Origin of the sequence: Roseibacillus persicicus, assembly GCF_014651675.1 — a bacterium.
GTDB classification, from domain to species: Bacteria; Verrucomicrobiota; Verrucomicrobiia; order Verrucomicrobiales; family Akkermansiaceae; genus Roseibacillus; species Roseibacillus persicicus.
Genome location: NZ_BMXI01000013.1, coordinates 87862 through 145532, shown reverse-complemented (window position 1 = coordinate 145532; position 57671 = coordinate 87862). Strand labels below are relative to the sequence as shown.

Below are 57671 nucleotides of genomic sequence, written 5' to 3'. Positions count from 1 at the left end.
GAAGCCAAACAAGTCGAAGGCAGCCAGATTGGACAAGTGTCCATTCGCAGCTGAGGTCCCTCTTCCCAATTCAATGGCAGAAGCCACTGTACCATCAGCGTTCATTAGATTCACGATCACTGAACCCAAATTCACATTGTCTAGGTCCTGCTCATTGGCTTCATCCAGGTCGCGGTAAGGGGAACCGACGATGTAGTCGACCACTCCATCACCATTCACATCACCGATTGCATGGTAAGTCGATTGATGGGCCTTGGTATGACCAGGGTCATCCGTGCCTCCGGCCCCATCATTATCCCGATCGGTATCAAATGACACATGGGTATCATATCCTGCATCGACCGAACTGACTTCGGAGAGATAGCTCTCCACCTCCACTATCGGACGAGACTCGAGACAGAGAACAGCACCCGCACTACCAAGTGGTTCTTTTCTAACAAAGACCCGATGGATGGTATCCTCACTAGCGTCGCCCACGACCTCATCGACTTCCCAGTCATCCCCATTGTGGCGAATGGCCCAGTTGGCTTCTCCGTTGTCATAGAACGGGAGGGCAGTCAGGGCGTTGTCTCCCTGATTGGATAGTTCCGACGTGCTTAGGGCAGGTCCGATACCGCTGTGTCCGGGAATCGCCAGCCATGTTCCATCCGCATGAAGGGTATTGAAATTCCCCGCACCCGTTTGCACGTAGCTCGTTCCGACTTTAAAGTCATCCGTAGTCCGGAAGTGAACCAAGCGAGAGTGAGCACTAGTCTCCCCGTAGAATCTCAAGGTATCAAAATCGAGAGCCGCCGCGAGCGAGTTGCTCACATGACCCCAGTTCTCGGATCCGCTTTCATCGTCGCCCAAGGCATTGGAAGAAAACAGAGGAAGGTTCGTGCTGCGCACCTCCAGCTCGGGATTCGTCCCACCCTGGTGCACATAGTTGAGAATCATCAACCAGCCTCCGCCAGCAGTATCGCCGTCGACGTAACCTTGGAAGCTCAGGCCCCCGATACGGAACCAATAGGTGCCAGTCGGAACACCTCCCAAAGCGACAAGGTCAGTGAACGGATCAACCTCCGTTCCTGTCCCATAGCCGGGAATGCCATCAAATGTCGCTGGCGCGGGAAGAGTATCAAACTGCACTTCGAAACTTTCAGGTTCATCCGCATTCGGGCTCCAAACCACCCCTGCTCCGGCCGGCAGTTCAAGAGACCCTGGAACGTAGCTGGTGCCTGCCGGGATGATTTCGGAGATGACCACGTCATCCGCATCCGCATTACCAGTATTATTGTATTCGATCGAATAGGTGAGAGTTTCCCCGGACTCCGTCCAAGTCTCATCCTGATCGGAATCATTGACCACACTCTTGGCGATGCTCAACTCGGGACGGTAGACACGTGTTGACACATCATCGGAATTGTTCGAAAGGAAGTCCTCAGCCGGATCCGAGTCACTCTGGTTGTCAACAACCAGGGTCGTCGCGTTGTTGACGGTCTCGCCATCTGCGGCGGTCTCGGCAACAAAACCTTGATAAGTAAAGGTGATAATAGCTCCTACTGGCACACCAATATTTCGATAGTAGTCTGCGTCACCAGTGTTGGCGGTGGTGCCGAAATACCAGGTAACGGTATCACCACCTGCAGGGGAAAGAGTATCCAAGGTCGCACTGACGGGAAATGTCACTGGCGCGCCGACACCATCTTCGAGAGTTACGCTTGCGCCATCGTCATCCGTCGCCTCGACTGTCGCAAAGCCATTGAAGGCGGTGGGATGCGGCACGAAGTTAGCAGGCAAAACATCCTCAACTTTCACTCCGTAGGCGGTCTGAGTTCCCGTGTTGGTCACTTCGATCGTATAGGTAATCGGATCACCAGGGCGCAATCCAGGCACACTGCCTTCGGCACTGGCAGACTTGGCAATCGCCATATCAACACCCGGAATCTGAGTCATCGCGGTGGCGACGTTGTTATCCGGACCATCACCGGGATCCTCGGGGTCATCACTCTCCTGTGCACTCGTCGAGATCGTGGCCGTGTTGATATAGGCTGTTCCTGGTGCAGTCCCCCCGGGAATCGTGGTGCTCACCAGAATGTCGGTATCCCCCGCGTTGGCAGGAACCGTCCCTACCTCAAAGGCTATGAAAGTGACCGTCGCCGGTGGAGACGTCGACCAGCCCGCGCCCGAAGTCCCGGGGGTGAAGGTCGGAGCACTTGGCGCATCGGTGTAATAAGCGGTCACTCCGGCAGGGAGCAAAACGCTGTTGAACGAGAGACCGGATGGAATCGCGTCAATGATCGTAACATCAGGGGCATCATTGTTGGTCCCATTGCTATAGGAAATGGTCCATACAACGGTCTCCCCTGCTTGGGCGACGCTCACCGCTGACTTGGTAATCTTTGGATCTGGGAAAGGCAGCACGACCTCCTGCTCATCGCTGTTGTCATAGTTGGAATCTTCCACATCGGAGGTGGTCACCTCCGCAACGTTAGTCAGGGTATCCCCTGCCGCTCCCGTCACTTGAACCTGATAGCTGATGAAGACATCCGCAGACTGTCCGGGGAGGACCCCCATCGCTCCACCATCTTGGGTGAGCGAAGTCCAAGTCAGAACACTATCCCCACCAGTCGGATCATCCAGAATCGCATAGCCCGGGGTGAGCATCTGGGTACTGCCTTCCACAAAGCTCATGCCCGTAGGCAGAGTGTCAGTGATGACGACGTCGTTGGCTTCATTCAAACCACGGTTCGCCACCAGCAGGGTAAAGGTGATCAGGTCGCCATCTTTAGGCTCGGTCGTGCTGGCAATTTTGCTCAAAGTGAGATCCGGATTAGCGATGGTCACGGGGTCGCTGTCGCTGACGACGACGGATGAGCGTTCGTTCGAGGCAAAGCCCTGCACCGTGTTGATGCTCTCGGTTCCGGATGCGACGGTAGAAAGTGAACGCACGATGAAGGTCAGGCGTCCGCCTTCCCCGGTCAGCAAGTCATCCTTGAGGCCGGGAGAACCGGCAATGCGCACCTCAACTGTTTTTGATCCATCCGCATTGTTCGTGATCGTAACGTTGGGATCAGTCTTGATGTCAATCTCACCCGCTACCTGACCGTTTGAAACAGCGATATCGTTCCATTCGTGACGAATACGGCGCAGGTCCACATTCTTGGGCAAGTAGTCAGTGATGGTGACGATATCATCGGTGAAACCGGAGTTATTGATATAGTCCACGTTCCAGCGAAAGCGCTCTCCTGCGGTAACGAGATCTTTGTTGCTAGACTTGGAAATCTGAAGACCCGGGAAAGACTCAACCGTGGTGCGCACCTCATTGCCCACGGCCTGCAGGTTGGTGTCGGAGAAGATCACCAACTCATTGAAAATAACCGTCCCCTCGGGCGAGCCATCGGTTCCAACGGTTGTTCCATTGTCATCATTGACCACAGTGAAGGTGACGGTCTTGTAGGACGCCGAGACATCCAACTGGGGAGGCGAGAGGCTTGGATCATCGACCTTGTAGGCAATCCAAGTGGTCTGGTCACCAAAGGGGCTTGTCCAAGTATCGTCGGAGTAGTCCGTTGGCGTTCCATTGTCGTCCAAGAGTCCCGGTGTGAAGTTTCCGCTAATCACACTGAAATCAACCGGGTTCAGAACACTGATTTGGTTGGCCGGCATGGAAGGCGGCAGCTTGTCAGTGAACCAGACTTCCTCACCATTCGGCGCCGTCGCATCGACAAAGGTCGTCCGGAACGGAATCCGATCGACCACCCAAGTATTCACCGAAGTCGCCGTTCCAACGTTTCGGTAGTTGACCTCATAGGTCACTTCCTCGCCCGTCCCGATGACATTGAGCACATCGTCTTTGTTAGCCTGCAAGAGCGGAGTTCCGGAAACAATACCACTCGTTTGGATGCTGGCTTCGAACGGAGAACAAAGGTCGTCAAACCCTGTTAGATTGGCGTTCACGGTATAGACCGAAAGATTCTCAGTCCCGTTGGGGAAGCCGAGTTCCATCGCAACGGTAGCCTCCTCGCCCGGGGCTAGCTGGCGACCCAACTGAAGAGTCACGTTACCATTAATCGGATCGAAATTCGTAATCGTTCCTCCATCAACTCCCTGGATGGAAGGGTAGGTAGGAATACCGTTCACATTGACCGGTGTGAGCTGCAAATCGACGGTCACATCACTGAAGGCATCCAAGCCAACGAGTCCAGAGTCGGCGGACTCGTTTTTCACAATCAATGAATACTCCGCAACACCCGGAATCACGGTTACCGGCGTGACGCCCGCCGCTTCCGAATCGATGAAGAACTCGCCTTGGGGAGGCTTCACCCGGGTCAAGTCGTCGTTCTTATAAGAAAAAGGCTCGGTGAGTGTTTGGAGGGTGCCGTCAGTCTTGCGATAGACTTTTGCGAGACCCCAGTTCTCAATCCAGAATTCATCGCAGGGGTCGGCTGGAGTCGAGACCGTGGTATTGAAGGCCGCATAAACGCGAGAACCCGGATCATCGGGAAAGTCGATAAAGGACGGCATCGATGGATGATGAACCGCCACCCAAGTTACCGTTGCAGGTTGGGTCTGACTCCAATCCGCAGGGGCTGTTCCGGGGAGAACGGAATAGTCGAAGGGAGGATGAACCTCAGGATCGTCGTAAGCAGGATCGCTCCCGACGTAGAACCAAACCGTCGCCCCTTCGGCAGTGGTGATGTCTTCTTTACTGCGACGATTGTGAAGTGAGGCCGAAACAAAAGCCACCTCGGCGGGAATACGATCGAAGTAGACCACATCATTCAGCTCAATGACTCCGCAGTTCGTGTTGTAGAGACGATACTGAACAGGGTCGCCTGCGACAACCGGAACGACTCCGTCGATATCCAAGCCACAGGGAACATCCTGCTCCTTCGGCAGGTAGTGTGGAAAATAGCCAAACTTACAGAAACAGCCACCAATCGGCACATCCACAATCATGGGGAGTTCGTCGCTCAACAACTCGGTCTGATCAGAATCAAGCCCAGCAGTATTGGTGAACTCCGTGAGCTGGGGAATGTCCGATGCCAAGTCGACCTTGAACTCGATTTGATAACCATCGCCTACCTCTAAAGTGCCAAAATCCCAATAGACACTCTGCGCGGGAACCTCAGTGGTGTGAACTGTGACCGCAGTCGAAGTGAAGGTCGCGGGTATCGTGGTGGTGGTCCCATCAGCATTGAACTTGATCGCCGACAAGGAGTGGGCCGGATTGCTGGGGTTGAGTAGATAGGAGTCACTCGTGTCGCCATCCCCATTGGGATCGATGAGGCCCGAGAGGTCGTCGTAGATGACGGTGTTATACATTCGCGACCGATTTTCCTCATCATAGTCGTTCCCGTCGACAGGACCGAAGGGGTCACGAATGCGGAAGGTCAGCGTATCACTGATGCCCGGGCTGTTTCGTGCAATCACGTAGTTCTCACCATTCAGACCAAAGACGCGGGTCACCCCCGGAGCAGCCAGAGTCGCTCCCGCCTTGGTCATATTCGGAGCAGGCTCGGAGGTAATAACAGTCTCGACCTCCTCCGCGACTTTGTCCTCGCCGTTGTCGACATGAACGTTGGCGTTGTTGCGGTAGATGGTGGAATTCAAGGTGCCATTGGGAGCTTCCACAAACAGCTGAAGCACCAGAGAGTTTCCGGCCTCGATCTCGTCGAAATACCAAACCACTGAGTTCACCGGAAACGACGACATCCCATCGGGGAAGGATGGCAAGGGGGCACCCGTTGCGGCATCGGTCGTTCCGTCCGCCGTGAAGATTCCACCCTCGGAGATTTGTCCGATGATGGGCTCATCCGTCTGCCCGTAGTCAGCGGGGTAAGCTATGCCCCGACCATTCATCGGCAACGTATCCCAAACGATTACGTTCTGCGCATTGACGAAGTTGGCGGAAAGTCGGACCTGATAGGGAAACTGCACCCCGGCAGGAATGGTCTCGACCGTTTTCTTGTCGAAAAGAATCACGGTCTGGGGATTCCAGGTCACCGTCATCTCGCGCACCACCGGTGCAGTCGCGCCACGCTTGTAATCCACCCTCACACGAATTTCAGGATAAGCCGCTGCATCCAAACCACTGATATCCAAACAACCCTCCGTATCAAAATTTGATAGATCGAGATCGACGAATCCCACAATGGGGGCATCTCCGTTGTTGGGGTCCAGGAGTGTGATGTCCAGAGCATCATTGCTGCCGTAGCTCGCATCCAGACAGAGCTTGTCCCAAGCATCGAAGCTAGGCGGCGTAATGACTACCGAGGTCTGTGAACCGGCCGCCTGACCAGAATCCAGGCTCGTTGTTCCCGCGAAAACATCGACCGACACATTGCTCAACGAAAACGTTCCGAGCTCGTCATTGAAGGTGTTCGTCCAAGTTCCTTCATTGTTGTCGACGATTGGCGCCGCGTCCAAGGCGGCTTGTAAGAGAATGAACCATGCTATCAGAGCAAGGCCAAAGTATTTTCCGAAGGGCGGGTGAATTTGGGGCTTCATAACGAGGGGTGGGAGTACAGTTTTGGAAAGGGAGGGGGAAAAGAGGGTTCGCGAACTCGATGAAAAGGCAGTTCGAACTCGCTGCGATCGGCACTAGGCAAGAGACCTGCTACGCCTTGTCAAAGAGGCACCGAGACCAATGAATAAAAGGAAGAACGAGCTCGGCTCGGGAACAAAAGTATGGGTTCGAAGCACAAAGTCAGTGCTCGTATCCGTGTGAGGTCCCCCGCCAGTTACCGTCCCATTGACCGCACCCCAGATGGCTTGGTCCGCTTCGGACACATACCAGGTGGCAGGGAATTGGGATTGGCCCCCTTCGGCCTGTGGGAACTCCCAGGAGTTGTCCACTGAACTGGTGTAGAGTAGCCACTCGGCATTCTCATCAGGAGTATCGGAGTTCCTAATAAAAACATACGCCTGTTCTCCGGCAGCGAAAACGTCGGTGCCATTGGAGTCTTCTGAAGTCGAGGTCTGTCCGGTTTCCAGAAACCCGGTTCCGACAAATCGTGAGTTCACTCCCACCGAAATAAAGGCATCGGCTTGAGTCCCTCCCGCACCGCTGGTATCCGTATCCGGGGAGGTCACGGCATCAAAAACCATCCAATTGTTGACCCACTCACTGTAATTCGAAGCCGTCGGAGTAAAACCCAATGCGAAGGCTCCCAGCTCAATGGAAAACTCGGGCTGGCTGATTGGCGCCCCAGTACTGGTAATGATTTTTTGCGCGACCGTGGATGTCCCCCAATCAATCTGGACGGTGGCAGATTGCGCTTGAGCTGTCGAAAGAGCGAAAACAGCGGGTAGAAGACAAGCTAATACACTTCGATTGAGAGGCCAGAGAGCGGGTCTCTGGACTCCCTTTTGAACGCGGGAACACATGGGGGATAAGGGGGTAAACTAAGGGTGAAATTGAACAGTGATAACTCCTAGGAGTTATCGGGTTCGATAGTGCACCAAGTTGCATTCCTCAGGCAAGACGGAAATTACGGACATCTTAATTATTGGTTTTATTACAAAACACTTACAAAAAATGTGACCATGTCTTAGCGAATTTTCCGCTTCCACTCAACCCAATCATGGATACCTATTTTTGAGTGGCTCGGGAAAGGGCTCCAATCTCTCTATCTCTTTGTATATAAGAGAGATAATTCACAACGAATTCTCTTCAAAAGAAGCCAACCTGATCATCATCCAATCGAGCGACGAGATTCCATCTTGAGGGAAATCGGTAGTTTGCTCAGCCGAAAAAGTGGTAATGAAGGACCGCTCTCAGTTCCAAAAAAAATTCAGCTCACGATCACATTGGAACCTTGCTGACTCTGCAAGCTTCCAATCTGAACCACGATCGGAGCGCCTGCCTCATGCAGAATATCTTCCGCTTGAGAGAGCTTATCCGGGGCAATAGCCAAGAGGAGCCCTCCGGAGGTCTGAGCATCAGCCAGGAGAATCTTCATCTCATCGCTAACATCCGCACCAAACGAAACCTGGGGCTCGGCAGTTGCCAGATTCTTGCGTGTTCCTCCCGGGACGCAACCTTCCGCAATGAGGGAAAGAACTCGCGAGTCGATGGCCGGGATGGCGCTGGAATCCAGGTGGGCGGTCACTCCCGACTCCCGGCAGATTCCCAAAAGATGACCCAAGAGACCGAATCCGGTCACATCTGTGCCACAAGTGGTCAGACCGGCCTCCGCCACCGGGGTTCCGGGGGTATTGAGGCTGGCCATCAACTTGGCCGCCCTTGCTTCCAGGTCACCAATTTCCAGCCCACGCTTAACCGCAGTGGAGAGAATTCCGGTCCCCAGTGGTTTTGTCAGAAGGAGGACATCCCCCTCCCGTCCACCCGCGTTGGAAATCACTTTCTCGGGATGCACGAGGCCCGTCACCGAAAGTCCATAAAGCGGCTCGGGGTTCTGGACAGTATGGCCACCGGCGAGCACACAATTTGCCTCCGCCACCTTGTCAGCCCCGCCACGCAGGATGGCGTTCACAGTTTCCAAGGAAATCTCGTCGGTGGGCACCGCCACAATATTCATCGCGGTAATGGGCCGCCCCCCCATGGCGTAGACATCGGAGAGCGAGTTGGCGGCCGCGATTTGGCCAAATTGATAAGGATCGTCGACGATGGGGGTGAAGAAGTCGAGGGTCTGCACGAGGGCTTGGCTATCGGACAAACGATAGACCGCCGCGTCATCCGAAGAGGTGGAACCGACCAGCAAATTGGGGTCATTGATATTAGCCAGACCACGCAAAACTTGCGTCAGATCCGCTTGGGAAAGCTTCGACGCTCATCCAGCACAGGATGAGAGTTCGGTCAGGCGTTTGATATCCTCGCGACTCATGATGCCGAGAGGGTAAACCTCCCAGCCGAACCCGCAATCGATAAAAGCTGCTTGGCCCAACAAGTCGCGAGAGCCCTTCGACGGGAAACCAAGCCCCAACCAACGGCCCGCAGACCCGCCGGCTCCTTTGCTTCTAACATCTGCTTAAACTCCGTTCCCATTCGCTTCGTCCTGCCTGCGCCAAATCTTCACCACGGTGTGACAAATCTGACTCAGAAAAAGGCTGAAAAAAGAAACCATGGCCAATGTGGCGAAAAAGAGAGGGACATCTTTGCCGCCAAAGATGAAAATTAGCATCCAAAGCCCCGCGACGACCAAGGAGCTATCCCGCCAACGGGCATACATTTCCACCAGGCGTATGATGAATCGTTCACCCCGGGTCTGGGCGAGATGCGCAAACTCGAGTTCTTCGAAGAATCGCATCTCGTGCTCGTTGTTCGTGACCTCCTAGCCCACGAAGAGCTCATCTTCGCTGACCAAGTCCTCGCGAGTGCTCGCCCCGGCATCACGGATGGAGCGCAAGGTGCGCTTGACCCCGCGACGAGTATTGGGACCCGCAACCACTTCGCGCACTCCGTCAACAGCAGCGGGAACGATAGCCGCCACTCCCAGACAGGCGACGATGAAGGCAACAGGCTTACGAGCTTCTTCCTTGATCAGATCTCCAACAATGATTCCGACTGCAGCCCCCAGAACGGCCGAACCCACGTCCGCCGTTGTCTCCGCCCAAGGACTTACCACTTTACGCTGCTCTTCGATAGCCATGGGCGGACCTTACTGCAAAGTGCGATGGTCAGAAACTGAAAAGTTTCGGGGTTTGAACAAGACTTCAAGCCGACCGCAAAAGCACTCCGAACGACCGACATTACAACGATTCCCCGAGAAATTGGGCTTCTGACTTCGTTCACCCGTCGAGCCCGTTCGGCGACTTGTTCAGCAAAGAGAGATATGCATTCAACTCTTTGCTCGAGCTAGGTTCTCGCAAAACTCTATCGACTCAGGACTCGGCAAAAAGAATAGGCTACTGGCGAATCAGAATATCACGCGGCTTGGCTCCGTCGGCTGGTCCGATGATGCCGCGTCCTTCCATGATATCCATCATGCGGGCGGCCTTGGTGTAACCGAGGCGCAGGCGACGCTGGAGGAGCGAGGTGCTCGCTTTATTCTCGGTCATGATGACGTCGATGCACCGGGTGATGATTTCTTCATCCTCATCGGAGACATCGTCATCGCCGCTGTCGCTGGCACCACCGGAATTGATGGTGTCCTGAATACTCTTTTCAAAGCGCTGCTCGGTCTGGTTGGAGCAGAAGTCGACAATGTCTTCCACCTCTTCGTCGGAGACAAAGGCACCCTGCGAACGCTCGAGCTTGGCCGATCCGGGCGGCAGGAAGAGCATGTCGCCCTTGCCCACCAGCTTCTCCGCTCCCTTGGAATCGAGAATCACGCGCGAGTCGAGCGCGGACGAGACCTGGAAGGCGATGCGGGATGGGATGTTGGCTTTGATAATACCCGTGACCACGTCCGCACGCGGTGTCTGGGTCGCGATGATGAGGTGGATTCCAGCAGCCCGGGCCTTCTGCGCAATCCGCGCAATGGCGGACTCGACATCAGCCGGAGCGGTCTGCATGAGGTCGGCGAGCTCGTCCACGATGACCACGATGTAGGGCATACGGTCGGGGATGGCGTCTTCCTCGATGCGCTCGTCGTCATCTTCCCCATCCATGTCCATGGGTCCCAGGTCGCCATCTTCCAGCGCGCGGGCAATGGACTCGAGGTGCTCGGCATCAACCAATTCCTCTTCTTCTTCGCCTTCGGCATCGGGATCTTGCGCGAGCTCCAGCTCCTCGGTCGCCTCCTCCACTTCGGGACGGGGACGATTGTTGAAGGAGTCAAAGTTCCGCACTCCCAGCTTCGCAAAAATCTTATAGCGGCGCTCCATCTCATCAACGGTCCACTTCAGGGCTCCAATCACCTTGCGAGGATCAGTCACCACCGGCACCACGAGGTGGGGCAACTTGTTATACATCTGCATCTCCACCACCTTGGGGTCGACCATGATGAAACGCAGCTCGTCCGGGCTGAACTTGTAAAGAATGGAGGCAATGATGGAGTTGATACAAACCGACTTACCGGAACCCGTTGCCCCTGCAACCAGCAGGTGGGGCATGGCGGCAAGGTCGCCAATGACGGCGTTGCCGTAGACATCTTTCCCCAGCGCGAGCGGGATCTTCTTCTTGGAAGACCGGAACTCGGGATCCTGCAAAAGTTCGCGTAAGGCGACTGGGACGCGATTGTCATTCGCGATCTCGATCCCGACGGTGTCTTTGCCCGGCACGGGGGCGAGAATGTTGATGCGCTCGGCACAGGTCGCCCGCGCCAAGTCGGACTCGAGCGCGGCAATCTTGGAGACCCGCAATCCCAGCGACGGATAGATCTCATAGCGGGTGATGGTAGGACCACGCGTGATGTCGCCTGCGGTGACCTCCACGTTGAAGGCGCGCAGAGTCTCGATGATGGTCTGCTGGGTGGCGTAGAGTTCGTCGTGATTGCTTTCGACGGGCTCGGCGGCGTCGGAATCGTAATCGAGCAAGTCAAAGCCTGGCAGCTCGTAGTCCTCGAAGCCATCAGTGGAAATCGTGGTGTGCTCCTTCTTTTTGCGTTCGAAAGGACGCGCCAAATTGGCATCGGGCCCGCGTCGCTGGGCACCGTCGACGATCTTGGGCTCGGGAACCTGACGCAGCGGGAGGGCAACCTGTCCGTCCTCCTCGACTTCGACTGCGGCTTCCTCCTCTTCGTATTCTTCTTCCTCCCACTCTTCTTCCTCCACCACCGGCTTGGGCTTGGGTTGAGACTTTTTGCGCGCAGGCGATTTGCGGGCAGGAGCGACCGAGCGACTGGAAGGGGCACTGCCCCGCTTGGCCTCCCAGAGGGCAACCGCGTGAGCGTAAGTCTCTTTAAAGAACGAAACCGGATGCAGCCCCAAGAAGAGCACCAAACTGGTGAGATAGATGAAGCCCAGCACAATCACCGAGCCCAGATTGAGTAGCTTATAAAAGACCCCCAACCCGATGTAGTAACCGATGATTCCGCCCGCCTTGCCGGGAATCACGTTGCGGGCCGCCCAGTTGTCCCACCATCCCAGAACACCAGCCAAACAAGCCGCACTCACGAGGAAAACTGAGAACCCAGCCCAAGTCCGCCAACCGAATTGACCTTCCAATTTGAGACGACGAAACCCCAACCAAGCCACACCCAGAGGAATAAACCAAGCCGCCGCACCAAAGAACTGGAACTGCAAACAGCCCAAGATGGCCCCAATCGGCCCGACTAAATTCTGGGTTCCAGCCTTTCCCCCCGTGGTCTCCACCGACCAACGATTGAAGAAAGGCAAGTTCTCCAAGTCACTATGACTGTAGGAGATAAGGGAAAGCAGGAGCAAAAACCCCAGCGCAATCAGTCCGAAACCCCACGCATTGCGGGAGACGCGTTCGTTGGCGGGGGCTTTGCGTTTGGATTTGTTTTTAGGACGAGCCATGGGGCGGCCCCAAGACTCCCCTCATTTAAATTAAAATTCAAGTTTGTTTAACTAAAAGTCACCCAAGCCATTTGAGGGGAAAAAATCGCGAGATTTTCTTCACCCTTAGCCAGAGCAGCCCTAGCTCTCAAACTCCAGCTCATCTCCATCGCCCGAACCGTCGAAGTCGACCTCGCGAACGCGCTTCTTGTCACGAAGCTTCTCCACTTGCTTGCGAAGCAGCTCGCGCACCTTGACCCCGTCCTTAATCGCTTCCAAATCAACGATGGGATGGGAACGGTCCGAGGTATCGGCCTTGATCGTGGCCAGGCCAAAGACCCGCAGCCAAAAGGGACGAATCAAGTTGGTGTCCTTCACACGGTAAAGCTCCACCTCCCCGATCTCCTGGTTGAGAACGCCTTCATAAAGACGCAATCGCTCGCTCGTGAGCTCGAAAACCCGGCAGCGAATGGTGAGATACTTCCAAAACGCCCAAGCCAACGGCACCAAGGCCAAGGCCATCAAAGGCAAAATCCCCGAAAGAATCGCCCCCACCACAATCCCGGCCGCCAGCAAGACACAGACGACGTGAGTGCCTAGATTAAGAAGCTGCGAGGGATGCCCACGCCAGATGATATCTTCGTCTTCGTTGATTTCGTTCGTTTCCACGAGATGATCAATAGCTCTTCCCGGCCCTCAGGTCGATTGCAAGAGTTGTCCAAAATTGGAAGACCCGATTCTTACCCGCGGATCTCCTTTTTACAGAACAAGATAGCGGCGCGAAGGACCGTATTGCGATTGCGACCGGACCAATTGCGGGGTAAATAGCATCCATGGACTACGAGGAAGAAGAACGGAATTGGTTGCCGCTGGTCGCAGCAATCCTCCTAGTGCTCGGAATCGCCGGGGGAGGACTTTACTACATTCTCTTCGGGGCGAAAGAATCCCCCACCCCCATCGCACCTCCTGCCGAGCAGCCCAAGGTGACCCAACAACCCGCCGATTCCACCACCCTGCCCGCCTCTGGAATCGAAGAAACTTCAGCCGAGATTCTCGAAAATCTCAATGTCCGCGTGGAAGCTGTTCGCCCCGAAGACGTGGCCGCCACGGTGGCGAAGATTATGGAAACCGGCGACCTCGACCGCGCTTCCTCCGCACTCGGTGGAGTAGGTGCCGGGGTCTCCCCCGAGGCCCTCAAACGCCTGCAAGCGATGGCGGGCGAAAACGGCTTTCGCCTGAAGCAAGTGCGCGAAGTGGGCGAGCTGGAAATCAACCGCCGCAAGCGTTTCGCGCTGGAGTGGGAGGACGGGGCCGAGCCCCTTTTCCTCGACATGACGCGGGGAGCCAACGGCCAATGGTCGGTGGACAAGGTTCGTCTGCCCGAAGCCGCCCTCGCCGATATGCCAGCCACCACTCCCGAGGGCCAACCTGCTCCGGGAGGTTCGCCTGCCGTCGACGAAAAAGGACCTGCCCTGACCCCGGCGGAGGAAGACTCGCTCTCCGTCAGCGACTCCTTTCTCCAGGCCGCTCTCTCGCAGAATTTCTCCAAAGCCAAGTCCTTTGCCAACACCGAGATGGTCTCCGACGCCAAGATTGCCGCGATGTGCATTCTCTTCGAAGAAGGCAAATACCGCCTCAATCCCGACAAGCCTCTGCGGGCCATGTTCAACCGCGAAACCACGGCCGGCTTCCTCGCCAACGTGCTCACCAGCGAGGTCGACAAGCCTGCTCAGTTCGGAGTCAACCTGATGCGGGAAAAGCCCACCGACCCGTGGAAAGTCACCGAGATCAACCTCGACTCCCTCCTCGCTGATTACGCCACCCGCGTGGCTGGCGGCGATGTCTATTACACCCCGCTCGTCCCCAATCCCAAAGGCGGCGAGACCCTCGTGATTTTCTTTGGCTTCGATGAGGAGACTCTCGCCCCCCGCACCCAGCGCCAATTGGCCATCGTCTCCGACGTCCTGCGCACCGACCCCAATCGCAAGCTGACCCTCAGCGGACACGCCGATGCCTTGGGCAGCGACGAATACAATCGCGAGCTCTCCGCCAAGCGGGCCGCCGCCGTGCGCAATTACCTGATCGAGCAAGGCGTGGAAGCCAGCCAAATCATTTTGGTCGCCGAGGGTGAAAGCCGACCCCGCCGACCCAACGAGACCGAGACCGGAGAAGACAATCCCGAGGGACGCCGCGCAAACCGACGCACCGAAATCTATCTCGACTTTGGCAACTAGATGAAGATTCGCCACGGTCTCACCATCGCCGTCGTGGTTCTCGCCGCGACCTTTCTGGCCTACGCCATCTGGGGCCAGCGGGAGACCGAGCGACCCACCATCCGCAGCCTGCGCACCGCCCAGGATGCCGACGCACCCGATGGCGAGCCCCGTGAATTCGAAGATGGCTGGAAGGTCCCAAGCTTCGACCCGCGCATCGAAATACTCACCGGCATCGACCTCTTCCGCGTGCCAGTCGCCAGCCGTCTGGACTACCCCATGGGCAGCGCCAACGGGGCTTTGACTTACAATGCCCAGCCTTTTTGGGAGATGAATGCGAGCCGCGGAGGCCGTCACACCGGTGATGACCTCAACGGAATCGGTGGGCAAAACAGCGACCTCAACGACCCCGTCTATGCCATCGGCAACGGTCTCGTCATCTACGCCGGCGAACCCGATCCCAGTTGGGGAAAAACCATTCTCATCGCCCACCGCCTGCCGGATGGACGGCTCATCCAATCCATGTATGCCCACCTCGCCACCATCGAGGTTCCCCTCGACGAACCAGTTGTGCGCGGACAGCAAATCGGTCGCGTGGGCAACGCTGGAGGACAATACCTCGCTCACCTGCACTTCGAGATTCATGAAGCCGACGGCGTCAGCCTTGGTCAGGGCTACATGAACTACCGAACAAACCGATTGAACCCAATCGAAACAGTGGAGTCCCTCCGCCCCACCGACCCCACGAACCTCGGCCCCTCTGTCAGCGAAATCGTGCAGGAGATTCAAAGAGAGAATCTCCCCTTCCCCACCGGCTTCTAGGAAAAAGGACGGACCGGAGGTCCCCAAACCCCAAAGGACCGCGAGTGCCCCCACTCGCCCCACTGCCCCGGCTCTCTGAAACCTCGAAGCCCCTTAGCGCCCCCGAGCCTCACCCGGTGACGGCTGATGGAAAAAAGCCCGCTCACCCAGCCCTTCAACCATCTCCATTCTAAAGAAACCCGCGCGGTAGGGTCCCTTTGACAAAGGGACCGCGAATGGTCAGGAATATTCGAAGGGTTCTCTCGCGGACAACGGCCGGAGGCCTGGGGACCTTCCCCGAACATTCGCGGCTGTTTTGGCAAAACAGCCCTACCAACGGAGCAGGGACATTCCTGTCCCTGGCACGGTCCGTCCGCACCAAATCCGTCCCTCTCAAAACCTCTGACACCCCGGGGCTCTGCCCATGGACAGAAATGTCCATGCTCCGGTAGGGTCCCTTTGATAAAGGGACCGCGGATGGTCAGGAATATTCGAAGGGTTCTCTCGCGGACAACGGCCGGAGGCCCGGGGACCTTCCCCGAACATCCGCGGCTGTTTTGTCAAAACAGCCCTCCCGATGGAGCAGGGACATTCCTGTCCCTGGCACGGTCCGTCCGCACCAAATCCGTCCCTCCCAAAACCTCTGACACCCCGGGGCTCTGCCCATGGACAGGAATGTCCATGCTCCGGTAGGGCCTTTTTGATAAAAGGACCGCGAGTGCCCCCACTCGCCCCACTGCCCCGGTTCTCTGAAACCTCGAAGCCCCTTAGCGTCCTCGAGCCTCACCCGGTGACGGCTAATGGAAAAAGCCCGCTCACCCCGCCCTTCGACCACCTCCACTCCCAAATTCGAAGTAACCCCTAGGTCGAGCAAGCAAGCTTTGCTCTTCCCGTGCACTTCAAAGAACGAACCCATCCACCCCAAAGCGGCAGCAAGCTGCGCGCACTCCAAAAGATCGCCCTCGGCCCGCATGCATTTCCACGAGTTCGAATGGCTTTCTCGGGAACGACGGCCGAGGACCAAAAGAGCTCCCTCGCCCCTCAAGCTCTTGATTGTCTTTCGGGTTGCACTGCGGGCGGTCTTCCCTGAGCTTGGCTGCCCAAAATCATGAAACTCGAAGTACCCTCCGACGTAGCCGCCGCACCCGCCGATGCCGAAAAGACCTCTTCCGGCCTCGCTTCCAAAGTCCTCACCGCGGGCACCGGCTCCGAAAAGCCCGGCGCCGCCGATACCGTGACCGTTCACTACTCCGGCTGGACCACAGACGGAAAACTCTTCGATAGCTCCGTCGAGCGCGGACAGACCATCAGCTTTCCTCTCAACCGGGTGATCAAAGGCTGGACCGAAGGCCTTCAACTCATGGTGGCGGGCGAAAAGCGCCGCTTCTGGATTCCTGCCGAACTCGCCTATGGCGAAAACCCCGGCGGTGGTCGCCCCGGTGGCATGCTGGTCTTCGACGTCGAACTCTTCGAGTTCAAGAAAGCTCCCGAGCCTCCCAAGACCCCCGAGGATGTCGCCGCCGCTCCCGCCGATGCCGAGACCACCGCTTCCGGCCTCAAGTCCCGCGTTTTGCAAAAAGGAACCGGCTCCAAGAATCCCTCCGCCACCTCTCTGGTCGAAGTTCACTATTCCGGCTGGACCACCGATGGCGAGCTCTTCGACAGCTCCGTCGCGCGCGGCGAATCCATTTCATTCCCCCTCAACGGAGTCATCAAAGGTTGGACCGAAGGCGTTCAGCTCATGGTCGAAGGAGAAAAGCGTCGCTTCTGGATCCCCGCCGATCTCGCCTATGGCGAAAACCCCGGCAACGGCGCTCCCGGCGGCACCCTCGTCTTCGATGTCGAACTACTAGAAATCAAGTAGTTGGCTTTTAATGCTTCGGAGTGTTTGGACAGAATGAACAAAATTCTTCTAACGAATGCTCTGGAGTTTTTTGGGGTTCCTTCGACTCCCAAGCTATCTGGAACCGAGTCTTCAGACTTTGGTTTTTGAGTTTTTGAACATTAGGTTTTTCCCACCATGCGCCTCAAGTTGACCATCGCCTATGACGGGCGCCCCTTTGCCGGTTACGCCACCCAGCCCAATGGCAACACGGTGCAGGATAGGCTGGAGGCCGCTTTGGCCGAGGTCGTCAAGGAGCCGATTCGGGTTCACCACGCCGGTCGGACGGATGCGGGAGTTCACGCTCTCGGTCAGGTCGTTCACTTCGACGCGCCCGAAACCTCGTCGATGAACCCCTTCAACTATCTGCCCGCCCTCAACTCCAAACTCCCGTCCACCATTCGGGTGATGGATTGCGAGGAGACGGCCCCGGACTTTCACGCCCGTTTTTCGGCCAAGGAAAAGACCTATCAATACCGCCTGTCCCTCGCCCCCGTTCTCCCTCCCCTGGATGCGGGCTTGGCCTGGCACCTTCCCCGCCAACTCGATCCCGTAACCCTGGAAGAAGCCCTCGCGCTCTATCTCGGCGAGCACGACTTTCGCAATCTTTGCGCCAAGCGCGGCAACGAAACCGCCGACACCGACTATTGCCGCACCATCTCGCGCAGCGACTTCGAGACCACGCCCGATGGCTACCTCCTGACCTTTGTCGGGAATGGCTTTCTCTACAAAATGGTCCGCATGCTCACCGGCTCCGCCGTGCAAGCCTCCCAAGGCCGCCTGCGCCTCGACGAGGTCAGCGACCTGCTGGACGACACCAATAGCGAGGGCCGCAAGCCGCCCCTCTGCGCCCCGGCGGATGGCTTGACTCTGCTACAGGTCAGCTATTAGCCGAACGTTCCCAATCTAACAGTCTAGCTACTTTTTCTTCCCTCCGCCGGGAGCAAGGCAATCTCGTGTTGGCATCCTTTCACCCCGGCTGTTGGGAACGCGGGAGGCTCGCTGAAGAGTCCCTCCAACGTGGTATCTGCTTGCCAAGTCTGCCTGAAAACCTTCCCTTTGCAGACTCCATAGAGAACGTTTCATGAAAGCCGCCCTATTCTGTCTTTTTTCCACCTTTTCACTCACTCTTTCCGCGCAGGCAGCTCCTCTGGCACCCGCTCAACTTTCGGTCAACGAAGGTCGGGAAGCTCCTCTCGGATTTCACGATGCCGTTCCTTCCTTTTCTTGGAAAATGCAGGACGACCGCCCGGGTGCCCGCCAGACGGCTTACCAAATTCTGGCGACCAATCCCCGAACTCAGGAAGTCTGGGACTCGGGCAAAGTTCTCTCCTCGCAGTCGGTCTATGTCCCCTATCAGGGCCCTGCGCTACAATCCCGCGATCAGCTTCGTTGGCGGGTGCGCTATTGGGACCAGGAACAAAGCGAATCCCCTTGGAGCGAATGGACCAAACTCGAGCTGGGACTTCTCTCCAACGAGAATTGGAAAGGAAAGTGGATCAATCAGGGGGCAGCTCCCACCCTCGAAAAAATCTATCACATTGTCAGCGCTACCTATGGCGATCCCAAGGAAGGCGGTTTGCGGGTCGACCTCACCGAAAAGCTGACCGCCTTTCTGGCCACCAGCAGCGAACCGCTTACAATCCAAGTCGGTAATCCCGCAGTCTTTCCTCCCGGCGACCTCGTGCCCCATGTCGAAAAGACCTTTGTCGTGACCTATCGCAAAGCTGGCCACGAGCAAACCACCACCGTGAAAGATGGCGAGTCCGTTGACTTTCCCGCCGAAAGCACCCAGCCGGTGCCAACCTTCCAGAGAACTTTCACCCTCGAGAACGCCCCCGAGAATGCGCGTCTCTACCTGACCTCACGCGGAATCTTCGAGGCCAGTCTGAACGGCCAAAAGGTCGGGGATGACTTCATGACACCAGGCTGGACCAACTATCACGAAAAGATTGAAACACTGACCTATGATGTCGGCTCTCTTTTACGAGCGGGAGAGAACGAGCTCCGGGTGAAGGTCGCCAAGGGCTGGTATGCGGGTACTATTCTGGACAGCTATTGGGGCGAAGTGCCCGAGTTACTTGCCCAACTCGAGTGCGATGGCGAGGTCAAGATCGTGACTGACGAAAGCTGGCAAGTCTCCACCGCGAGCCCCATCGTGATGGCTGATATCTACAATGGCGAGGACTACGACGCCCATCGTCGAATCACCCCCGAGAGCTTTCGCCCGGTGGAGACCAAGGATGTGGAAGAAAAGCCCCTGCTCCGTCCCAAAGCCTTTCAAACAGTAAAAATCACCAAAGAGGTCGACCCCGTCAACCTCGACCAACGCAAGGATGGCAGCGTGATTTACAATCTCAACCAAAACATCGTCGGCACCTTCGCGATCAAGATTCCCGTCAAAAGGAATCAACTGGTCACCATCACGGTAGCGGAGATGCTGAATGCCGATGGTTCGCTCTATCGCGAAAACTATCGCAAGGCCCGTTCGCTGGCGACCTATCTCCCGGCGAAGGACGGCGTCATTGAGTATCGCCCTTCGCTCACCTTCTTCGGCTTCCAGTATGCGCAGATCGAAGGCTACGACGCGGAGCATGAACCCCAGCTGGATTGGATACGCGGACTTGTTCTCCATTCCGATTTCCAACAGACCGGCAGCTTCACCTCATCCCATGAGAGGTTGAACAAGCTGCAATCGAATATCGAGTGGAGCCAGCGTGGCAACTTCCTCGACATCCCCACCGACTGCCCCCAACGCGACGAGCGTCTGGGCTGGACCGGTGATGCCCAGGCCTTCTCGCCGGTGGCCCTCTACAACTTCGATACCCACGCCTTCTTCACCAGTTGGATGGAGTCCATGCGCATCGACCAACATCCCGACGGGATGGTCCCCAACATCATTCCACCTGGCAAATACAAGAACTGGGGAAACGCTCCCGGCTGGGGGGATGCCATCTACCTCATCCCCTGGCAGGTCTATCTCCGTACGGGTGATCGCAAGATTCTCTCCGACAATTACGAAGCGATCAAACTCCGGCTCTCCAAATACGAAAGCGACCTGAAGGGCAACCTCATTCAACGGGATGAGGGGTTCGGCGACTGGCTCCAACCCATCCTCTATCATGGAACCGAGAAGCTGGCGGGCCCCGAGAACCCCGCCACCGGACAGCCCGAAACACGCTACGGCGAGACCCCTCGCGACTTTCTCGGCTCCTGCTTTTTCGCACGCGGTTGCCAAATCGCAGCCGACTGTGCCCGCATCCTGAACAAATCTGAGGACGAAAAACGCTACCGCGAGCTTGCGCAAGGAATCGCGGCCGCCGTCGCCAGCACATACTTTGACAAGGAGGGAAAGACCACCTTGCCGGTCGAAACGCAGACCGCCTATGTCATGCCTCTCGCCTTTGACCTCCTTCCTGCGGATCTTGCCACGATGGCAACCGAGCATCTCGTTGCGCGCATCGAGGCGGATGGCAACAGGCTCAACACCGGCTTCATCGGAACGGCCCTTCTCTGCCAAACCCTCGACAAGGTCGGCGAACTCGAGACTGCCAGCAAGGTCCTCTTCACCAGCGAATACCCCAGTTGGTTCTACTCCATCGACCAGGGTGCCACCACCATTTGGGAACGATGGAACAGCTACACCAAGGCCGATGGCTTTGGCGATGCCGCGATGAATTCCTTCAACCATTATGCCTATGGGGCCGTGGGCGAATTTCTATACGAACGCCTCGCGGGCCTCGCCCCCGATCCCGCCAACCCCGGCTATAAGCACATCCTGATTCAGCCAGCCTTCGAGGGCCATCCCCTCACCCAGGCCTCGGCCACCCTCGAAACACGCTATGGCACTGCGAGCAACTCATGGAAGAAGACGGACGCTGGTATCGAGATGACCACCGTGATTCCACCCAACACCACCGCCACCATCACGCTGCCGAAGAAAACATTGGAAGTCACTGCGGGCACCCACACCTTTCTGGTGAAATAAAGGCTGCGGCCAAACCCTGAGTCGCAGCCCTCTGCGCCCCGGCGGATGGGCTCACCCTCCTGCAGATGAGTTACTAAAAGCCACCTCCTGAAAAGGTGGCCTCTCCCGCTGCGTAAACAGCCCTTGTGTTACGCACTCTCTCACTTCTTATCCTCCTGAGCGCAGGTCTGTTTTCCCAAGATGGCAAGCCGGACGGCCTCGCCATCTATCAGAAGCATTGCGTCTCCTGCCACGGCGAACAGGGCGAGGGGGTGGACGAAGAATACGATGAAGCGCTGGTGGGCAAGCGATCCATCGCCTCCCTCGCCAAGTATATTCACCGCACCATGCCCGAGGACGAGGAGGACCTCGTGGTCGACGAAGATGCTCTCGCGGTGGCGGAATATATTCACGGGGCCTTCTATTCGCCCGCGGCCCAAGAGCGTCTCAAGCCTGTTCGTAAATCGCTCCTCCGTCTCACCCAGCATCAGCATCGCAATGCCATCGCTGACGTCGTGGCCTCTTTCAATTGGCGTCGCACGGATCCCGGCAGTCGCGGATTGAAGGCGGTCTATCACTCCTTCCGCGAAGGCAAAGACAATCGAAAGAAGGAAAAAATCCTCGAGCGGGTCGAAGAACAAGCGGCCTTCGACCTCGCGACCAACGAACCCATCGAGAACCTCAATCCCGAAGAATTCGAGATCACCTGGCTCGGCAGCCTGATGCCACCCGAAAGTGGCCGCTATCAATTTCGGCTCAAGACCCCGAACGGAGCCCGCCTTTTCCTCAACGAAATCTGGCGCGAAGAAGGAACCCTGATCGATGGCTGGGTTTCCTCCGGCAACGAAATGCGCGTGCTTACGGGCGAGGCCGAACTGCTCGGCGGCTACCCGGTATCCATCAAGGTCGACTACCTCAGCTTTCAGGAAAAAGTCTCTTCCTTGGTCGTAGAGTGGAAACCACCGCACGGAACCTGGGAAGCCATTCCGACGAGGCATCTCTGGCCCGAGAATGCCCCCACCATAGCCATCGTGACCACCTCCTTTCCCGCTGATGATGCCTCGCTGGGCTACGAACGGGGCTCGTCGGTTTCCAAGGCTTGGCAGGACGCCACCGCGAACTCCGCCATGGAGACCATCGCCTTGTTAGAACCTTATTTGGACAGCCTGACCAAATCAAAACCCAAGCAGCCCGAACGCGCGGAGAAGCTCGCCGCCTTTTGCCGCACCTTCGCCAAGCGGGCTTTTGCGCGCCCCTTGTCGCCGGAACAGCAGGAGCGCTACGTGGACCAATTTTTCGCCCAGTACGATCCCGAGGAGGCCCTGCGCCGCTCTCTCCTGCTGACCCTTTCTTCGCCCTATTTTCTCTATCCCGAACTCGGGGCTCGGGAGGACAGCTATCAGGTCGCCCGTCGTCTCGCGCTCGCGCTCTGGGATTCCGTCCCCGACAACCAACTCTGGAAAGCGGCGGAAAAGGATGAGTTAAAGGAAGACTGGCAACTACAGAAGCAAGCCAGCCGCATGCTGCAGGATCCGCGCGCCAGACAGAAGGTGGGACGCTTTTTCCACCACTGGCTCGCGCTCTCCGAACGGGAAGATTTGCGCAAGGACTCGGAGATGTTCCCAGGCTTTGACGAAGAACTCATCGCCGACTTGCGGGTCTCGCTGGACCTCTTTCTCAATGAAGTCATTTGGTCGCAGAGCTCGGACTACCGCCAGCTTTTCACCACGCCGGATCTCTATCTCAATAGTCGCCTTGCCGAGTTCTACGGGAGCCCGAACAGGCCCGCTCACTTCGAGCGCCTTCCGGCTCCGGACAAGAAGAGAGCGGGAGTCTTCACCCATCCCTATCTTCTCGCAGCCTTTTCCTACAACAAGCAGACCTCGCCCATCCACCGTGGGGTCTATCTGGGCCGCAATGTTCTCGGTCGCTATCTCAAGCCACCCCCGGAGGCGATCGAGTTCAAGGATGCCGACTTCGATCCCACCCTCACGATGCGGGAAAAGGTGACCCAGCTCACCAAAGACGCCTCCTGCATGTCCTGCCACGAGATCATCAACCCGGTCGGATTCAGCCTGGAACAATTTGATGCCGTGGGTCGCTTTCGCGAAAAGGAAAATAACAAACCCATCGACACAAAGAGCGTCTACCCCACCCCCGACGATCAGGAAATCCCCATTGGCGGCCCGCAGGACTTGGCCCGAATCGCCATCGAAAGCTCCGATGCCCATCGCGCCTTTATCCAGCATCTCTTTCACCACCTTGTCCAACAACCCGTCGCCGCCTATGGTCCGGAGACCATGGACGAGCTGCACCACCAGTTCGTGCAGAACGAGTTCAACATCCAGAAACTCATCATCCACATCGCGAAACTCAGCGCCCGGCCAGCGCCTCAGAACTAGCTTGAGGTGTGCAGCCTATCGAAGGTCCTACAGCTCGACAAAAAGGAGGGTCCTAAAAACGATTTCGCCCTATCAACGATTCGTGGGAACCGTCGATAGGGCGATGAATTTGAAAAGGACAGAGAGACTCTATTCGTCAGCTCCCTTGAGCTCTTTCACCCACAGGTTGCCGAACTCCATGGCGGCTCCGTGATGTTGCAGGGCGATGGGGCCGGACTTTTTCACGGGAGGAAGGGTCGCCTCGAAGAGGACGCACTTGCCATTGAGATAGACAGTGAGCTCCTCGCCCACCATGCGGATGACGAAGCGATTCCATTCACCAGAAGGATTGTCCGCCTTCACCCGGGGAGTGACGGCAGCTTTGTAGGGAAGTCCGACGGCCGAGTTGCGCACCCCGTAGACCTCGCCCGAACCAATGGTCCAGTTCCACATGTTGACTTGGGTCTGAGCACTCCCACGAAGGTAGATTCCGCTGTCGAGTTCCTCCACTTCCGCCCGCATGACCTCGTCCTTAGCTCCCCGCATATCGAGGCCGTTTGGCAGCACGATGGGTTGGGCTTTGGTGGGGCCTTTGTCGGCAAAGCGCCAGTCACACACGAGCTCGAAGTCGGTGTAATCTTTCGTTCCCCATAGGTTCTTGTCCTTGGCTTCGCTCTTTCCATCGTAGGTAATCTTCCAGCCATCCTTGGCTACCCAGTGGCCTTCCTGACCGGCATCCATTTTCCACTGCGAAAGGTCGCCCGCCGCCAGGAGACTTTCGTAACCCATCTCAGCAAAACGCTCATCTTTTTCACCCGTAGGCAAATAGTGGGCCTCCTCGGCATCTTTCCCAAAAGGCACTTCGGTGATGCGCACTTTGCGCCAGCTCACGACGTCGCCGTGACCACAGAAGGCGATGTGCCCCTTGCGACGCTTGGCGCCTTCGTGCTTGGGATGACTTTCATTCAGCTCATCGAGATTGGCATCGAGGATGGTCACGCCGTTCAACTCGACCGAAACGCGGGGACCACGCACCGTGACGCGCTCGAAGTTCCACTCCCCCACCGGTTTGAGAAAACCCTTCTTGGCCGCTTGCAAAGTGTAGAGCGAGCCGTGCCACTGATAGTCCTTCAGCTTGCCCTGATACTTCTCGGCGGTGTTGTCCAGAATCTGAATCTCCATCCCTTTGTAAGCGGCATCGCCCTGTCCCGGGTAGTGGATCCCGAGCCCATTGTTGGCACCAGGAGTGAGCTTGAACTCGAACTCCAGAATGTAGTCTTCATACTCCTTGGCGCTCACCAAATTGGAGCAGCCCGGCTTCGAGCTGATGACGCCGTCTTCGAGGACGTAACCCGCTACTTCGGTTGCGCCTTCCCCGGTCTTCCAACCGGTGAGGTCCTCGCCTCCGCTGAGGTTCAGCCAATCCCCCCACGCCATGCCGGCGAGGCCAATTACTAGAAATCCCGTAAGTCGTTTCATTGTTAGAAAATATTAGAGCTCGATCATCTTGCCCGTTAAAAAGCTCTCGTGAGCCGCCGCGACGATACGCATGGAGTTGAGGGCATCGTTCATGTGGTCGCTGAGGTCGAGGTCCTCTTGAATGGCCTTCAGGAAGTATTCCTGCTCACGTTTGCAAAGCTCGTCGTGGTCCGGCTCGTCCTCGGTATCGATCCACTCGTCGGCTTTCGCGAACTTGCCATCGGGGCCGAGCTCGCTGTGGTGGAGGCGGAGGGATTCGGTCTTGGTGTGGGCATCGACGTTGTCGGAGGCTCCCCCCGCACCGGCGTCCTTGGCCTCGATGGTGACGCAGCCCTTGGGGCCGACGACGTCTTTCACAAAGAAAGCCATCTCGCTCATCATCGGGCCCCAGCCAGCCTCATACCAACCGACGGATCCGTCTTCGAAAGTCACTTGCAGCTGCCCGTAGTTGACCATGCCTTCCGGTAATTCGTCGCTCAGGCGAGCGCCGATTCCACTGACCCGAATCGGCTTCGAGCGCGTCATCTGGCACATCACATCCACGTAGTGAACGCCGCAATCCACCACCGGCGGAATGGAGGCCATGAGATTCTTGTGCGTCTCCCAGTTTTCACCGCTGGACTGCTGATTGAGGTTCATGCGCATCACCAGGGGCTTGCCGAGGGAGTGCGACATCTCGATGAACTTCACCCAACTGGGGTGAACGCGAAGGATGTAACCGATGACCACCTTGCGGCCGAGTTCGAGGGCCTTGGCGACGATCTTCTCGGCTTCGGCGACTGTTTCGGCGAGAGGCTTTTCCACAAAAATATCGGCCCCGGCTTCCATAGCGGCCACCGCGTATTCGGCGTGAGTATCAGGGTAGGTGGAGATGGAAACCGCGTCCGGCTTGGTCGCGGCCAAGGCCTCGTGAAAGTCATTGAAGCCGGGGATATCGCCACCCAATTCCTCCATCAGCTTCGCACGCGAACCCTCGGAGCGAGTCACCACTCCACAAATCTCAAATCCATCCAAAGCCGCATAGGCCCGCGCATGGGACGCCCCCATGTGACCTGCTCCGGCACACAATACTCGCAATTTTTTGTCACTCATTACTTAAAGAATTCAGGAATTCGCTCCGTCTAGGAATCGGCCTTCTCTTCCCCCTTGGACTTGTCCCAGAAGGTCGCGAAAAAGAGCACTCCGATGGCAGCCGCCATCAAGGCTGGGAACATCCAATAGGCTTTCCACAAATCAGAGGTCTTTCCCAAAAGGTCCGGAGAAACGCTTTCCGGCATGCTCACCGAGAACATCTGCGAAAGTTGCTGGGCGAAGGTCAGGTCTCCCCCGCTTCGTCCAGCGGCGATCGCGGTGCTCAAGTCCCCAGTCGACTCAGCCACGGGACCGAGCTTCGCCCCCGCAACCCGAAAACCAATCAACATCCCCACCCCTTGGGTGAAGAACACCAACATGCTCTGGGCTTGGCCGCGAACCGCTTTGGGCGCTTCCCGATCGGTAAACATGAAGCCGGTGACGAAAAAGAAGTCGTAGCAAATTCCGTGGAGCGCAATTCCCAGGAAGAGCATCCAGGCCACCTGATCCGGCGCGCCAAAGGCGAAGAGAAGATAGCGGAGAACCCAAGCTCCCATCCCGATGAGAATCATATTCTTCACCCCCAATTTGCGGAAGAAGAACGGGATCAAGAGCATGAAGATAATCTCCGACATTTGCCCAATGGACATCGCGGAAGCGGCTTGCTCGAAGCCCATGTTGCCGAGGAAGGCGGAAGCATTGGAATAGTAATAAGCTAAAGGAATGCAGATGAGGGTCGAACAAACGATGAAGACCAAAAAGGGAGGACGCTTGAGTAGAGCGAAGGCATCCAGCATGAGAAGAGCCCGCATATTCACTGGCTGGCCTGCGCTCGGCGGCGGGGTATTCGGCAGGAGGAAACAGAAGCCTCCCAAAATCACTGCCGCCCATCCGGCCATGCGGAACAAGTTCACGCTATCCGACCAACCGAGGAACCCGGCGACGAGACCGGCGGCGATCCAACCGATGGTGCCCCAGACCCGAACCTTGGGAAACACATCCCGTGGAACGTTCGAGAAGGCAATGGTATTTCCCAAGCCCAAGGTAGGCATATAACAAAGCATGTGGCCCATAAAGAGCCAGAAGACGAGCGTGCCGTTGCCACTGGCAATCGCACCGGGGACGGCCAGCATCAAAGCTCCCCCAATGAGCATCAAGACCGCCATCACCTTTTCAGAGGAAAAGAACCGGTCGGCAACGAGACCGAGAAACAAGGGAGCGATGATCGCGGCAATCGGGGCCGTACTGTAGGAGTCCGCAATGATGCTGCCTAGATTCACTTTACCCAGAACAAGGAAAAGGGTGACGAACCACGACCCCCAGACAAAGAACTGGAGAAACATCATCACCGACAGCTTCACTGTCGCCCCGCTGGTCGTCTGGGTATTGGTCATAGAGTTGTGTAGGCTATTCTACGCGAGTTGGACAATCGCTTCTCAACAAGATCTAAATAAGAGATCTAAAATGAAAAGTCTTTTATGGTAAACTTGTATTATTGTTTGCACTTTAGACTGTCTGCAGTCTAGAATCGAGGCATGACGAGTGCCGAACTCAAACTGAAAACCAGCGAGACACTCGACCCTGGTTTTCAACCTGCTTCTCTCTTCTTCCAACACTACGACGAACAAGCTTCGCAAAATCCGGAATCCACCCGGACTATTCTGGCCCTCGCTCGACCAGACGGCACCTGCTTCCATCACTCCATGCGGTTGCTACCTGACGGGGGAGAATTCTCGGAGCTCAATGAACGCTACATAGAGCGCACCCTCAAGTTTCTACTCTGGATGCAAGGCGGCTCGCGAATCCACTTCTGCGGCCCCCGGCGCCTGGCCGACTATTTGCGAGCAACCTACAGCGCCACCGGAGCCCGGGTGTTCGACTTTGGCTTCATCGGACAAAAGATTTTCCGCGAAGATCTCACCGTGGAGCACCACGATTCCGCAGCGACGCTCCCCCCGGCCCTGGACAAGACCACGACCTTGGGAGGACACCTGCAGGGGTGTCGCATCGGCTTCGATCTCGGCGGATCGGACCGCAAGACAGCTGCCGTCATCGATGGCAAAGTGGTCTTCTCCGAGGAAGTGCCTTGGGACCCCTACTTTCAATCGGATCCGAACTATCACCTCGAAGGGATCCGACAGTCGCTCCAATCCGCCGCCGAACACTTGCCCCACGTCGATGCCATCGGAGGCTCCGCAGCCGGGGTCTACATCAATAACGAAGTCCGCGCGGCCTCACTCTTCCGGGGAGTGACTGATGCTGATGTTTTCGAGGGTCAGGTTCGAAATATTTTCAAAGACTTGGCCAAGGAATGGAATGATGTCCCCTTCGACGTCATCAACGATGGCGAGGTCACCGCGCTGGCGGCGGCTCTCTCGTTGAAAACCCATAGCATCCTTGGTATCGCCATGGGCACCTCTCTTGCAGCCGGGTACTGCGACCCCAATGGCCGCATCACCTCATGGCTCAACGAACTCGCCTTTTGCCCCGTGGACATGCGACCCGATGCTCCCGCCGACGAGTGGTCGGGAGACGTTGGATGCGGAGTGCAGTGCTTTTCCCAACAAGCAGTGGCCCGCCTCGCCCCTGCTGCCGGATTCGACTTCGGCAACATGCCGTTCCCCGAACAACTCGTTGAGGTTCAAATGGCTCTGCTAGAAGGTCACACGGGCGCAGCCCGAATCTTTGAAACCATCGGCAACTACCTCGGCCATTGCCTGCCTCTCTACGCCCGCTTCTATCCGCTCAAACATGTGCTCCTGTTAGGCCGCGTGACCTCAGGCGACGGAGGCGAGATCCTTCTCGAAACCGCCCGGGAGGTTCTCCATGCCTATTACCCCGAATTGGCCGAGTCTATCAAACTCCACACCCCGGACGAAACTAACAAGAGACATGGCCAGGCAATTGCTGCGGCTTCGCTGCCCGCTCTCGTATAGGTCGAGAAGCGGAACCGTCATCGTGAATGAAAAACGAACCTTGAAAGACTTGCCCATCACAGACCGCGAAACCCGGCTCTCCAGAACCCAATCTAACAGCATCGTCCGCATTGATTACACAAAAAATACAATTCGGACTCCGATCTAAGTTCTGTTCCTCCTCATTCGCGCTCCACACAGTCCGGTCGAGAATTCCAAGAATTCTTTTCAACACTATCGAATACTCTTCATCGAATGACACCGTATATTCCTGACAACCAACCCCTCCCCGAAGCTCTTTCCCGGACCACACACCTGGCGATCGGAGCCCACCAGGACGACCTGGAGTTCATGGCCTTTCATGGCATTCTCGCCTGCTACGAGAATCCTAGTAATTGGTTCAGCGGAGTGACCTGCACCGACGGCGGAGGTTCAGCCCGGACCGGTCCCTTCGCCGGTCACACTGACGAGCAGATGAAGGAAGTCCGCCATCAGGAGCAAGACGAGGCCGCCCGCTTGGGACAGTATGCAGCCCAGTATCAATTGCGCCATCCCTCCAGCATGGTGAAAAGCACCGAGGGCCAGGCCCAGCTCGGCAAAGAGCTCGCCGACATCTTCAGCGCCACCACACCCCACACTCTCTACACCCACAGCCCCGCCGACAAGCATCCCAGCCACTTGGCCGTCTTCGCGGCGACCTTGAAGGCGCTGCGTTCTTTGCCCAAGGATCAACAGCCACAGACTTGGATTGGTTGTGAGGTCTGGCGCGACCTGGACTGGGTGCCCGATGATCGGAAAGTGGCGATGAACGTTTCCGCCCGCCCTGAATTGGCGGCGGAGCTGAACAACCTCTTCCTTTCGCAAATCGCAGGCGGCAAGAACTACCACCACGCCATCATCGGTCGTCGCACTGCCAACGCCACCTTCTCCAATCCACACGCCACGGACGATGCGACCCAGCTCATCTTCGGCCTCGACCTCATGCCCCTGTTAGAGGATCCTAACCTCTCGCCGATCGACTTCACCCTCAACCTCATCAATGAGTTCAAGGATGAGGTCCAGTCCGGGCTCTCGCCCTATCTTTGACCGTCAGTTCCGAACAATACCGTGCACCCCGAAAGCGTTCTCAACTTCTTCACCATCGGCATTGGCCCATCTTCCTCCCACACGGTGGGACCGATGAAGGCTGCCCGTGATTTCGTCGAGAGCCTGCCCGGGGAGCACGAAGGCGCTCGCCTCCGGTGCGAGTTATTTGGCTCCCTCGCGGCCACTGGACGCGGGCACCATACCGACCAGGCCATCGTCCTCGGCTTTCTGGGGCACACGCCGGTCGACGTGCCCGTGGCGGAAATCCCCACCCTCCTGGCAGCCGTGGAGGAAAGCCAACGCGTCACTTTACCCTCGGGGAAAAGAGTGCACTTCGATCCGCGTTCGGATTTGGTCTTTCATCGGGGGAAAAGCCTCCCTTTGCATCCCAACGGAATGCACTTTGTCCTGCTCGACCAAGACGATCTGCCTGTTCACGAATCCGTAACCTATTCCTTGGGCGGGGGCTTCATCGCTTCTGAAGAACAGCTCAAAGGCCAGCATCAGAGCGAGAAGACCGCCATCCCCTACCCCTATCGCAATGCGGCTGAACTCTTGGATCTGTGCGCGCAGCACGAGCTCTCCATTGCGCAGCTGACCCTCGCCAACGAGGCCAGCTTTCGCGAGGAGGCGGAGACACGCCACTATCTCGACCAAGTCTGGCAAGCCATGCAGGAGAGCATTCGCATGGGCTGCGAATCAACCGGAACCCTCCCGGGCGGACTCAAGGTCAAACGTCGTGCTCCCGCCCTTTTTGCCCGACTGGAAGCCAGCACCGAACCCCACGATCCGCTCCAAGTGCTCGACTGGGTCAACCTCTTTGCCCTGGCGGTGAATGAGGAGAATGCGGGAGGCGGGCGCATCGTCACCGCCCCCACGAATGGGGCGGCTGGCATCATTCCTGCAGTCTTGCAGTATGCCATCCGATTCAAGTCTTCCCCTCACGATCATCCCGTGCACGTTTTTCTTCTAACAGCAGCGGCCATTGCCAATCTCTACAAAACCAACGCCTCGCTCTCCGGTGCCGACGTGGGCTGTCAGGGCGAAGTCGGGGTCGCCTGCTCCATGGCCGCCGGAGCCCTCGCCGCCTTCCTCGGAGGCACCCCTGCCCAAGTCGAAAACGCGGCCGAAATCGGGATGGAACACAACCTGGGTCTGACTTGTGATCCCATCGGCGGGCTGGTGCAAATTCCCTGCATCGAGCGCAACGCGATGGCGTCAGTGAAGGCGATCAATGCCGCCCGCCTCGCCCTGTGTTCAACCGAGAACCACCACATCTCCCTCGATAAAGTCATCGCCACCATGCTGCAGACCGGACACGACATGATGGCCAAATACAAGGAGACTTCCCGGGGCGGCTTGGCCGTGAATTACACCGAGTGTTAGAATCAATAGCCCAGTTCTTTTTAATCAAACCACCATGAAAGCTCTAGTCAAAGCCACCGCCGCACCCGGCCTCACCCTCACCGACGTGCCGGAACCAACCATCGGCGACCGCGATGTCCTCATCAAGGTCGACCGCACCGGGATCTGCGGCACGGATCTCCACATCTACAACTGGGACGCCTGGGCACAAAAGACCATACCGGTCCCGCTTGTGGTCGGCCACGAATTCGTAGGCGAGATCGTCGCCATTGGCGAACGCGTGGACTACCTCAAGGAAGGCGACCTCGTTTCCGGCGAAGGTCACCTCATCTGCGGACGCTGCCGCAACTGCTTGGCTGGACGCCGGCATCTTTGCAAGGACACGGCGGGTGTCGGGGTGAACCACCCCGGCGCCTTTGCAGAGTTCATCGCCCTGCCCGCTACCAATGTCTGGAAGCATGCGGCAGGCATCTCGCGCGACATCGCCTCCATCTTTGACCCCTTCGGCAACGCCACCCACACCGCCCTTTCCTTTCCCCTGTTAGGTGAAGACGTTCTCATCACCGGAGCCGGCCCGATTGGCTGCATGGCCGCCGCCATTGCCGTTCATGCCGGGGCCCGTCACGTGGTCATCACCGACCTCAACGACCAACGCCTCGACCTCGCCACCGAGATGGGGGCCACCCGCACCGTCAATGTCACTCGCGAAAAGGTCGAAAACGTGCAAAAGCAGCTCGGCATGACCGAAGGCTTCGATGTCGGGTTGGAAATGTCGGGCAACAAGACCGCTTTCAACGACCTCATCAACAACATGTCCCACGGTGGCAAAATCGCGCTCTTGGGAATTCCCGAAAACGATGTTGCTATCGACTGGAACAAAGTGGTTTTTAACGGACTGCACATCAAGGGCATCTACGGCCGCGAGATGTATGAGACCTGGTACCAAATGACCACCATGCTCCAGTCCGGCCTCAACCTCGATCCCATCATCACCCACAGCTTTCCCTATCAGGAATTCGAAAAGGGCTTCGAGCTCATGAACGAAGGAAGCTGCGGCAAAGTCCTCCTCAACTGGGCCTAACAGCACGACGAAGCAAAAAACAGAATCAACAATCCAAACCAAAGAATCCTGTTTATCCTGCCAAAAAAAAACACCCAAACTATTCGTCCAAAAAAAGAATTCCGTTCATTCTGTCCACACCGTCCCAAAGCCCCGTCATGTCTCTCACCAGCCAAATCAAAGAACAACTCTCCGAAATCGAATCCGCCGGTCTCTATAAGTCCGAGCGCACCATCACCACGCCCCAGTCCAATCACATCGCCGTCCCTGACGCTGGCGAGGTGATCAACCTGTGCGCCAACAATTACCTCGGCCTCGCCAATCATCCCGAGGTCGTCGCCGCCGCTCACAAGGCCTTGGACGACTGGGGATTCGGCCTCGCTTCCGTCCGCTTCATCTGCGGCACGCAATCCATCCACCAGGAACTGGAAAGCCGACTCGCCAAATTCCTCGGCACCGACGATTGCATTCTCTACTCGAGCTGCTTCGACGCCAACGGAGGACTCTTCGAAACCATCCTGGGGCCCGAGGACGCGGTCGTTTCCGACTCCCTCAATCACGCCTCCATCATCGACGGCATCCGACTCTGCAAGGCCAAGCGCTATCGCTACGAGACCTCCAACATGTCCGACCTCGAGGCCCAGCTGAAGGCGGCTCAGGAAGCGGGTGCGAGGAACATCCTCATCGCCACCGACGGCGTCTTTTCCATGGACGGCTGCTCCGCCAAATTGCCCGAGCTCTGCGACCTCGCCGACAAGTATGGCGCGATGGTGATGATGGACGAGTGCCACGCCACCGGCTTCATGGGCGAGACCGGACGCGGCACCCACGAGCATCATGACGTCATGGGGCGCATCGACATCATCACCGGCACTCTGGGCAAGGCCTTGGGCGGTGCGAGTGGTGGCTTCGTCTGCGCCTCCCAACCCATCATTGATCTCCTCCGCCAGCGCTCGCGCCCCTACCTTTTTTCCAACAGCATCGCTCCTCCCATCGTCGCCGCCAGCATCGCGGTCCTCGACTTGTTAGAGGAAGAAGGTCCCGCTTTGCGCAAGCAGCTTTGGGAAAACACCAACTACTTCCGCGAGCAAATGACCGAAGCCGGATTCGACCTCTTGCCCGGCGACACGCCCATCGTTCCCGTCATGCTCTATGATGCGGTGAAGGCGAAGGAACTGGCGGACAAACTACTCACCCTCGGCCTCTACGTCATCGCTTTCAGCTTCCCTGTTGTTCCCAAGGGCAAGGCCCGCATCCGCACCCAGATCTCAGCGGCCCACACCCGCGATGACCTGGACAAAGCCATCGCGGCCTTCAAAGAAGCACGTTAGACACTTTCTGTTAGAAAAGCACACAAATGAAAATCGGCATTCCCACTGAAATCAAGTCCCAGGAGCACCGGGTCTCGGTCATTCCTTCCACGGTCAAGACCCTGACCAAACGAGGGCACGAAGTCTTTGTTCAGGAAGGAGCGGGAATCGGCTCCTCCTATCAGGATGAAGACTACCGCGCAGCTGGCGCCACTCTTTTGCCCGATGCCGCATCTGTTTTCGATGCCGCGACCATCATCGTCAAAGTCAAGGAGCCCCAGGCCTCCGAGATCGCTCTACTCAACGAGAGCCATACCCTTTTCACCTACCTGCACCTCGCGGCGTCCAAAGAGTTGACCGAAGGCCTTATGACCAGTGGCTGCACCTCTATCGCCTATGAGACGGTCTCCGTGGACCGTCACCTGCCGCTGCTGGAACCCATGTCGGAAATCGCCGGCCGGATGTCAGCGATGGTAGGATCCTATCATTTGGCCAAGCATCGGGGTGGACGAGGCATTCTGTTAGGCGGCATCCCTGGGGTTCCCCCCGGTCGGGTGACCGTCATCGGAGGTGGCACCGCCGGAATGAATGCCGCCCGTGTGGCCAATGGCATCGGAGCGGACGTGACGATTCTGGAGGTCGACTTCGACCGCATGCGCTTTCTCGATGTCACCATGAGTGGCGCGCAAACCCTCTATTCTTCCGAAGCCAACCTCGCCGAGATTCTTCCCCGCACCGACCTCGTGATTGGCGCGGTATTGGTTCCAGGGGCCGCTGCTCCCAAGCTCATCACCCGCGAGATGCTGCAACTCTTGCAACCGGGTTCGGTCCTCGTTGACATCGCGGTCGACCAAGGAGGTTGCGCCGAAACCACCCGCCCAACCACTCACGATGATCCGACCTTTTTCGAAGAGGACGTGCTGCATTACTGCGTGGCCAACATGCCCGGGGCCTACGCGCGAACCGCAACGCAAGCCCTCAACAACGTGACCCAAGGCTACCTCACTCTCCTCGCCGACCGCGGGATCGAGGATGCGCTTCGCGAGAACGCACCTTTGCGAAGCGGTCTCTCCACCTTCCAAGGCAAGCTCACCTCCAAGCCCGTGGCCGAGGCCCATGAACTCGAGTTCACGGACCCCAACCTCGTGCTGGAGGGTTAAAAAGCCTTAGGCCGAAGCGACGCTGGCGGGGTCGCCGAAGACGTATCCTTTCGCTAGTTGAGTAAACTCTTCAACTTGCTTGCTGATCCAGGCCTCGTCGTGACCCGCCTCTTCGGCGATGATACGCGCGACCTCGGGGGCGGCTTCGATGCTTGCGCGAGCATTGAGGAGCAGTCCACGACAACGACGGGCCAGAACATCTTCTACCGTGCGCGCCATCTCTTCCCGCACATGCCAACGCACCTCGGCGACGGTGAGAGTCAGCTTGGGATGGATCTGGGTGGCCTCGTTGAGCGCTCGAATCGCCTGCGCATCCGCTCCGTAGGGACGAAGGTTTTCCTCAGGGATTTCCTTACGAGTCCAACCCTGAATCTGAAGCGACTCGGTCTCACACCGTTTCTGATCCACGCCGGCCACCATCTCGGCCTGGTCGATTACGTCCTCGGCCATCTTGCGATAGGTCGTCCACTTTCCTCCTGTCACCGTCAGCAATCCACTGTTGCTCACGATGATGGTGTGGTCGCGGGAAATCGCGGCGGTGTCGGAGTCATCTCCTTCACTCACCAAGGGGCGCAAGCCCGCAAAGATACTGAGCACATCTTCCGGGGTCGGATCCTTGGTGAGATACTGCGCGGCATGCTCCATCACAAAGTCCACTTCTTCCTGCAGGGCTCTTGGCTCCAGCGCCTTGTCAGACAGCGGAGTGTCAGTCGTTCCCACCACCACACAGTCATGCCATGGCACCGCGAACAGAACGCGGCCGTCCGCGGTCTTGGGAATCATGATCGCAGAATTACCGGGAAGAAACTCTTTGGGCAAAACGATGTGAATCCCCTGACTCACGGTCACCATGGGCTTCGTCGACTGGTCATCCTTCGCGCGAAGCTCATCGACAAAGATGCCCGTAGCATTGATGACGCAGCGGGCGTTGATTGCCAGCTCCTCGCCTGACTCCAGGTCGATTGCTTCCACTCCGGAAACCAAATCATCGCTCTTGGTCAAGCCCGTGCACTTGGCATAGTTGACGATGTGAGCCCCCAGGCCAGCGGCCGTCTGCGCCAGATTGACTGCCAGACGGGAATCATCAAACTGGCCATCGTGATACATTACGCCACCTGTTAGACTCTCAGTCTCCACGGTGGGGATGCGTTCGACAGTTTCATTCTTGGAAAGCCAACGACTGGGTCCCAGGCCCAACTTCCCAGCCAAGTGGTCATAGACCTTCATGCCGATGCCGTAGAATGGTCCCTCCCACCAACTGTAGTTGGGAATCACGAAGGACAAATCGTGTACGAGGTGCGGCGCGTTCTTTGTGAGACGCCCACGCTCCCGGAGCGCTTCCAGCACCAGCGAAACATTTCCCTGCTGCAGGTAACGCACGCCGCCGTGGACGAGCTTGGTGGAACGAGAGGAGGTGCCTTTGGCAAAGTCGGCCTGCTCTAACAGCACTACGGAATGCCCGCGCGAGGCGGCATCGACGGCAGCACCCAGCCCCGTCGCTCCTCCGCCAATGATGCAAAAATCGTAGGGCTCTTTGGCCGCCTTAATGTGTTTGAGTGATTCTTCTCGTTTCATGATTCTTCGTCGTTGATTTCCCAGTTCTTGGCCCGCTCGACCGCTCTTTTCCAGCCGTCGGTCAGCTTGCCCATCTCGTCCTTGGAGCGCTCGGTCTGGAAGCGAGCGCCCTCAGCTTGACGGGACTTGATATCTTCTTTGCTTTCCCAAAAGCCCACTGCGAGTCCGGCCAGATAGGCCGCACCCATCGCGGTGGTTTCCACATTCTCCGGCCGCACCACGTCGACCCCCAGGAGGTCGGACTGGAACTGCATCAAGGGAACGCTGCGCGAGGCTCCGCCATCGACGCGCAATTCCTTCATCTCAATTCCGCTATCCTTGGTCATGCACTCCGCGAGGTCCGCGCTCTGGAAAGCGATGGACTCCAGCGCCGCCCGACAATAATGTTTGCGGTTGGTACCACGGGTCATCCCCACGCAGGCGCCGCGCGCATAGGGGTCCCAATGCGGTGCACCTAAACCAGCAAAGGCCGGCACCAGATACATTCCCCCGGCATCAGGCACTTGGGAAGCGAGTTCGCTACATTCTTCGGCAGAGTTCACCAACTGCATTTCGTCGCGCAGCCATTGCACCACCGCACCGCCCATGAAGACCGAGCCCTCGAGCGCGTATTCCGTCTTGTCACCAATGCGCCAGGCGATGGTCGTTAGAAGGTTGTTCTCGGAACGGATCGCCTTTTCCCCAGTGTTCATGAGCAAGAAGCAACCGGTGCCATAAGTGTTCTTCGCCATCCCGCGCTCGAAGCACGCCTGCCCGAACAAGGCCGCATGCTGGTCGCCCGCGATTCCGGCAATCGGCACGCCCTTGGTGGAGTGTCCATAGACCTCGCTGCTTCCTTTCACTTCCGGAAGCATCGCTTTCGGGATGTCGAGGATCTCCAGAATTTCTTCGTCCCACTTTTGCTCATGAATATTGTAGAGCAAAGTCCGGGAGGCATTGGTGGCATCGGTGATGTGCACTTCGCCATCGGTCAACTTCCAGACCAACCAGCTGTCGACGGTGCCGAACAGCAGGTCGCCTGCCTCAGCCTTCTCGCGTGCGCCTTCCACATTTTCGAGAATCCAGCGCAGCTTCGTTCCTGAAAAGTAAGGGTCTAACAGAAGGCCGGTCTTGTCGCGGAACTTCTGCTCCAAGCCCTGATCCTTCAGCTTCGCGCAATAATTGGCCGTGCGCCTGTCCTGCCACACGATGGCATTGTAGATGGGCTTGCTGGTCTTCTTGTCCCACACCACGGTAGTCTCCCGCTGGTTGGTGATGCCGATGGCGGCAAAGTCCTTGTGCCGCAGATCGGCCTTCCCGAGCGCTTGGGCTTCGGTGGCGGACTGGGTGGACCAGATCTCCATCGGATCGTGCTCCACCCATCCCGGCTTGGGATAGATTTGACGGAACTCCAACTGACTGACGGCAACAACTTCGCCCGCGTGATTGACCACGAGGGCCCGCGAGCTGGTTGTGCCCTGATCGAGGGCGAGGATGAATTGTTCTTTTTTCATGGCTTTCTATTAGGTTAGGGCAGGGGAGAGTTGTTCTACAAAGGGAAAAGAGCACGGTAGAGGAGGGCTCCAAGCGGCCCGCCAATCAGCGGTGCGGCGATGGGAATCCAAGCATAGGACCAATCCGATTTCCCCTTGCCAGCAATGGGCAAAAGTTGATGGGCGATGCGGGGTCCGAGGTCACGCGCGGGGTTGATTGCGTATCCGGTGGGCCCACCCAGCGAGAGACCAATTGCGAGAACCAGCAGACCGACGAGCAAAGGACTCCACCAGGTGGCCACCACTCCGGCCAAGGAAGTCGGGATAGCCTCAAGACCTTCCAATTCCGCAGCGGGCACCCCGGCACCAATCTGACCAATGGACAAAATCCCGAAGACCAACATCGCGGTCCCAATCACCTCTGTTAGAAAGGCTGGGGTCAGCTTGCGGATGGCCGGAGCCGTTGCGAAGCAGGCCAACTTGCCTCCCTCATCATCGGTCTCCTCCCAGTGGGCCAGATAGGTCAACCAAACCAAGGTCGCCCCAGCCATTCCGCCCGCGATCTGGGCTGCGATGAAGCCGGGAACCTGCGCCCAAGCAAAATCTCCTGTCACGGCCAAGGAGACCGTAACCGCCGGGTTGATGTGCGCGCCCGAAATTCGGCCCACCGCGATGACCGCCATCGTCACTGCCAGTCCCCAACCTGCGGTGATGACCATCCATCCTCCGTTTTGCCCCTTGCTCTTGTTCAGGACCACATTGGCAACCACCCCGTTGCCGAGAAGAATCAAAATGGCCGTTCCAACAAATTCTGCGAGATAAGGATTCATTCCATGCTAGAGTAAGAGGTTTTCCTGACGACGAGCGTTCAGGCCGAGTGACTGGTTGGTTTTCATATCCTGTTAGTTGTGAAATTTTGGAATATTCCCCCGAAGATTGGCACGGAATATGATTCCTAAAGATGCGCTCAATTGCGGTTCCGTCCATCAGTTTTTCACACGCCCCCAAGGCCCTAAAACCAACATTTCAAGACGACTCCCTGAGTCTCAGACGCTTTCCAAGAGAAGGGAAAGCGAAGTCCAACAATTACTCGTAGACGGGCTTGGTTTTATCGCAGATTCCAATTGGACTTTCTTGGGAAAATAATTCATCTTCTACAGAGTCTTATGCTCGCATCTGAACGCCAACATCTCATCCTCCGCAAACTTCAGGTGGAAGGCTTTGTCCGGACGGTGGATTTGGTGGACGAGTTCGAAGTCTCCGACGAGACCATTCGCAAGGACCTCACCGCGTTGGAAAAGATGGGCCGGCTCGGCCGCAAGCACGGGGGAGCGATTCGGCTCAGCTCGGAACGATTCGAGCTCCCCCTCCCCGAGCGCACCGCTATCAACGAGCGCGCTAAAGAACTGATCGCCGTGGCGGCCTCCCAACTGATTTCACCGCGCGAGACCATCTTTCTGGATGCCAGCTCGACCGTTCTGCGCCTGGCCGATCATCTCCCCGCCATTCCGCTGACCGTGATCACCAACGCCCACCACATCGTCGTCAGCCTGGCCGAGCGTGCCGACCTCACTTTAATCTGCACCGGGGGCGAGTATGAGAATCGATCCCGCAGCTACACGGGTGCTTCTGCAGAGGACGCCTTTAAGCGCTTCGTCATTCGCACCGCCTTCCTCGGCGTCGATGCCTTGGATCCCGAACGCGGTGCGATGGACCTCAATCACGGACATGGTGTGCTCAAGGAGCGTCTCATCGAGAAAGTGGATCGGGTCATCATCCTCGCCGATAGCAGCAAACTCGGTGAGCGAAGCGCCTACTGCTTTGCCGATATCGAAAAGGTCGACACCCTCGTCACCGATGATGAGGCCAGTCCCGAAATCATCGCCCGCTTCGAAAATTGCGGAGTCAAAGTGGTCCGTGCTTTGGCAAAAAAATCAAGGAAGCCGAGCTAAGATTCGGAAAACAGCTTGCGTCACTCAACCCCCGAGCAGCGGGTAAAGTGAAGCTGAACGGTGGAGAGCGTTCCCGGAGGAGTCCCCAGCGGTCTACAGGCTTTTCAACCATTTCTCCAAGTCCGACATCCAGCCCTTGGCCGAACCCCGCCCCTGCCAGCCAAAGCCATGTCCACCAGTGGAATAGACCGCCGCACTCACCGGAACCTTCTTTTCCGCACAAGCACTCATGAATTCAGCGGAATTTCGCAACGGCACCGCCCCATCGTCAGAAGCATGCACGAGAAAGGTCGGCGGCGTCTCCTTGCTCACCTGCAGATGGGTGGCGCACTTTTCGCGAAGTTCATCCGAAGGTTCCGGACCTAACAGACGTCGAGCGGAGCCGCCATGCCCCCACGAACTATCCATCCCAATCACGGGATAAAGAAGAACCGCAAAGTCCGGCCGGCAGCTCAAGGCATCGATATCGTCCTCGGTCTCGGCCTCGAATTTTTCGTTAAAAAGAGTCGCACAAGTGGAGGCCAGATGCCCCCCGGCGGAAGCGCCCATAATGCCGATCTTGTTCGGTTCCACTCCCAACTCTTCCGCCTTGGCCCGCATGGTCCGGATGGCCCGGCGCGCATCCATCTGCGGCACTGGGAATTGGTAGCCAAAGTCGTCTTTCTTGCTGACCCGATACTTCACCACCATGGCGGTGATTCCCCGCTCGGCGCACCACTTGCCCACGCCAGTGCCCTCGTTTTCCATTGAGACGATGGAATACCCTCCCCCGGGCAGAATCACGAGCGCTTGACCATTGGGCTTCTCTGGCACAAAGAGCTGATACTGCGGAACTTCCACGTCCGTGTAGCGACCGCCTTCCCCCACGGTCTCGGCTCCAGCGGGTGGCCGCGGAGCCCCGGGAGCTTCTCCCGGCCACAGATTAACCCATTGCTCAGCTTGCAGCCCAACAGTTGCCGAAACGATCATCGCTAGTATTGGTTTAAACATCGCCCGACTATGAGGTTCTCCTCGGCCGCCTGCCAAGAATGAAGGACGAAAGTTGCCATTTGCCCCTACCCAGACCAGGGCTTCACTTATTCAGGAAAAATGCAAAATAATGAACAATTCCGACATATCTCCCACCAAGGGACACGTAGATTCTATATGAAGCAGAGGCTCCCCCTTACCATTCTCCTGATCCTCTTCGGGATATGTGCCTGGCTTTTTGCCGAGAACCAGAAACAGCCGTCACCAAGCCCAGCCCCCGCCCTCCCGAACTCCCTGCAAGAACAAGCAGCCCAAGCCCGCCAGATTCTGAGTGCTTGGCAGGCCGAAAATCCCATCCCATCCAAACGAACCCTCCGGGTCGTCTATTGGACCCCCTCCGACCGCGAGCCCGCCGCAGCCTACCGCGAGCGCCTGACCCGCATCATGGACCATATCCAGAACTTCTACCGCAGCGAGATGGAGCGCCAGGGATTTGGCCCCCTCGTCTTTCCCTTGGAGAAAGATGGCGATGGACTTTTGAAAATTCATCTGGTCCGAGGCGACAAGCCCTTTGCCCAATACGACGGAAAGTCCGGTAGCGCCATCCGCGAAGAGTGTCTGCCGACTTTGCGCGCGGCTGGCATGGACCCCAATCACGAGACTTTGCTCATCTTTTGCAACTTGGCGACCTGGGATGCCGAGAAGAAAACCTTTTCCCACAAGTCCCCCTACTACGCGGGTGGCTCCCATCGCGGGGGCAACGCCTGGCAGCTGGACTCTCCGGAACTCGACGTGCCCAATCTCCTGCTAAAGGAGCCTCTGATAGACGATGCCCAATATGGAAAGATCTCGCTGGGCAAACACAACTCCATCTTCATCGGGGGTATCGCCCACGAGCTTGGCCACGCGCTCTCCCTGCCCCACAATCGGGAGTCGCCGAGCTGGCGCAAGCAGGGTTACCGGGCCCTAATGGGTGATGGCAACCGGACCTATGGAGACGAGCTCCGCAACGAGGGCCGAGGCTCCCATCTGCAATTCGCGGGAGCCCTGCGACTCGCTTCCCAGCCGCTTTTTTCCCGTTCGGAAAAAGACCTCAACATCCATGCCCGGGCCACCTTGCACGACCTCATTGTGACCCCCGGGAAAAAATCCTTCACCTTTTCCGGGCGGGTCACCGCCAACGTGCCCGCCTACGGCATCATCGCCTATCTCGACCCCGTCGGTCACGGCGATTACGATGCCCGCACCGTGACGGCGATCCCGGATGCCGAAGGACGCTTTACCCTCGACTGCAATCAACTGCGTCCCAACAGCGCTGCCGAGCTCCGCATTCTCATTTGCCATGCCAACGGAGCCACCAACCGCATGACCTACTCCTACTCGGTGGATCGCAATGGCAAGCCCGAGGTCTCCACCCTGCAAACCAGCTTCGCCCTCGCCCCCTTGGTCAAAGCTCTCAACACCCGGGATCATTCCCGTCTGCAAGCCGCCTTCGACAAGCTCCACTCCCAATTCGGTCCCAGTCCCAGATTGGACGAAATCAACGAGCTCGCCCGTCGCCTCGTCGCGGGCATCACCAACAAGGAGCAAACCCCTGCGAGCAACGTTCCTGTGGAACGAAAGAGTATCCCCCTCAGCGATATCAAGCCCGCTGAGGTCAAGGTCGGCTATGGCCAACCCGCCTACGACCACCTCCCCAATGCCGACCTGCTCATCGCGTCCGGCGGCAAACTCTTTCCCCACGGAATCTACGCGCACGCCCCCGCCCGACACCGCTACGAGCTGGCCAAAGGCTGGAAGACCCTGACGGGCTCCTGCGGCCTGGCGGAAAACATGCAGGGCAGCTGCATCTTCATTATCAAAGCCGATGGGCGCGAGGTCTATCACTCCCCCGTCATCCGCGCAGGAGAAAACCATCCCTACAAGATCGACCTAACAGGAGTCGAACAATTGGAGCTGATCACCAGCGATGGCGGGGACGGTAGAGGCTATGATTGGGCCCTGTGGCTGACCCCCACGCTGCACCGATAGAAACCAAAACAGGCTCGCCTTCCATCCGGGTGAACGCTATGGCCTTCTAGGTCAAAAGCTCTCGCCCATGAACGTTACCAAAGCCGTCATCACTTCAGCCAATCCGGTTGACAAACACCTCCCGCTCCAGACCCTCATTGACTCCAAGGGCGAAACCCGCACCGCTCTCCAAATCCTTCTCGCCGAGGTCTTTAGCGCCGGCCTGGAAGCTGCCGCCATCGTCATTCCTCCGGGCGAAGAGGAGCGCTACCAGCTTGCCGCAGGTCCCTACGCCGAGCGATTGACTTTCATCGAGCAAAAGGAAGCCCTCGGCTATGGGCACGCGGTCTCACTGGCAGCGGAATTCGTAGGTGAAGCCCCCTTCCTCCTACTGGTTGGCGACCACCTCTTCCGCTCCTTGGGAGAGACCTCGTGTGTGCAACAGATCATTGCTTTGGCGAAGAGCGAGAACGCGACCATCTCGGGCGTGCAACCGACTCACGAATCCCAACTCCATCTCTACGGCACCGTCGCCGCCACCCTGCGGGCAGGCACCCAGCACACCTACGATGTTTCTAGTATCAGCGAGAAACCCACCCCCACTTTGGCCGAGCAAGAGCTCATCGTGCCAGGTCTCCGCGCGGGGCATTACCTCTGCTTCTTTGGCATGCACGTCCTGCCCGCCAAGGCCATCGACCATCTCCTCGCTCGTTTGGAGACCACTTCGCCCTCAGAGAAAATCGGCCTCACCGAGACCCTCAATTTCCTCGCCGACAACGGCGAATACCTCGCGCTGCGCATCGATGGCCAGCGCTTCAACCTCGGTGAACGCTACGGCCTCCTGCGGGCTCAACTCGCGCTCTCTCTGGCCGGTCCACACCGCGACGAAGTGATGGCCACCATCATCGAACTGCTTGCCTAACCATCGTCCAAAGGCTGCGCACAAACCGCGAGTCTTCCGCCCGCTTTCTCCGTCTCAATCCACTTTCTCCCGCCATCCATGCTCTCCGAACTCATCATCAGCTCCGACGCCTCCGTTCGCGACACTGCCCTCGCCAAGGCCTGCGAGAACCTTTCTCTGGCGCAACTCCTCATCGAGGCTGACGAACTCGACCAGTTCCGCCGCCAATCGGACAACCTCTATCACCGGGTGCGGGCCCTCTTTTTCCTCCACGCCCTGCACCGCTTTCACCTGCCGCCCAAGCTGATGGGCGACTCAGTAGGGCAGATTCCTTTCGAAGGTCACCAGCACCTTTTGGAAAGACGCTTCCAGGAGGCCATCGAGACTTTCCTAACAACCCAAAAGAACGAAGGACCTGGCGACGCCATTTCCTCGGCCCTCGCAAGCGCCTACCACCAGCTCGCTTTCCAGACCCTCGCAGACCAGGTCCGCAAGTCCGTCCGCACCGTACGCGGCAATCAGTGGATGTTCCGCATGGGTCATCCCGCCGACCATCCCCTGCGCGTGCGTCCCGAACTCCTCACGCCCGCCGCCGATGGCAGCTCGCCCATCCTGCTGGAACGCACCCCCGTCCGCATGGACCTGACCCACAGCGCCTGGTCCGACATTTTCTTCCTCGGGATGGACTTTCCCGAAGGGGCCAAGGTCATCAACGTCTCCGTCGACCTCGGGGTGCATGGACGCGATAGCGAGACCGCCCCCCCAGTGGAAGCTTACCTCCGCATCATTGACGAGCCCGTCATCCGCCTGACCTCCGTCGACCTCAAGGCCACCGCCACCATCGACAGCCTCGGGGAAGTCTTCGACTTCGCGAAGGACTACCTCGGCCTCCTCAAGGCTGCGGTCATCGCCGCCGGTATCGTCCCTCCCGGCATCGAAGGTTCGGGCCAAAAACTTTCCCACCTGTTAGAAAAACTAATGGGCCCCGGACGCGGCATCGAGCTCGTCTCCTCGGTCAACAACATCCCCAAGGGCTCGCGCCTCGCGGTCTCCACCAACCTTCTCGCCGCTCTCATTGGCGTGCTGATGCGCGCCACCGGCCAGACCCAATCTCTCACCGGCCCCCTGGAGGAAAACGAGCGCCGTCTCGTCCTGGCCCGCGCCATTCTGGGCGAGTGGATTGGCGGCTCGGGTGGTGGCTGGCAGGATTCCGGCGGAGTCTGGCCGGGGATCAAACTCATCTCCGGCGAACAGGCGGGCCCGACCGACCCCGAACACGGCATCTCACGCGGTCGCCTGATGCCCACCCACCACGTCTTTGACGAAAACGAAATTCCAGCCTCCGCCCGCCAGGCCCTCCAGGATTCACTGGTTCTCGTGCACGGCGGCATGGCGCAAAACGTGGGCCCCATCCTCGAGATGGTCAGCGAGAAATATCTCCTCCGTTCCGAGAAAGAATGGAAAGCCCGCCAAGAAGCCCTCGCCCTGCTGGAAGAACTCGTGGAAGCCCTGAAAAAAGGCGACATCCAGGCCCTGGGCAACGCCACTACGCGCAACTTCTACGGCCCCCTCCAAACCATCATCCCTTGGGCCACCAACCTGTTCACCGAGACTCTCATCGCGCGAGTCTTCCAGCACTTTGGCGATGACTTCTGGGGCTTCTGGATGCTGGGCGGAATGTCCGGCGGCGGCATGGGCTTTATCTTTGCTCCCCACCGCAAGGCCGAAGCACAGGCCAAATTGGCCGAGCTCATGCTCTCGGAGAAGCAACGTCTCGAGAAAGCCCTCCCCTTCGCCATGGATCCCGTGGTCTATGACTTTGCCATCAATCCCAATGGCACCACCGCCGAACTCACCGACGGCCTTCTTCCCCCCGACTACTATCAGATCCACGTCCCCCTTCTCATGCGGAAGGCTCAACCGCGCCTCACCCAGCTTCAGCGCAAGGACCTCTCCCGCTACCACGATGCCTGCCTCAATCATCCCCGCTTCCAAGGCTCCATCAACCAGTTGTTCAACAGCGTCCTTCCCAAGGAGCAAGACAACAGCCAACCCGGCAAGGACAGTCTAACAAGTCTTTTGATCCAAAATGGGTTCGACCGCAAGCTGCACGAGTCCATCCGCGAAGACCTCCTCAATGGACGACTTGGCCTTTCCCAGAACCGTCTTCCCTCCTCCACCGACTTGCAGGACGTTGATCCCGACGACCTCTTCGACACCACCACCCAGACCTCCGCAGGCGCCCAACAGCTGGGAGAAACCGCCCTCCGCAATGGCGAGGTCGCAGTCGTCACCCTCGCCGCCGGAGCTGGCTCGCGCTGGACTGGCGGAGCAGGCACTTGCAAGGCTCTCAATCCATTCGCCCCTCTGGCTGGAAACTTCCGCACCTTCCTGGAGGTCCACCTCGCCAAGTCCCGCCTGATTGGCCAAGCGGCGCAAAAGACCGTCCCCCATCTCTTCACCACCTCCTTCCTCACCCACGAACCCACCCGGGCCTTCCTCGAGTCAGTGAAGAACTATCACTACCCGGGCCCGCTCCTTCTTTCCCCCGGCCAATCGGTTGGACTCCGCATGGTCCCCACCGAGCGCGACCTGCGTTTTGCTTGGGAAGAAACGGCCCAACAGCGTCTCGACGAACAGCAGCAAAAGGTGCGCGAATCCGGCCGCGCCGCGCTCATCAACTGGGCCAAACAAAGCGGCCAGGCGAGCGACTACACCGACAACCTTCCGCTGCAGTGCCTCCATCCTGTGGGACACTTTTTCGAAATCCCGAACCTCATTCTCAATGGCACTTTGAAGAAGCTGTTAGAAGAGCGCCCCCAGCTCAAGACCCTGCTCCTTCACAACATCGACACCCTCGGAGCGAACCTCGATCCCACTCTGTTGGGTCTCCATCGTCAGTCGGGACAGGGGCTCACTTTCGAAGTCATCAATCGACGGTTGGAGGACAGAGGAGGCGGACTCGCCCGCGTCAATGGCGTCCCCCGTCTGGTGGAAGGGCTCGCCATGCCCGATGAAGAAGCCGAGTTCAATCTGACCTACTACAACACCCTCACCACCTGGATCGACATCGACCAATTCCTGTTCCTGTTAGGGCTCACTCGTACTGAGATTCTGGAAAACAACACCCCGCTCATCCAAGGCGCCCTGCGTCGCCTCGCGCAACGTTTGCCGACCTACATCACCCTGAAGGACGTCAAGAAGCGTTGGGGTCACGGGCAAGAGGACATCTTCCCCGTCACCCAGTTCGAAAAGCTCTGGGGCGACCTCACCACCCTGCCCGAGGCCAATTGCGGATTCTTCGCAGTCTCCCGCCTGCGTGGACAGCAGCTCAAGGACCCCGCGCAGCTCGACGGATGGCTCCGGGACGGCTCGGCGAAGCACATTGAGTCGATCTGTTCTTGGTAAGAAATTTCAACCACAAAGAACACGAAGGGCACAAAGCCGGGGTTCTGGAATTTTTTAAGCTCAACTGAATCGTCCTTTGTGTCCTTCGTGGTTAAATTCCCCCAATCATGAAACACTTCCCCGAACTCCAGCTCACCCCCGTCTCCGCGCGCGTCCTCGGCTGCCTGTTAGAAAAACAAGTCACCACCCCCGACCTCTACCCGCTCACCCTCAACAGTCTGGTCACCGCCTGCAACCAAAGCTCCTCCCGCAACCCCATCACCAACTACACCGCCGACGAGGTCAGCGAAGCCATTCGCTTGCTCTCCGAAGACTACCTCGTCACCAAGGTCCTTGGCGGCCGGGCGCCCAAGTATGAACACGAGCTCTCCGACGTTCTCGACCTCAGCGATGCCGAGCGTGCAGTGCTGACCGTCCTACTCCTTCGCGGCACCCAAACCACGGGCGAAATCAAGCAACGAACCGAACGCCTCTACGCCTTCGACAGCCTAGACCAGATCGAAGAAATTCTCACCGGCTTCATCGAATACCCGCACGGCCCCCTCGTCGAACGCATCCCATCAGGAGCCGGCCGCCGAGTGGAAACCTTCCGCCACCTGTTAGCCGAAAACGGCACCAGCCCAACCGAGCCCGAAGCCGAACCCGCAAGCGACGATTGGCGACAGGAAATGGAGCAAAAAATTGCCGAACTCGAAGCCCGGATCGCAGAACTCGAGAATCGATAACCAGTCGAAAGCCAGGTCAGGCGAAGAAAAGGGAGCTCCGGGAGAATCCGAGAGACAACAAGCACCCCAGCAAAGACAAAGCCCCGTCAGCCCCAACGGGGAGGATAGCCCGGGGTGCAACCCCGGGTCAGAGAGGGAGGGAAATTGCGAACGAGTGTGCGATGGGTCAGTTCAAAGACCTTCCCGAAGTGAGTGCAAAAGTCTCTTCCCAGGGTGAACTGTCGACGCAGACGACAGAGGCTTGCGCCGAATCATGGTGAGATAAATCGCATCGGGATGGCGGGAGAACTTTGCCATCACCAGCTCGCCTTGATTTCGCTTCGAACCGGAGACCCAGGGCGATGCCCTGGGCTACCGTGTTAGGCCCCGTTGGGGCTAACAATGGCTCCCCGCCCGTCCTTGTTCCGACCCCTCCTCACTCGCCTTTTCGCTTTGCCTATCCCATCCAATCTCCCGTCCCCTGCAATCGCAACCAACTGACAACTGACAACTGACAACTGACAACCGACAACCGACAACCGACAACCGACAACTCCCCCCACCCCCATGTTGACAAATGGCCCGCATTCAAAGATTGGGCCATCCCCAGATCCCCATACACTCCCCCCAGTGCCCGAAACCCTCCAGCCCTTCCTCGCCGGTCAATCCTGGTTGCACCGCTTTGACGACCACGTTCTCGTCATGGGCAAAAAGCTCGCTAAAAAACCTCTTCTCCCCGACCTCGCGCTCGACGAAGCCGAGGACGGCTCCATCCAAATCACCGCCACTTGCGAAGGCGAATCGGTCGAGGTCAACCTCTGGCCTGAAGGCCCCAGCGATTGGGACCTCGACACCCTCTGCACCTGCGACCACGGCCACTTTTGTCCTCACGCCGCCGCCGCTCTCTTTCTAACAGCCAAACCCAACACCTTCTCCCGCCTCCTTCGCGAAACACATCCTGCCATCGAGGAACCCACCCCGATTCGACCACCCGAGCCCCCGTCTCCGGCCCTTGATTCCCAGCCCTCACCCGCTGCCAAGCCCAGCTTTCACCTTCACCTCACCCCCGAACCCGTCGCTTCCAAGGTCACCCGCCTTCTCCTCCAAGCGCTGCGACAACAAGACCGCGAAGTCTGGCTCGTTGCCCGTCCCACCGTGCAATACGGCGACTCCAGCCTCCCCCTCTCCTCCCTCCCGCAGGAGAGTCCAATTCCTCGCGACCCCGCCCTCGAACGCCGTGCCTTGGAACAGCTTACTACCCTCGGCCTCACCTCCATCGCGGCCCAACCCTCCTTCCGCTTTCTCTTGGGCCTGGCGGCAAAGAACCAACCCGAGGGCGAACTCGCTCCCGAAGCCTCCGCCTTTTTCCCCGAGCCCTATCACACCACCCCCGATCTCTACTGGCCCTGGTTTCGCGCCACCGCCATCCCCAAGCTGGAAGCCGCTGGCTGGACCGTCACCGTCGAACCCGACTTCGGCCACCATCTCTACGAGGTTTCCAGCAGCGACCTGGAGGCGCGCCTCGACGAGCTCCCCGGCGGTTGGTTCACCCTCAGTGTGGGCTTCGATGTCGATGGCGAATCCCTCGACCTACTGCCCATCTTGCTCAAACTGTTAGAAGGCGACACCCTCGACCAGCTGGCAACCAAGGCCCCCGATGCCCGCCACTTGGTCTACCTGCCCAACGGTTCCGCCCTCCACCTTCCCGTCGATCGGCTGCGCCAAATTCTCAATCACCTCTCCGTCGTTCTCGATCCCGACTTCCCCATTCACCCCCTTGATGCCGCCGCCATCGCTGAGGAGTTCGATATCAAGACCACCGCCCCCAGCCTGCGGGTGCTACGCAAGAACCTCTCCGAACAAAAAAAAGCATCTAAAAAAGAAAAGCCCGTAGGGCTGCAAGCCGACCTCCGCCCCTATCAACAGGTCGGCTACGAATGGATGGCCACCTTGGCGGAAAACGATCTGCATGGCGTTCTCGCCGACGATATGGGCCTCGGCAAAACGATGCAGACCCTCGCCCTTCTGCTGGAGACCAAAGGCGACGAGACCATGCCCAGCCTCGTCGTCGCCCCAACCTCGGTGGTGCCTAACTGGGCGGCGGAGGCAAAAAAATTCGCCCCCAGTCTGCGAGTCCTCACCCTCTCCGGACCCAAGCGAGCCAAGGCCTACCCTGCCATCCCACACGCCGATATCGTCCTCACCTCCTTCGCCCTCCTGCAGCGCGACATCGAAAAGCTCAAGAAGCACTCCTTCAAGTTCGCCATTCTCGACGAGGCCCAGCTCATCAAGAATCCCCAGGCCAAGGTCTCCGTCGCCGCCCGTCAGCTCAAGGCCCAGCATCGTCTTTGCCTCAGTGGAACACCGGTCGAGAACAACCTCACCGAGCTCTGGTCTCTCTTTCACTTTCTCATCCCGGGCTTTCTCGGCGACCTCAACGCCTTTCGCACCCGCTATCAGAATCCTATCGAAAAGGAAGACGACCTCGAGCGCCGCGACGCCCTGCGTGCCCGGCTGGCCCCCCTCATCCTCCGTCGCACCAAGGACGAAGTCGCCAAGGACCTTCCACCGAAGACCATTCTCGTTCATCCCATCGAGCTCACCACGCAGCAAAAAGACCTCTACGAATCCGTCCGGGTCACCATGGACAAGCGGGTGCGCGAGGCCATCACCGCCCGGGGACTCTCGCAATCGCAGATCACCATTCTCGACGCCCTCCTCAAGCTGCGACAAATCTGTTGTCATCCCGACCTGGTGAGCGGCGGCGACTTTCTAACCGCTGACTCCAAAGAGAAGGACGGCAAGCCCTGCCCCTCCGCCAAACTGGTCTATCTTTTCGAGCTGTTAGAAATTCTTTTCTCGGAGGGTCGCCGGGTGCTGCTCTTTTCCCAGTTCACCTCCATGCTGCAGCTCATCGAGAACGAGCTCATCGCCCGAAAGGTCTCATATCTCAAACTCACGGGAGCCTCCCAAGACCGGGGCGGATTGGTCGAAAAATTCCAGAACAACGACATCCCCATCTTCCTCATCTCGCTCAAGGCCGGAGGCACCGGGCTCAACCTCACCGCCGCCGACACTGTCATCCACTACGACCCCTGGTGGAACCCTGCCGCCGAAGCGCAAGCCACCGACCGCGCCTACCGCATCGGGCAAACCAAGCCTGTCTTCGTGCACAAACTTCTCTGCGCCAACACCGTCGAGGACCGCATCCACCGCCTGCAACAGCAGAAGGCCCACCTCGCCGACTCCATCCTATCTGCCGCCAGCCAAGGCGTCCCCGACTCCGAAACTCTCGCCCAACTTCTCGCTCCCTTGGGGTAAAACGCGGGTGGATCTCGCAAGGAAATTCGTGACAGCTGCGAAGGAAGGGCTTAGGTGAATTTCCATCACTGTGACAACGAACGATTCTTCATCCCAAACCTCAGTCAAGAAAGGACCGCTCCTGAACAAAAGCCTGATTACGAACGCGATCGCCGCCTTGCTGGCGGTGGTCGGCTTCTTTCTAAGCGAGCCTTGGAGAGGACCGATCCTGAACATCGGGCTCTTCGCGTTTTCGGGTGCGCTGACCAACTGGCTGGCGATTCATATGCTCTTTGAAAAGGTGCCTGGCTTCTACGGTTCGGGAGTGATTCCCGCGCGTTTCGAGGAATTCAAAAACGGTATCCACCAGCTCATCATGCAGCAGTTTTTCACGCGGGAAAATGTTGCTCGTTTCTTCGAAGGGACTGGTGAGGAAGGAAAGTCGTCTGCCGATCTTTCCCCGCTGATTGATTCCGTCGATCTCGACCCCTCGTTCGAGGCCCTGAAGACCGCGGTGATGGAATCGCAGTTCGGCGGAGCGCTCGCGATGTTCGGAGGCGCCGCCGCATTGGATCCGATCAAGCCCGACTTTGTGGAAAAAATGCGAGAGTCGATGAAGACCATCGTCGCCTCGGAAGACTTTCAAGAGAAGCTACAGGCCCTCCTGATGGGAGAAGGCAGCGGCACCGAGCATTCCGAGTTGTTAGAGCGGGTCAGCCTCATCGTAGACAAGCGCCTCGAAGAGCTCACTCCCCAAACCGTGAAGGAAATCATCCAGCAAATGATTCACACTCACTTGGGATGGCTCGTGGTCTGGGGTGGAGTCTGCGGCGGCCTGATCGGATTGGTCGCGAGCCTTCTGCAAGCGGTTTAATCCTGTGGGGACCTTTCACTCATTTGAATGGGGACCAGGATGGATAGGATATTCTGATTCTCGAGGAAGAGGCGGGAGCTCGGATCTCAACAATTGCGAAACCCTTCCAATTTTCCCGTCTAAATCCTATCTATCCCATCCATCTTGGTCCAAATCCAACACCCATTTCTGTCTCGGCACTAATTCCCCAGATTCTCTAACAAATAGAGAGTCAAAGGCACGGCGCAACCGATGCTGGCAAGCATGAGCAGGATAAAGATCCGGCGACGCCACTCGCCGCCTTGACCGTGGCCACGCAACCCGGCGAGCCAAAAGTTCACTGCGGCTCCCAGAATCACGGTCACGACGTTCGTGCCGAAGAGCAGCGCCGCGCCGGTTGCATTATTCAGCTGACCCAGCCCGATGGAAATCCCCACCGTCGCAATGGGCGGAACCAAGGCTGCGGCAATGGCCACTCCCGCGAGAGCCCCGCTCAATTTGGGTCGGGCGAGGCAATAGGAGGCCGCCACACCAGAGACAAACGCGATGCCCAGATCGAGGAGGGTCGGCTTGCCACGAGCGGCAAGCTCTTCTGTGAGGGAAAATCCCGTCCAGCTGGCGAGAAGCCCGGAAAAAAGTCCAATGACCAAAGCGGCGAGAAAGCCCAGGGACACCGCCTTGATACTGCGGGTCCAAAGTGGCCAATTCCCCTGCACCAGAGCGAGGCCACTGCCGATGAGTGGCATCATCAGAGGAGCGACCAACATGGCCCCAATCACCACTGCTCCGCTATTGGCTAACAAACCCAAAGAGGCAATCATGGTGGCCATTGCCATCAGAGCCGCGAAGTCGAAATTCCAACGCGCCTTTCCCTCAATCTCTTCCATCAGTGCAATGCGATCATCGCGCGAGAGCTGGGGAACAGTCAGGGCGATGCGAGAGGCCAACCAGTCGCGAAAACGATGGGACACCGCCTTGGGCGCGCGCAGGACAGCCACCGCAAGCCCCGCTTCCGCCCGCAAGAGCCGAGCGGGAACGATACCGAACAACTTGCGTCGCACCCGCCCCTGCGCACCGGCTCCCACAATCACGAGGCCGTAGTCACCTTCCTCGATTTCCTTGCGGATGCCCTCCCTGACATTCCCGCTGAGGACCACCTTGCGACGGACTTGGTCCTTGGAGACTTCGGCGCGCTCGATGGCTTTCTTGAGAAAATTATCGCCTACCAAGTGGGAAACTTCATCCGCATCGACGGTGACGAACAAGGCCGTAACCCGATCAGGGGCAAAGCCAAAGGCCAGCTTGAGCGCCCGGCGCGAGTGACGGCCACCGGAACAAGGAACCAGCACCTCGCGGCTATCAGGCATTCCTTCGCCCAAACGCATCACCAGAACCGGACAAGTCGCACGCTCGAACAGCCCCCGCGAAAGCATCACATCCGGGTCCTCCCGATCCGATGAGTTGTGCTTACCCACGACCAGAAGCTCGACTTCCTGCTTGCCCAACTCATCCAACAGAATCTGCAAGCGATTGGACGACCGGCACCACGACAACTTGGCCCAGTCCGGGAGGGAATCCCGCATGCGCTGAACCCAAGCCTCCTTGGATTCCTCTTCACTGATCTTCCCCTGCCCTTCGCCATCCAGAGCCACCACGATTTCCAACGCTGAGCGGCTCCCCTCCGCAAAGCGGCTGGCCCACGCAAACATTTGACTGGCCTCGGCCTCATTGCGAATGACTAACAGAATCATCTGGCAAAGAGACTGACCCTGAGGATTTTGTTTCGCAAACCTTGAATCAACAAGATCTCCCTTCTTGCCACCTGAAAATCGAAGAGATAGGAGTTAGGTATGTTTTTCCGTATCTTGCTCTTTCTGACGGCCTGCACATTGTATCTGCACGCAGACAAGCCGAATGAAAAGGAAGAGGCTCTCACCCATCTTCATGAGAACCATGCCCAACTCGAGAGCTACATCGCTCGCTATGATGTTCAGGCAAAGCTTGGAAAAAAGATGCGTCTTACCTTGGCCACCCATCGGGATGAAGGATTGAACGCAGTCGTGATGGAGTTTCAACCCAACGAGGCAGATGGAGATTCATTGAAAATGCTACAGCTTTTCTCCCCAGAAGTGGGATTGATAACAGGCTCTTCTACGGAAGCCTTGCATTACAGCGACCTGCCTCTGGTTTTCACCAAACTCAAAGAACTACTCTCCCAAATGGGGGACAGCTCCGAGACCAATAGCAGTCTTTGGGTCCCGGGATTCCAACTGGGAGAGTCCGATATCAATAGCAATATGCTCATCTCTTCGAAGGAGAAATTCCCTTGGATAGCGGCCGACTCCGATCTTCCTGAAAGCACTCTTCTCAGCAAAGACGAAGACTCTTTCACTTTTCAAACTTCGGATAAAGTCATCTATCGAGTCGACGCCAAGTCCGGTCTTCTCCTCAAACAAACCTTTGCAACTATAGAAAATCGTAAGCTTGAGCTGAGCGAACTCAAGCTCAACCCCAGCCGCGAAGAAGTTCAGGCAGTCATCGCTGAGCATCGCCCGAAAAACCTCGAAGTTCAGAACTTTGCGCAAAGCCCTCTCTTTTTAAAACTCAATCTTTACTTCGCGGCCGTTCTTGTCGCCGCAGTCGATAAAGGTGAAGTCTCCCCGGCGGAGTTTCAGAAATTCCTAACAGATTCACGCACCGCTTTGGGCGACTACCTCAGCCTCGCTCTTCCCGACTGCCACAGTATCATCTTACCTGAGGAGAAGTGGGCTGGACTCTTTGACGGTATTATATCGGTTGCTCGTAAGAAATTCGAGGAGCAGGACGCAGACGATCCCTTACGGCTGGAGTGGAAGACCATCAGGGCCATGATGCTATTGGAACACCGCGAAAAAATTGAAACCACCTTGCTCAAATCATTTAGCGAAGGCTTCAAACTCGATGACGTCCTCACGGAGGAACAACTCGATGCCGATACCGTCGACGGGTTCACGGCCATGGAAATGCTTTTTGCCGAGGTTAAACGAGCAATGGTTTACTCTGCGGTGAAGTCCGCTATTAAAAAGTATTGGGACGAAGCGGAGTGAACTTCCTTACCCCAATCGACTAACAGCCTCGTCGAGTTTAGCCTTCAAGACCTCGTCGGCGACGCCGGCTTCGGAGTCAAAATTGTCACCAAAACCCGGCAGACTGAAGGTCGCGCGAAGGTCCGCCCCCATGCGGGGAAAGGTCGCTTCGGCAGCAGCCAAAACGCCCGCCCCTCCCCGTCCGCCGGGCGAGGTCGCCATCAGTAGCATGGGCTTGCCGCCCCAGACTTCGTAGCGCTCGCGTGAAGCCCAGTCGTAGAGATTCTTAAAGGCCGCAGTGTAACTCCCGTTATGCTCGGCAAGAGAAACGACTATCGCGTCGTGCTGATCGATGAGGGCGAGAAAGTCTTTCGCCCCCTGCGGCACTCCATTCGCCTCTTCCTCATCGACCGAAAAGAGTGGGAGCTCGAATTCACGTAGATCGAGGTCGGTGACCTCGCCATCGGCCACCAGTCCGGCGGCATAGCGGGCCAGTTGACGATTGATAGATTGGGAGCTGGTCGAACCACCGAGAGAGAGAATCTTCATGAGATTAATTTGAGCGATTGTCCCCCCTTGTCAAAGAAGGAATGAATACACCCCGACCCGTTGACGTTTTATCCCCAGCTGATAGCTTCCCCATCATGAACAAATCATCCGTTCTTTCCCGCCATACCGTGTCCAGCCTCGCTCTCGCAGCTATGGTTTCCTTCGGACTGTCCAACTGCACCACTACCAATCCCTATACTGGCGAGCAGCAGGTCTCGAAGACTGCGGCAGGAGCCGGCATCGGAACTCTGGTCGGCGCCGGCCTGGGAGCGATCATTGGCAACAATACCGGCGACGGTGATGCTGGTCGCGGCGCCCTTATCGGTGCGGGCATCGGTCTCGTCGGTGGCGGCGGCATTGGCCAATACATGGACCAACAGGAGACCCTCATTCGTCGCCAACTTCAGGGCACCGGCGTCAGCGTGACCCGCGAAGGCAACAATCTCATTCTCAATATGCCCAACGACGTGACCTTCAGCGTCGCGAGCGCAAACCTACAACCCCAGGTCACCAGCACGCTGGACTCCGTCGCTCTCGTGCTGAACAAGTTCGACAAGACTTTGGTCACCGTGGAAGGCCACACTGACTCCGACGGAAGCAATTCCTACAACCAGACACTCTCCGAGCAACGTGCCTTGAGCGTCGCGAACTACCTCGCCAGCCGCAAGGTGAACGGCCAACGTCTTATCGTGAAAGGCTTCGGCGAAACCCAGCCGATTGCTTCTAACAGCAGCAGCGCAGGGAAAGCCCAGAACCGCCGCGTGGAAATCCACATCGTGCCCCAGCAGTAAAGAGGCCTCCGCCTTTCAACTGGCCAGTCCGCTCTCGGCGGCAACTTTGTAAAACCTAGGGTCTTTCGCCCTAGGTTTTTTCGTGAGGAGATTCTGAGGGTGAGGGCAAGCAGGTGGACTCGGGGTCCTTCCCGCCAGCGCCTTTATCTTTTTTGAGTTCAGCGACCTCATTCCTAAGGAGTCGAATCTCCCGTAGAATCTGCTCGTCCCGGCTTTGGTCCTCTTTCTCCCCGGGAACCTCAAACCAGTTCGCAATGTATCCGGTGAAGGTGCCAAAGAGTCCAATGCCAAAGATCATAAGAACAATCGCAATCATTCGACCGCCAAGACTCACCGGAAAATAGTCGCCATAGCCCACGGTCGTCATGGTCACGAAAGCCCACCAAATGGCATCCTCACCAGACTGGATGGACCCATCGTGACCGGCCTCGTGCTCCAGAACCAAAAGCGCACCGACAACCACTGCGACAAAAGAGGTTGTGAGAACAAAGATAAAGGCGGACGTCGCCCGCGAGCGATCGAGCACCGCTCGCAACCCTGCCAAGCTGCGGATGATCCGTAGGACTCGCACCAAGCGAATCACTCGCCCCAGCCTCCCAATCCGCAGCCACGGGCTCGCCGGGATACTGGAAAGCAAATCCAGCCAACCCCATTTTAGATATTCCTTTTTGTTCGGAGCCCGCGCGAATACCCAACAGAAGTCTCCGAGAAAGATGATGCAAATGAGGTCGTCAGCAATTTCGAGGACTCTCCGCGATTCGGGATTCAAGCTGCCCAGCCCCAAGAAGGCGACCGTAATGAGGGAGAATACGGACAAAATCAGAACCGCGATTTGCCAAGGGTGAGCGTGTGGTTCGTTCTTCATCAAGCGAGGCCAAAGGCCTACCACAGAGCAGAGGGTCGACTCAAGAGCGAGCAATGAGGCCCCTCTGTCGACAGAACAAGAAACTCGGCTGCAGTGGGGTTGTTGTTTGGGAACTCTAACAGATGCAATTGGATTTCAGGAAGGCCTTTTTCGCGCACGGATGTTATCGGTTATCGGTTATCGGTTGTCGGTTGTCGGTTGTCGGTTGTCGGTTGTCGG

The 57671-nt window shown here is 57.8% G+C and carries 38 protein-coding genes (1 of these 38 running past the window's edge); 21 read left to right on the top strand and 17 right to left on the bottom strand.

Annotated elements, in window-relative coordinates:
• The 7 genes from IE099_RS15120 to IE099_RS15090 form a co-directional block, all read right to left on the bottom strand.
• Positions 1-6492: the start of an SdrD B-like domain-containing protein gene (locus IE099_RS15120; protein WP_189571539.1), read on the bottom strand. Its footprint begins 8148 nt before the window's first position; 6492 of the gene's 14640 nt are visible here — the first part of the coding sequence; it begins with the start codon at positions 6490-6492; the stop codon falls past the left edge of the window.
• 93 nt (positions 6493-6585) lie between these two features.
• Positions 6586-7371: a PEP-CTERM sorting domain-containing protein gene (locus tag IE099_RS15115; RefSeq protein WP_189571536.1), complete on the bottom strand. Its 786-nt coding sequence runs from the start codon at positions 7369-7371 to the stop codon at positions 6586-6588.
• Positions 7372-7778: 407 nt separating this feature from the next.
• The gene (selD, locus tag IE099_RS15110) at positions 7779-8831 is read right to left on the bottom strand and encodes a selenide, water dikinase SelD (protein WP_377047573.1); all 1053 of its coding nucleotides are present in this window, start codon (positions 8829-8831) and stop codon (positions 7779-7781) included.
• Between the two features lie 144 nt (positions 8832-8975).
• A complete protein-coding gene (locus IE099_RS15105; RefSeq protein ID WP_189571530.1) occupies positions 8976-9254 on the bottom strand; it encodes a hypothetical protein in 279 nt (92 codons plus the stop codon).
• Positions 9255-9278: 24 nt separating this feature from the next.
• A complete protein-coding gene (locus tag IE099_RS15100) occupies positions 9279-9596 on the bottom strand; it encodes a hypothetical protein (protein WP_189571527.1) in 318 nt (105 codons plus the stop codon).
• A gap of 256 nt (positions 9597-9852) precedes the next feature.
• Positions 9853-12369, bottom strand: a complete 2517-nt coding sequence (locus IE099_RS15095) for an FtsK/SpoIIIE family DNA translocase (protein WP_189571524.1) — start codon at positions 12367-12369, stop codon at positions 9853-9855.
• Between the two features lie 120 nt (positions 12370-12489).
• Positions 12490-13017: a PH domain-containing protein gene (locus tag IE099_RS15090; RefSeq protein ID WP_189571521.1), complete on the bottom strand. Its 528-nt coding sequence runs from the start codon at positions 13015-13017 to the stop codon at positions 12490-12492.
• Positions 13018-13181: 164 nt separating this feature from the next.
• Here IE099_RS15090 and IE099_RS15085 point away from each other — a divergent pair, with 164 nt between their 5' ends.
• The 6 genes from IE099_RS15085 to IE099_RS15060 all read left to right on the top strand — a co-directional run bounded on the left by IE099_RS15085 (position 13182) and on the right by IE099_RS15060 (position 23613).
• Positions 13182-14582, top strand: a complete 1401-nt coding sequence (locus tag IE099_RS15085; RefSeq protein WP_189571516.1) for an OmpA family protein — start codon at positions 13182-13184, stop codon at positions 14580-14582.
• Positions 14583-15383, top strand: a complete 801-nt coding sequence (locus tag IE099_RS15080; protein ID WP_189571512.1) for a M23 family metallopeptidase — start codon at positions 14583-14585, stop codon at positions 15381-15383.
• A 1087-nt stretch (positions 15384-16470) separates the two neighbouring features.
• The gene (locus IE099_RS15075) at positions 16471-17226 is read left to right on the top strand and encodes an FKBP-type peptidyl-prolyl cis-trans isomerase (RefSeq protein ID WP_189571510.1); all 756 of its coding nucleotides are present in this window, start codon (positions 16471-16473) and stop codon (positions 17224-17226) included.
• A gap of 156 nt (positions 17227-17382) precedes the next feature.
• The gene (gene truA / locus IE099_RS15070; protein ID WP_189571507.1) at positions 17383-18135 is read left to right on the top strand and encodes a tRNA pseudouridine(38-40) synthase TruA; all 753 of its coding nucleotides are present in this window, start codon (positions 17383-17385) and stop codon (positions 18133-18135) included.
• 193 nt (positions 18136-18328) lie between these two features.
• Positions 18329-21232 carry a family 78 glycoside hydrolase catalytic domain gene (locus tag IE099_RS15065; protein ID WP_189571504.1) on the top strand — a complete coding sequence of 968 codons (2904 nt, stop codon included), beginning with the start codon at positions 18329-18331 and terminating at the stop codon, positions 21230-21232.
• 125 nt (positions 21233-21357) lie between these two features.
• Positions 21358-23613, top strand: a complete 2256-nt coding sequence (locus tag IE099_RS15060; protein WP_189571501.1) for a DUF1592 domain-containing protein — start codon at positions 21358-21360, stop codon at positions 23611-23613.
• Between the two features lie 129 nt (positions 23614-23742).
• On the opposite strand, the gene IE099_RS15055 is transcribed toward IE099_RS15060, so the two are convergent.
• From IE099_RS15055 to IE099_RS15045, 3 genes are read right to left on the bottom strand one after another with little or no spacing between them, the layout of a single operon-like run.
• Complete coding sequence (locus IE099_RS15055; protein ID WP_189571498.1) at positions 23743-25071, bottom strand: 3-keto-disaccharide hydrolase; 1329 nt, start codon at positions 25069-25071, stop codon at positions 23743-23745.
• A gap of 12 nt (positions 25072-25083) precedes the next feature.
• Positions 25084-26163: a Gfo/Idh/MocA family protein gene (locus IE099_RS15050; protein WP_189571495.1), complete on the bottom strand. Its 1080-nt coding sequence runs from the start codon at positions 26161-26163 to the stop codon at positions 25084-25086.
• Positions 26164-26192: 29 nt separating this feature from the next.
• Entirely contained in the window at positions 26193-27536 is a 1344-nt protein-coding gene (locus IE099_RS15045) for an MFS transporter (RefSeq protein WP_189571492.1), read from the bottom strand.
• Between the two features lie 141 nt (positions 27537-27677).
• Between IE099_RS15045 and IE099_RS15040 the strand changes: the two genes are divergently transcribed.
• The 6 genes from IE099_RS15040 to ald all read left to right on the top strand — a co-directional run bounded on the left by IE099_RS15040 (position 27678) and on the right by ald (position 35038).
• Positions 27678-29078 carry an ROK family protein gene (locus IE099_RS15040; RefSeq protein WP_189571489.1) on the top strand — a complete coding sequence of 467 codons (1401 nt, stop codon included), beginning with the start codon at positions 27678-27680 and terminating at the stop codon, positions 29076-29078.
• Positions 29079-29312: 234 nt separating this feature from the next.
• The gene (locus tag IE099_RS15035) at positions 29313-30143 is read left to right on the top strand and encodes a PIG-L deacetylase family protein (RefSeq protein WP_189571486.1); all 831 of its coding nucleotides are present in this window, start codon (positions 29313-29315) and stop codon (positions 30141-30143) included.
• 21 nt (positions 30144-30164) lie between these two features.
• The gene (locus tag IE099_RS15030; RefSeq protein WP_189571483.1) at positions 30165-31529 is read left to right on the top strand and encodes an L-serine ammonia-lyase; all 1365 of its coding nucleotides are present in this window, start codon (positions 30165-30167) and stop codon (positions 31527-31529) included.
• Positions 31530-31563: 34 nt separating this feature from the next.
• Positions 31564-32589, top strand: coding sequence for an L-threonine 3-dehydrogenase (gene tdh, locus IE099_RS15025; protein ID WP_189571480.1), 1026 nt, complete (start codon positions 31564-31566; stop codon positions 32587-32589).
• A gap of 137 nt (positions 32590-32726) precedes the next feature.
• Positions 32727-33899, top strand: coding sequence for a glycine C-acetyltransferase (locus tag IE099_RS15020; RefSeq protein WP_189571477.1), 1173 nt, complete (start codon positions 32727-32729; stop codon positions 33897-33899).
• 26 nt (positions 33900-33925) lie between these two features.
• Positions 33926-35038, top strand: a complete 1113-nt coding sequence (gene ald, locus IE099_RS15015; RefSeq protein WP_189571474.1) for an alanine dehydrogenase — start codon at positions 33926-33928, stop codon at positions 35036-35038.
• 6 nt (positions 35039-35044) lie between these two features.
• On the opposite strand, the gene IE099_RS15010 is transcribed toward ald, so the two are convergent.
• The 3 genes from IE099_RS15010 to IE099_RS15000 are packed head-to-tail and all read right to left on the bottom strand — an operon-like array spanning position 35045 to position 38915.
• Positions 35045-36613, bottom strand: coding sequence for a glycerol-3-phosphate dehydrogenase/oxidase (locus tag IE099_RS15010; RefSeq protein ID WP_189571471.1), 1569 nt, complete (start codon positions 36611-36613; stop codon positions 35045-35047).
• Positions 36610-38106, bottom strand: a complete 1497-nt coding sequence (gene glpK, locus IE099_RS15005) for a glycerol kinase GlpK (protein ID WP_189571468.1) — start codon at positions 38104-38106, stop codon at positions 36610-36612. The genes IE099_RS15010 and glpK overlap by 4 nt, the downstream gene beginning before the upstream one ends.
• Positions 38107-38141: 35 nt before the next feature.
• Positions 38142-38915 (bottom strand): MIP/aquaporin family protein, encoded by a 774-nt coding sequence (locus IE099_RS15000; RefSeq protein WP_189571466.1) that lies wholly within the window; start codon positions 38913-38915, stop codon positions 38142-38144.
• A gap of 336 nt (positions 38916-39251) precedes the next feature.
• On the opposite strand from IE099_RS15000, the gene IE099_RS14995 reads away from it, so the two are divergent.
• Entirely contained in the window at positions 39252-40037 is a 786-nt protein-coding gene (locus IE099_RS14995; protein ID WP_189571463.1) for a DeoR/GlpR family DNA-binding transcription regulator, read from the top strand.
• A 93-nt stretch (positions 40038-40130) separates the two neighbouring features.
• On the opposite strand, the gene IE099_RS14990 is transcribed toward IE099_RS14995, so the two are convergent.
• Complete coding sequence (locus tag IE099_RS14990) at positions 40131-41027, bottom strand: alpha/beta hydrolase (RefSeq protein WP_189571459.1); 897 nt, start codon at positions 41025-41027, stop codon at positions 40131-40133.
• Positions 41028-41183: 156 nt separating this feature from the next.
• Here IE099_RS14990 and IE099_RS14985 point away from each other — a divergent pair, with 156 nt between their 5' ends.
• The 6 genes from IE099_RS14985 (at position 41184) to IE099_RS14960 (ending at position 52203) form a co-directional block, all read left to right on the top strand.
• Entirely contained in the window at positions 41184-43037 is a 1854-nt protein-coding gene (locus tag IE099_RS14985) for an NPCBM/NEW2 domain-containing protein (RefSeq protein ID WP_189571457.1), read from the top strand.
• A gap of 67 nt (positions 43038-43104) precedes the next feature.
• Positions 43105-43938, top strand: coding sequence for a sugar phosphate nucleotidyltransferase (locus IE099_RS14980; RefSeq protein ID WP_189571454.1), 834 nt, complete (start codon positions 43105-43107; stop codon positions 43936-43938).
• 78 nt (positions 43939-44016) lie between these two features.
• A complete protein-coding gene (locus tag IE099_RS14975; RefSeq protein WP_189571451.1) occupies positions 44017-47325 on the top strand; it encodes a UTP--glucose-1-phosphate uridylyltransferase in 3309 nt (1102 codons plus the stop codon).
• A 107-nt stretch (positions 47326-47432) separates the two neighbouring features.
• The gene (locus IE099_RS14970) at positions 47433-48050 is read left to right on the top strand and encodes a YceH family protein (protein ID WP_189571448.1); all 618 of its coding nucleotides are present in this window, start codon (positions 47433-47435) and stop codon (positions 48048-48050) included.
• Positions 48051-48659: 609 nt separating this feature from the next.
• Positions 48660-51350: a DEAD/DEAH box helicase gene (locus IE099_RS14965; RefSeq protein WP_189571445.1), complete on the top strand. Its 2691-nt coding sequence runs from the start codon at positions 48660-48662 to the stop codon at positions 51348-51350.
• A 121-nt stretch (positions 51351-51471) separates the two neighbouring features.
• Entirely contained in the window at positions 51472-52203 is a 732-nt protein-coding gene (locus IE099_RS14960) for a DUF445 domain-containing protein (RefSeq protein WP_189571644.1), read from the top strand.
• A gap of 179 nt (positions 52204-52382) precedes the next feature.
• On the opposite strand, the gene IE099_RS14955 is transcribed toward IE099_RS14960, so the two are convergent.
• Positions 52383-53933 carry a DUF389 domain-containing protein gene (locus IE099_RS14955; protein ID WP_189571442.1) on the bottom strand — a complete coding sequence of 517 codons (1551 nt, stop codon included), beginning with the start codon at positions 53931-53933 and terminating at the stop codon, positions 52383-52385.
• 99 nt (positions 53934-54032) lie between these two features.
• Here IE099_RS14955 and IE099_RS14950 point away from each other — a divergent pair, with 99 nt between their 5' ends.
• On the top strand, positions 54033-55268 hold the full coding sequence (locus IE099_RS14950; RefSeq protein ID WP_189571440.1) for a hypothetical protein: 1236 nt from the start codon (positions 54033-54035) through the stop codon (positions 55266-55268).
• Positions 55269-55274: 6 nt separating this feature from the next.
• On the opposite strand, the gene IE099_RS14945 is transcribed toward IE099_RS14950, so the two are convergent.
• A complete protein-coding gene (locus IE099_RS14945; RefSeq protein ID WP_189571438.1) occupies positions 55275-55796 on the bottom strand; it encodes an NADPH-dependent FMN reductase in 522 nt (173 codons plus the stop codon).
• A 95-nt stretch (positions 55797-55891) separates the two neighbouring features.
• Here IE099_RS14945 and IE099_RS14940 point away from each other — a divergent pair, with 95 nt between their 5' ends.
• The gene (locus IE099_RS14940) at positions 55892-56587 is read left to right on the top strand and encodes a YiaD family glycine zipper/OmpA-like lipoprotein (protein ID WP_189571437.1); all 696 of its coding nucleotides are present in this window, start codon (positions 55892-55894) and stop codon (positions 56585-56587) included.
• Between the two features lie 70 nt (positions 56588-56657).
• Here the strand turns inward: IE099_RS14940 and IE099_RS14935 are convergent, their stop codons facing one another.
• The gene (locus IE099_RS14935; protein WP_189571435.1) at positions 56658-57452 is read right to left on the bottom strand and encodes a potassium channel family protein; all 795 of its coding nucleotides are present in this window, start codon (positions 57450-57452) and stop codon (positions 56658-56660) included.
• Positions 57453-57671: the final 219 nt, after the last annotated feature.

Coding starts and splice junctions, on each gene's coding strand:
- IE099_RS15115 (WP_189571536.1), bottom strand. CDS start 7,371: ATGTGTTCCCGCGTTCAAAAGGGAGTCCAGAGACCCGCTCTCTGGCCT.
- IE099_RS15105 (WP_189571530.1), bottom strand. CDS start 9,254: ATGCGATTCTTCGAAGAACTCGAGTTTGCGCATCTCGCCCAGACCCGG.
- IE099_RS15100 (WP_189571527.1), bottom strand. CDS start 9,596: ATGGCTATCGAAGAGCAGCGTAAAGTGGTAAGTCCTTGGGCGGAGACA.
- IE099_RS15095 (WP_189571524.1), bottom strand. CDS start 12,369: ATGGCTCGTCCTAAAAACAAATCCAAACGCAAAGCCCCCGCCAACGAA.
- IE099_RS15085 (WP_189571516.1), top strand. CDS start 13,182: ATGGACTACGAGGAAGAAGAACGGAATTGGTTGCCGCTGGTCGCAGCA.
- IE099_RS15080 (WP_189571512.1), top strand. CDS start 14,583: ATGAAGATTCGCCACGGTCTCACCATCGCCGTCGTGGTTCTCGCCGCG.
- IE099_RS15075 (WP_189571510.1), top strand. CDS start 16,471: ATGAAACTCGAAGTACCCTCCGACGTAGCCGCCGCACCCGCCGATGCC.
- truA (WP_189571507.1), top strand. CDS start 17,383: ATGCGCCTCAAGTTGACCATCGCCTATGACGGGCGCCCCTTTGCCGGT.
- IE099_RS15065 (WP_189571504.1), top strand. CDS start 18,329: ATGAAAGCCGCCCTATTCTGTCTTTTTTCCACCTTTTCACTCACTCTT.
- IE099_RS15055 (WP_189571498.1), bottom strand. CDS start 25,071: ATGAAACGACTTACGGGATTTCTAGTAATTGGCCTCGCCGGCATGGCG.
- IE099_RS15050 (WP_189571495.1), bottom strand. CDS start 26,163: ATGAGTGACAAAAAATTGCGAGTATTGTGTGCCGGAGCAGGTCACATG.
- IE099_RS15045 (WP_189571492.1), bottom strand. CDS start 27,536: ATGACCAATACCCAGACGACCAGCGGGGCGACAGTGAAGCTGTCGGTG.
- IE099_RS15040 (WP_189571489.1), top strand. CDS start 27,678: ATGACGAGTGCCGAACTCAAACTGAAAACCAGCGAGACACTCGACCCT.
- IE099_RS15035 (WP_189571486.1), top strand. CDS start 29,313: ATGACACCGTATATTCCTGACAACCAACCCCTCCCCGAAGCTCTTTCC.
- tdh (WP_189571480.1), top strand. CDS start 31,564: ATGAAAGCTCTAGTCAAAGCCACCGCCGCACCCGGCCTCACCCTCACC.
- IE099_RS15020 (WP_189571477.1), top strand. CDS start 32,727: ATGTCTCTCACCAGCCAAATCAAAGAACAACTCTCCGAAATCGAATCC.
- ald (WP_189571474.1), top strand. CDS start 33,926: ATGAAAATCGGCATTCCCACTGAAATCAAGTCCCAGGAGCACCGGGTC.
- IE099_RS15010 (WP_189571471.1), bottom strand. CDS start 36,613: ATGAAACGAGAAGAATCACTCAAACACATTAAGGCGGCCAAAGAGCCC.
- glpK (WP_189571468.1), bottom strand. CDS start 38,106: ATGAAAAAAGAACAATTCATCCTCGCCCTCGATCAGGGCACAACCAGC.
- IE099_RS15000 (WP_189571466.1), bottom strand. CDS start 38,915: ATGAATCCTTATCTCGCAGAATTTGTTGGAACGGCCATTTTGATTCTT.
- IE099_RS14995 (WP_189571463.1), top strand. CDS start 39,252: ATGCTCGCATCTGAACGCCAACATCTCATCCTCCGCAAACTTCAGGTG.
- IE099_RS14990 (WP_189571459.1), bottom strand. CDS start 41,027: ATGTTTAAACCAATACTAGCGATGATCGTTTCGGCAACTGTTGGGCTG.
- IE099_RS14985 (WP_189571457.1), top strand. CDS start 41,184: ATGAAGCAGAGGCTCCCCCTTACCATTCTCCTGATCCTCTTCGGGATA.
- IE099_RS14980 (WP_189571454.1), top strand. CDS start 43,105: ATGAACGTTACCAAAGCCGTCATCACTTCAGCCAATCCGGTTGACAAA.
- IE099_RS14975 (WP_189571451.1), top strand. CDS start 44,017: ATGCTCTCCGAACTCATCATCAGCTCCGACGCCTCCGTTCGCGACACT.
- IE099_RS14970 (WP_189571448.1), top strand. CDS start 47,433: ATGAAACACTTCCCCGAACTCCAGCTCACCCCCGTCTCCGCGCGCGTC.
- IE099_RS14955 (WP_189571442.1), bottom strand. CDS start 53,933: ATGATTCTGTTAGTCATTCGCAATGAGGCCGAGGCCAGTCAAATGTTT.
- IE099_RS14950 (WP_189571440.1), top strand. CDS start 54,033: ATGTTTTTCCGTATCTTGCTCTTTCTGACGGCCTGCACATTGTATCTG.
- IE099_RS14945 (WP_189571438.1), bottom strand. CDS start 55,796: ATGAAGATTCTCTCTCTCGGTGGTTCGACCAGCTCCCAATCTATCAAT.
- IE099_RS14940 (WP_189571437.1), top strand. CDS start 55,892: ATGAACAAATCATCCGTTCTTTCCCGCCATACCGTGTCCAGCCTCGCT.
- IE099_RS14935 (WP_189571435.1), bottom strand. CDS start 57,452: ATGAAGAACGAACCACACGCTCACCCTTGGCAAATCGCGGTTCTGATT.